Source organism: Lysinibacillus sp. A4 (genome assembly GCF_024919535.1).
Taxonomy (GTDB): domain Bacteria; phylum Bacillota; class Bacilli; order Bacillales_A; family Planococcaceae; genus Lysinibacillus; species Lysinibacillus capsici.
The window spans coordinates 346,030-401,217 of the sequence record NZ_JANWTB010000003.1 but is presented as its reverse complement, the minus strand read 5'-3'; the positions used below and the strand labels follow the sequence as shown (position 1 = coordinate 401,217).

Genomic DNA, 55,188 nt, shown 5'->3' with positions numbered 1-55,188 from the left:
ATAGTTATGGCTGTATCTGGTAGTTTTGCCGCAAAAATGACTCCCGGAGCCTTTCGTTCTATAAAGTGCGATGCATAGTAAGCCATCACCTCTTTTTGAATATTTGTTGAAATGGAAAGCACAATATTTGCCATTTAATCGTTCCTTTCTGTCCTCGTTGTTCACAATTTTATACCTTTCATGGTATGATAATAAATAGCTTTTTTGTGTGATGGTGCTCACAAGCCTCTAAAATCGTGTGTGCATCGAATTTATAGGAGGGTGCGACTATGGAAAAACAAGAAAAGAATAAAATTTCTGTTGAAATATATGGTCATACATATAAAATGGTCGGCTCTGAATCCATTGGCCATATGCGACTTGTTGCTTCGATTGTTGATGACCGTATGCGCGAGATGAACGTACATAATCCCTCACTTGATAGCACAAAACTTGCTGTTCTGACAGCAGTAAATACAGTTCATGATTATTTACTATTAAAAGAACGAATGGAGCAATTAGAAGAAGAATTGAAAAAGTTAAAGGGTTGAAGAGAATGTTAGATTTAATCATATTAGTGGTACTGTTAGCTGGTATAGGCGTCGGTGCAAAACGAGGTTTTATTGTACAGATGATGCATATTGTCAGCTTTGTAGTAGCCCTAATTGTTGCGTATATTTATTATAAGCCATTAGCACAAAAATTTGTATTTTGGGTTCCATATCCAGGCGTCACTGACACAGGCAGCCTTGGCGTTGTCATTGATAGTCTAGATTTAGACCGTACCTTTTATCGGGTAATTGCCTTTGCTGTTATTTTCTTTGCAGTAAAAATAACGTTGCAAATCGTGGCATCGATATTTGACTTTATCGCGTATTTGCCAGTGCTAAATACTGTGAATCGTTGGCTTGGGGCGTTACTTGGCATGATTGAAAACTATTTAATTATGTTTATTTTGCTATATGTGTGCGCCTTATTACCAGTAGATGCCATACAAAATTTAATGTCGAAGTCATTGTTAAGTGGTCTCATGTTGGAGCACACACCAATTATTACAAAGATGTTCCAAAACTGGTGGTATATTTATATGCAATAGTAACTATGCACTTCTCTCTGTCTTGAGGGAAGTGTTTTTACGATAGGAGGAATTACCAATGAATAAAAAAACAATTATTCGCACACTCGAAAAAATTGCTTTATATATGGAACTACAGGGAGAAAATCCATTCAAGGTATCAGCCTTTCGAAAGGCCGCGGCAGCACTAGAGGGGGACGAGCGATCATTAAGCGAAATGGATGATGTAACAAAACTCAAAGGGATTGGCAAGGGTACTGCGGCTGTAATAGAGGACTTAATGGCAACAGGTGAATCGAGTTTGTTAAAGGAGTTAGAAGAGGTTGTGCCTAAAGGGTTACTGCCATTGCTAAAATTACCTGGCTTGGGAGGAAAAAAAATTGCGAAACTACACCAAGAGCTTGGTATTGACTCTGCAGAAAGCTTGAAGGCAGCTTGTGAAGCAGGAAAAGTACGTGAATTAGCTGGATTTGCTGTAAAAACTGAAGAGAAAATTTTAAAGGAGCTAGCCAATTTAGCAAATCGTTCAGAACGACTACCAATTTGGCAGCTTGAGCCTGTGGTTTTACAAATTGAGGCGCTTCTAGGTAGTATGAAGGAAGTAGACCGATTTTCAGTTGCTGGGAGTTTCCGTCGAGCGTTAGAAACTAGCAAAGATATTGATTTTATTGTTGTGACAGAAGCAGTGGAGGAAGTACGCGAAACGTTGTTAAATAGCTTGGCCATTCAAGAAGTCGTGGCGGCGGGGGATACAAAAATTTCGGTGATTTTAGACTTAGATGAACCAGTTAGCGTTGATTTCCGTTTAGTGAAAGACAATGAATATGCGACTGCGTTACATCATTTCACAGGTTCAAAAGATCATAATGTTCGTATGCGGCAAATTGCCAAAGCCCGTGGTGAAAAAATAAGTGAATATGGTGTGGAACAGGAAGATGGTTCCGTTTTAACGTTCCAAGACGAGGCAGCATTTTTCGCTCATTTTGATCTACCTTGGATTCCACCGAGCTTACGGACAGGAACAGCAGAATTTGACAAAACAAACATAATTCAAAACTTAGTTCGACTAGAGGATATTAAAGCTGATTTGCATATGCATACAACATGGTCAGATGGTGCATACTCTGTTGCAGAAATGGGCGAGGCGTTACTAGCACGAGGCTATCAATATAGCGTTATTACAGACCATTCGCAATTCCTAAAAGTAGCAAATGGATTAACACCGGAGCGTTTAGAAAAGCAGCGTGTAGAAATTGAGGCATTTAATGCAGCACATCCAGATTTTCATTTGTTTAAAGGAACGGAGATGGATATTTTACCAGACGGCTCCCTTGATTTCGAAGATCAAGTGTTAAAAGAGCTCGATTTTGTTATTGCTTCCATTCATTCTAGTTTTACACAATCGCAAGATAAAATTATGGCACGTTTACTAACAGCTATGCAAAATCCCTATGTTCATATGATTGCCCATCCGACTGGTCGAATTATTGAAGATCGCGATGGTTATAATCCTGATATGAAACAGTTAATTGCGTGGGCAAAGGAATATGGTAAAATTTTAGAGTTAAATGCAAATCCGTATCGTCTCGATTTATGTGTAGAACATTTAGAAATGGCATGCGCAGCAGGTGTGCCAGTAGCCATCAACACAGATGCACATGATATTGCACATTTACGTTTTATGGATATTGGGGTTCGCTATGCAAATAGAGCATGGTTACCGAAAGATATGATTGTGAATACATGGACGCGTGAACAGTTTGAAGCGTTCATCCAACGAAATAAATAGCTGAGGAGGTGTTCTCAGTGATTGCAGAACGCGCATTGAAAACACTAGAATACGATAAAGTTAGGCAACAAGTGGCTTCCTATTGTACTTCCTCTATTGGTAAATCTGCCATTGAGGAGCTTGTGCCACAAACAGATTTTGATAAAGTAGTACAATTATTAGAGGAAATGGATGAGGGACTATCCATTTTGCGTGTGAAGGGCAATGTACCAATGGGCGGAATTTTTGATGTCCGTCCCTCTGCCAGACGTGCTCAAATAGGAGGCATGTTAGCAGCAGTAGAACTAATGGAAATTTCGAGCACGATTCGAGCAAGCCGAATTCTACGCAATTTTATTGAAGATTTAGAAGCCGATGAAGTGATTGATATTCCCCATTTCATCTCCAAAAAGGAAGCAATGCCTGTCCTAACAGGATTGCAACATGAAATTAATAACTGTATTGACGACAATGGAGCTGTCTTAGATTCTGCTAGTCAAACATTGCGCTCTATTCGCCAATCTTTGCGTGCTGAAGAAGGGAAAGTCCGCTCTAAGCTGGAAAGTTTAATTCGGGGAAGTAATGCAGCGAAAATGCTTTCTGATACACTTGTGACAATTCGTAATGATCGCTTTGTTATTCCCGTAAAGCAGGAATATCGTCACCACTATGGTGGGATTGTCCATGACCAATCTTCTTCTGGTCAAACCTTATTTATTGAGCCAGATTCTGTTGTCCAAGCAAACAATGAAATTCATCGCTTGAAAATGAAAGAGCAGGCTGAAATTGAACGTATTTTACTAGCATTAAGTGCAATGGTGCAAGAAGTAGCATCAGATTTATTTAACTTAGTGAAGGTATTAGGCGATATCGATGTCATTTTAGCAAAGGGCAAATATGGCCAAGCCAATAAATGTACAATGCCTAAAATGAATCAGGATGGCTATATCCGACTAATACGTGCACGTCATCCACTACTACCAATAGAATCAGCTATTCCAAATGACATTGAATTTGGTAAAGACATTACAGCTATTGTCATTACAGGTCCTAATACAGGTGGTAAAACGGTGACATTAAAAACGGTTGGTCTGTGTACATTAATGGCACAAGCTGGATTACCAGTGCCAGCATTAGATGGCTCAGAACTTGCTGTATTTGAGCAATTATTTGCCGATATTGGTGATGAGCAATCAATTGAGCAGTCACTTTCTACGTTCTCGTCCCATATGGTTAATATTGTTGACATCCTACAAAAATTTGATCACGAATCACTTGTTCTTTTTGATGAGTTAGGGGCAGGTACTGACCCACAGGAAGGGGCAGCCTTAGCCATTTCAATCTTAGACGAAGTACATGGGCGCGGTGCTCGTGTAATGGCTACAACTCACTATCCTGAGCTAAAAGCTTATGGCTATAATCGACCAGGTGTAGCCAATGCCAGTGTAGAATTTGATATTGAAACTTTGAGCCCGACCTACCGTCTACTTATCGGTGTACCTGGGCGCTCAAATGCATTTGAAATTTCCAGTCGTCTTGGTTTACCTGAATCCATTATTGATCGTGCTAAAGGCTTTACTGGAACCGATCGACATGAGGTTGAATCGATGATTGCCTCATTGGAAGAAACACGTCGCCAATCTGAAGATGATGCAGATCGTTCGCATGCATTGCTATTAGAATCAGAAACATTACGTAAAGAGCTTCAAGATAAATTGCAAGCCTATGAGGAGCGTAAAGAGGCGCTTGATAAGAAGGCGAAGGAAAAGGCGCGTAAAATTGTTGATGAAGCAAAACGTGAAGCAGAAGCGATTATTGCAGAGCTTCGAGAAATGCGTAAAAATGCTGATCAAGTTGTCAAGGAGCATGAATTGATTGAAGCACGTAAACGCTTGGAAGAAGCAACACCACTTGAAGACAATAAAGTGCTAAAAAAGGCGGCACAAGTCAAAGCTCGTGCACAAAACTTAGTTGTCGGAGACGAGGTAAAGGTGTTAAGCTATGGTCAACGAGGTACTTTGTTAGAAAAGGTGTCGAATACTGAATGGGTTGTCCAAATGGGGATTTTAAAAATGAAAATCTCAGATAGTGATTTGGAATATATTAAACCTGAAAAAGAGCCTGTATTACGAACAGCTGGTGTGAAAAATCGAAATAGTCATGTGAAACTAGAATTAGATTTACGTGGTGAACGTTATGAGGATGCAATCGTAAGAACAGAGAAATATATTGATGATGCATTACTCTCTAATTATGGTCGTGTGTCCATTATTCATGGAGTTGGTACAGGGGCTTTACGTCAAGGAATTCAAAGCTATTTGAAAAAGCATAAGCGCGTAAAATCCTTCCGTTTTGGTGAAGCCGGTGAAGGGGGCTTAGGCGTCACAATTGTTGAATTGAAATAAGCTATAAAGGGGACGGAGAAAAATGCTGAATTCTGGCTTTTGGCGATATCCAATTATCGAAACGGCAGGATATTTTAGTGTTGTAGTATTATGTTTAGTCGTCTCGATGGCATTGTTCGAAGTCGTTACGAAATATAAAAATTGGGAAGAAATTAAAAAAGGTAATGTGGCTGTGGCTCTTGCAACAGGTGGGAAAATACTAGGGATTTGTAATATCTTCCGCTTTTCCATTGCACGTCATAGCACATTAAGTGAAATGATCGGTTGGGGCCTTTTTGGCTTTACATTATTGATTGTAGCGTATTTCTTATTTGAATTTATGACACCTCGTTTTAACGTTGATCAAGAGATTGCCAATGATAATCGCTCAGTTGGTTTCATTTCCTTTACCATTTCAGTCGGTCTTTCGTTTGTAATTGGGGCAAGTATTGCATAGGAGTGTCATGACATGGAAAAATTAGCAAAAGTACTAATCGTTGTCTGTATTGCATTTTTGGCAGTAGGTGTCTACTATATGTTAACGATTTAAATAAAAAACGCATTCTCTTTATGAGGATGCGTTTTTTGTTAATTGTACATAGCATAAATTTCTACTACAACCTATTAACTTTCTTTCATAAAACTCTATTAAAGGGTAGAAAAATTATTTTTATAATATAGGAATATGCTGATTGTTTTTTTATGGAGTGACTCGAGAATGAACGAGCATTCATAAGGTGTATTCAAATAAATCCTGATAAATACCAATCATATTAATGTTGTTAATTGCATAATAATTAATCGAAAATGCATTTATTTTCTATTTTCTGTTTGAAACTGTATTTCTTTTTCATTATAATAAATATAAGAATTGACAAAGTTTGGGACAAAGGGGAGAGGACGTATGACAGCAAAACCATGGCTAGCAAATTATCCTGAAGAAGTACCATCGTCTTTAACGTTTGAGGAAATTCCAGTGCAAGAGTTTTTGACACGTGCCTATAAAAAGAATCCATCCAAAGTAGCGATTCATTTTATGGGAAAGGATTTGACGTACACCGAGCTATATGAGTCAGCTTTAAGGTTCGCAAACTATTTACAAACACTAGGTGTGGAAAAGGGAGATCGAGTAGCAATTATGTTGCCTAACACGCCACAAAGTGTAATCGCTTACTATGGTGCCATGTATGCAGGTGCTGTTGTAGTACAAACAAATCCACTTTATACTGAACGTGAGCTTCAATATCAAATGGCTGATTCAGGAGCAAAGGTTATTCTTGTCATGGATATTTTATATCCGAGAGTCATGAAAATTATGAAAGAGACTGCTCTTGAAAATGTCATTGTGACAGCTATTAAGGATTATTTACCATTCCCAAAAAATTTAGTCTATCCATTTATTCAAAAAAAGCAGTATGGCTTTAGTGTCAAGGTTGAACATAGCGGTCAAAATCATCTGTTTTCAGAAATAATGCGTTCAGCACCAATTAAGATAATTGACAATATGCCATTTGATTTTGAAGAAGACCTAGCACTCCTTCAATATACGGGTGGGACAACAGGTTTCCCAAAAGGCGTTATGCTGACCCATAAAAATTTAATTGCCAATACGACAATGTGTGATGCTTGGATGTATAAATGTGTTCATGGTGAAGAAACCATTATGGGCATTCTACCATTCTTCCACGTCTATGGCATGACAACTGTTATGCTTTTATCTGTATTCACTCAAAATAGAATGGTGCTTTTACCGAAGTTTGATGCAGAAACGGCATTAAAAACAATTGATAAACAAAAACCAACTCTGTTCCCCGGCGCACCAACCTTATACATCGGCCTTTTAAATCACCCAGACATTGCGAATTATGATTTATCATCCATTAAGGCATGCCTAAGTGGCTCTGCTTCATTGCCGATTGAAGTGCAAGAGAAGTTTGAGGCGGTGACTGGTGGAAAGCTAGTAGAAGGATATGGGTTAACTGAAACCTCACCTGTAACACATGCTACGCCAATTTGGGGGAAGCGGGTGATTGGCTCGATTGGTTTACCTTGGCCAAATACAGAAGCGGTTATTTTACGTACAGGTGATACAGAAGAGCTACCTATTGGTGAAGTTGGTGAAATTGCTGTTAAAGGACCACAAGTAATGAAGGGCTACTGGAACCGTCCGGAGGATACAGCAGCGACATTTGCTGATGGTTGGTTTTTAACAGGTGATCTTGGTTATATGGATGAGCAAGGCTTCTTCTATGTAGTAGATCGTAAAAAAGATTTAATAATAGCAGGCGGCTTTAATATTTATCCACGTGAAGTAGAAGAAGTGTTATATGAACGTGAAGAGATCCAAGAGTGCGTAGTAGCAGGCATACCTGATCCGTATCGTGGTGAAACAGTTAAAGCTTATATTGTATTAAAAGAAGGATATTCGATTACTGAGGACGAATTAAATAAATATTGCCGTCAGCATCTAGCAGCTTTTAAAGTTCCGCGTTATTATGAATTTAGAGAAGAGCTGCCAAAAACAGCTGTAGGAAAAATTTTGCGTCGTACGTTAGTTGAAGAAGAAAAAACAAAATTAGCGAATAAAGAAGCGAAATAAATACGTGTGAAAGTATTGACAAGCAATGCTGTAAAATATAATATGAAAATATGAATGAATGACCATTCATATTTTCATATTTTTTTAGGTTTACACGTCATATCGACGTGCGCATGTTTTTTAGGTGGTGATATAAAAGTGAAACGAGATAAGCCAAAATATAAACAAATTATTGATGCAGCTGTCATCGTTATTGCGGAAAATGGGTATCACCAAGCGCAAGTATCGAAAATCGCCAAACAGGCAGGGGTGGCCGATGGAACAATCTATTTATATTTTAAAAATAAAGAAGATATATTAATTTCTGTCTTTAATGAAAAAATGGCTGTTTTTGTAGAGTCATTACAAGATATAATAGAAAAGGGGAGTACGTCTAAAGACAAACTTTCACGAATGATTGAAAATCATTTTAATGTTCTAGCGACAGATCGATACCTAGCAACTGTCACACAATTAGAGCTTCGCCAGTCAAACAAAGACTTACGATTAAAAATTAATTCTGTATTGCGCGAGTATTTACAACTACTTGATCAAATTTTAATCGAGGGTATGCTTACAGGTGAGTTCAATCAGACGATGGATGTACGCTTGGCTCGACAAATGGTTTTTGGAACAATTGATGAAACTATTACGTCGTGGGTTATGAATGACTATCGATATGATTTGATGGAACAGGTTCCAAAGGTTCAGGCATTAATCCTGAACGGCATTAAAGCTTAAAAGGATGTGGAGAAATGGAATTTCTAAGTTGGAAAGTAGAAGATGGAGTAGCGATTATTACAATTGCACGTCCACCAGCAAATGCATTATCTCGCGGTATTATTGCAGAAGTTAACGCTGTGCTAGATGCTGTAGAACACGATGATGCTGTAAGAGTCCTTGTACTTCATGGTGAAGGCCGTTTCTTCTCTGCAGGGGCAGATATTAAAGAATTTATTGGGGTAGAATCTGGAGAGGAATTTACAAAGCTAGCTAGCAACGGGCAGCAGGTTTTTGAGCGTGTTGAATCGTTTTCTAAGCCTGTAATTGCAGCCATCCATGGTGCGGCATTAGGCGGAGGGCTTGAGTTAGCAATGAGCTGTCATATGCGATTTGTCACTGAATCAGCAAAATTAGGTTTACCTGAATTACAATTAGGGCTTATTCCTGGTTTTGGTGGTACACAGCGCTTACCACGCTATGTTGGAGTAGCTAAGGCTGCTGAAATGATGTTTACAAGTGAACCAATCTCTGGTAACGAAGCTGTTCAGTGGGGCTTAGCAAACCGTTCATTCCCAGACGAAGCATTGCTAGAAGAAACGTTAAAGATTGCTAAGAGCATTGCTAAGAAAAGCCCAATTACTTTAAAAGCAGCTATTCAAACATTGCAATATGCAAAGCATGCATCATTCTATGAAGGCATTGAAGCAGAGGCGAAATCCTTTGGGACAGTATTTGTCACAGAAGATGCCAAAGAAGGAATTCAAGCATTCATTGAAAAGCGTGAGCCTGTGTTTACTGGCAAATAATTTTCCAAATGTCGATAGCAACGTTCAGTATGTTATCGGCGTTAACGAAACTGAAAATATATAATATTTATAAGTTTACTTAGAATTATAAAACGTTCCAGGAGGTATGGATATATGAACATTTTTGCATTAATTAAACGTACGTTTGATACAGAAGAAAAAATCGTTGTGTCGGGTGGTAAAATCCAAGAGGACGGCGCAGAATTCATTATCAATCCTTATGATGAATATGCCATTGAAGAAGCAATCCAAGTTCGCGATGCTGCTGGTGGTAAAGTAACAGTGGTGACAATTGGTGGCGAGGATGCAGAGAAGCAATTACGTACAGCGCTTGCTATGGGAGCAGACGAAGCAGTGCTTATTAATACAGAAGATGATTTAGATGAGCTAGACCAAAATGCAGCAGCTTATCTACTAGCAGAATACTTAAAAGATAAAGATGCAGATTTAATTTTAACAGGAAATGTTGCGATTGATGGTGGTTCAGGGCAAGTGGGTCCACGTGTAGCTGATCTATTGGATATGAATTATGTTACTACGATTACAAAACTTGAAATTGACGGAACATCTGCGAAAATTGTTCGAGATATCGAAGGGGATTCAGAGGTAATTGAAACTTCTTTACCGTTATTAGTAACTGCTCAGCAAGGTTTAAATGAGCCTCGTTACCCATCTCTACCAGGTATTATGAAAGCGAAAAAGAAACCGCTTGCAGAGCTTGAGTTAGATGATTTAGATATCGATGAAGATGATGTAGAAGTGAAGATTGAAACAGTAGACATCTTCTTACCAGCTCAAAAAGCAGCAGGCCGTATTTTAGAAGGCGACCTTTCTGCACAAGCAAAAGAACTGGTAAATCTACTTCACACGGAAGCAAAGGTTGTTTAATTATTGGATGTCAATCGAATCTTAAAGGGTAACGGAGGGAATATGCTATGTCAAAAAAAGTATTAGTATTAAGTGAAGTTCGTGAAGGAAGCTTACGTAATGTTTCTTTCGAAGCAATTGCAGCTGCAAAACAAATCGCTGATGGTGGCGAAGTTGTTGGGGTACTTTTAGGGGATGCTGTAGCAGGTTTAACAGGTCCACTATTTGAATATGGTGCTGATCGAGTAGTAACAGTGGAACATCCACATTTAAAACAATATACATCTGATGGCTATAGTCAAGCATTATTAGCTGTTATCGAGCAAGAACAACCAGCAGGTATTGTCTTTGGTCATACAGCAAATGGGAAAGATTTATCGCCAAAAATTGCAAGCAAATTGCAAGCAGGTCTGGTATCTGATGTCACTGCTATTGAAGGTGCCGGCGATGATGTGGTATTCATCCGACCAATTTACTCTGGTAAAGCCTTTGAAAAGGTAAAAGTTAAAGAAGGCGTTGTTTTAGCTTCTATTCGTCCAAATAACATTACACCTTTAGAAAAAGCAGATGGAAAAACAGGTGATGTGTCTGCAATCACTGTAGAGATTACAAACCTGCGAACAATTATTAAAGAAGTTGTTCGTAAATCTTCAGAAGGTGTAGATCTTTCAGAAGCGAAAGTAGTTGTTGCTGGTGGTCGTGGTGTGAAATCAGAAGAAGGTTTCGAGCCATTAAAAGAGCTAGCTGATTTACTAGGCGGTGCAGTAGGTGCATCACGTGGTGCATGTGACGCTGAATACTGTGATTACTCGCTGCAAATCGGACAAACAGGTAAGGTTGTAACACCAGATCTTTATATTGCAGCAGGTATTTCGGGCGCAATTCAGCATTTAGCTGGAATGTCCAATTCAAAAGTCATTGTTGCTATCAATAAAGATCCTGAAGCAAATATTTTCAAAGTAGCGGATTATGGTATCGTAGGAGATTTATTTGAAGTTATTCCGCTTCTAATTGAAGAATTTAAAGCATTAAAAGTGAATGCGTAATACAAATGCAGGAAGGGATAACCCTTCCTGTTTTTTTATATTGCTTTCCATTTTAAAAAGTACTATTTGAAAATTATTGCAAAATAAAATATTGACATAATTAACGATAGACATTATAGTGATGGATACATTAATGATTTGAAACGCAAAGATTAGGAGTAGTAAAAGCTCGTTATTCGGTGAAGAGAGCTGCGGGTTGGTGCAACGCAGACCAATAAGACTTTGAACTTGCCTAGGAGTGGTAACACAAATAGAATTATCAGATTATTCTATTTGTTTGACGATTAACCTTCGTTACAAGGTTTTTTAAGCTGGGTTCTCAAGAGCCAATTAGAGTGGTACCGCGGTTTGCTGATAGCATATCGTCTCTTCTTTCATTTGATGATGAAGGAATAGATGGTATGCTTTTTTGATATTTAGGAGGTAAGAAAGTGGAAAAAAACAAGCAACAATTAACAAGAACAATGACCTCGCGTCATATCACGATGATGGCGTTAGGTGGTGCCATTGGCGCGGGATTATTTAAAGGAAGTAGTGCAGCCATTGATATGGCAGGACCATCTGTGCTGATTGCGTATTTAATCGGCGGCATTATTTTATTATTTGTTATGCAAGGCTTAGCAGAAATGGCCGTGCGTAATAAAGAAGCGAGAACCTTTAGAGATTTAGTGCAATCCGTGTTAGGTAAATACCCTGCGTATTTCCTAGATTGGATCTACTGGAAAATGTGGGTTTTAAATATTGCAGCAGAGTCTGTCGTGGCTGCTATCTTTATTCAATATTGGTTACCAGAATATCCAATTTGGATACTGGCACTATCTGTTTCTGTGTTAGTAACAGCGATTAATTTATTATCCGTAAAAATCTTTGCAGAAACAGAATATTGGCTAGCATTAATCAAAATTACTGTTATTATTGTCTTTATCATTGCAGGACTTATTTTATTGCTTGTGACGTTTGGAAATCATAGTGCTGTTGGTTTTGCTAACTTAACGGAGCATGGTGGGTTCTTCCCTAATGGCTCGACTGGCTTAATTGCTGCCATGCTTGTAGTTATCTACTCCTATGGTGGGACAGAAATCATCGGGATTACATTAGCTGAAACGAAAAATCCGGAAAAAGTAGTACCAAAAGCTGTTCGCAGTACATTAGTACGTATTGTTACTTTTTATTTACTGCCATTCTTTATTATCGTAAGCTTGATTCCTTGGAATGAAGTAAATGGGGTTCCTGAAAGCCCGTTTGTCATGGTTTTTAAAATGGTTGGTATTCCAGGGGCAGACCATATTATGAACGCTGTTGTTTTACTTGCCATTATTTCATCAATGAATTCAGGACTGTATGGTTCATCACGCGTACTCTATACACAGGCTGTAGATGGACGTGTGCCTAAAATCTTTGCTTATTTATCGAAACGAAAAGTACCAGTATATGCTATTTTAATGTGTACTTTAGCGATGTATTTAGGGGTTATTTTATCTTTATATGCGGGAAGCAAAACATTTGATTTTCTAATGGGATCACTTGGTTATACTGTGTTATTTATTTGGTTAATTATTGCGATTGCCCATTTAAAATCACGTAAAAAACAAGCAGAGCACACAAGTGCCTATGAAGTAAAATGGTTCCCTTATACGACTTGGATAGCTATATTGGCGTTAAGTGCGATTCTCATCGGAATTATTTTCACCACATCTATTATTGTGACAGGCATTACGTTAGCTATTTACCTTTTTATTAAGTTAACCTATGTATTGAAGGGTCGTTATCAAGTCAATTAATGACTGTGTATTGATTTTTCGACACAGATTTGCATAAAAAATACATTGTAGGCAGATTGTTCGCTCAAGTGAATTTATCCATGCTATACTACAAGCATAGTAAGTTTAAGGAGGATTTCAAATGGCAATTGTACATGCAACAGATGCTACGTTCCAGGACGATATTAAAGAAGGGTTAGTACTAGTAGACTTTTGGGCTGCTTGGTGCGGACCATGTAAAATGATTGGGCCAGTTCTTGAAGAAATGGACGCAGCAGGTAGTGCGGCTAAAATTGTAAAAGTTGACGTTGACAATAACCAAGGTACTGCAGCTCAGTATCAAATTATGTCAATCCCATCTTTACTATTATTTAAAGATGGAGAATTAGTTGACAAAACAGTAGGCTTCCAACCAAAAGAAGCTTTAGAAGCATTTATCGCAAAACATGCGTAATGAATGAAGTTCACAAAGCCGAGCCATCAATGGATGTGTTCGGCTTTTTTTCGTTATATAATAAAGAAAATAACTAACATGATTCTAATGAGGGGAATTTTTACTTAGGGGGGCAGGTAGGTAATGAACGATTTAATAAAGCGAAAACTGGATATTTTACCAGATCAACCTGGCTGCTATTTGATGAAGGATCGACAAGGGACTATCATTTATGTCGGTAAAGCAAAAGTTCTAAAAAACCGTGTACGCTCTTATTTTACGGGAACACATGAAGGGAAAACGCAAAGGCTTGTAGGTGAAATAGAAGATTTTGAGTATATTGTAACGTCATCAAATATTGAAGCACTTATTTTAGAGCTGAATCTCATCAAATTACATGATCCAAAATATAATGTCATGTTAACGGATGATAAGACCTATCCATATTTAAAAATTACGAATGAAAAACATCCTCGTCTGATTACGACACGGAAGGTAAAAAAGGATAAGGCAAAATATTTTGGTCCTTATCCGAATGCCTATGCAGCAAGTGAAACGAAAAAGCTATTGGATCGATTGTATCCGCTGCGCAAATGTGTACAATTACCTTCCAAGGTTTGCTTGTACTATCACATGGGTCAATGCTTAGCACCTTGTGTGAAGGAAATTGATGGTCAGGTTTATCAAGAAATGATTGAGGATATGACGAAGTTTCTAAATGGTGGTGTGGAGGCAGTCAAAAAAGAGCTTGAAGTTAAAATGCTAGCAGCTGCAGAAAACCTAGAATTTGAGCGAGCGAAGGAATTCCGAGACCAAATTGCCCATATTGATACGGTTATGCAGAAACAAAAAATAGTTTCAAGTGATACAACAAATCGAGATGTATTTGGCTATGCTGTTGAAAAAGGATGGATGTGTGTTCAGGTTTTCTTTGTGCGCCAAGGAAAGCTGATTGAGCGAGATGTCTCAATTTTCCCGATCTATCAAGATGCAGAGGAAGAATTTTTAACATTTGTTGGGCGCTTTTATGAAAAGCCAGAGCATATTAAGCCAAAAGAAATTTTTATTCCACAAGCCATTGATGCAGCTATCTTAACAGAATTATTAGAAATTAAAGTGCTCACACCGAAAAGAGGTCAAAAGAAGGAATTGGTTGAATTAGCTACCAAAAATGCTGAGATTGCTGTGGCAGCTAAATTCCAGCTAATAGAGCGCCAGGAAGAACGTACGATTGGTGCTTGTGAGGCACTTGGCGAAGCAATGGGTATTAGTACTCCTTTACGAATTGAAGCTTTTGATAATAGTCATATGCATGGAACGGATGCAGTGTCTGCTATGGTTGTTTTCATTGATGGGAAGCCTGCGAAAAAGGAGTACCGAAAATATAAAACGCGTACAGCAGCCAAGCATGATGATTACGGTGCAATGCAGGAGGTTATACGTCGTCGCTATATCCGTGTTTTAAAGGAAGGACTACCATTACCAGATTTAGTCTTAATTGATGGTGGTAAGGGACAAATGGAAGTAGCCCGTGAAGTACTAGAAGATGAGCTTGGTCTTGTTATACCGATTGCTGGTTTAGCCAAGGATGATAAGCATAATACATCTCAGCTCTTGTTCGGTGATCCACCAGAAGTGATTAGCTTAAAACGTACAAGTGATGGCTTTTATTTATTACAACGAATTCAAGACGAAGTCCATCGCTTTGCTATTACCTTCTTGCGTCAACAGCATGAGAAGCATACCATTCAATCTGTATTAGATCATATTGAAGGGGTAGGACCAAAACGAAAGCAACAGCTTCTTAAACATTTCGGTTCAGTCAAAAAAATTCGAGAGGCGAGCGAGCTAGCATTACAGGAGGCTGGGATGTCCGCTAATTTAGCAAGCCAAATTTTTAGCTATTTTCAGCAACAATCATTGTCAAAGGAATAGGCATGTGCTATGGTTATAAATAACATTGTTTTCAATGTTATGGAGAGCCAACTGCGTGACTAGTTTGTTTACGCTAAGGCTTAATGAATTGAATACATTCACTTTAAAGTGATGATAGAGGTGCAAGATTCAAGAGTAACACAATGGAGGATGGACAAGTCCAGAGATATTGTGTGAAAGGGGAGCTTGCCGAAGTACAGTATTGTTGTTCCATTGCTGTACTGGTTTTGCATTTAAGAAATGTAAGACTGTCGATTCTAAACGTTTCGGAGAGCTATCACACATGCGCAAGTTACGATTATTGTACATGTTATAGGCAGCTTTCACGTTATGTGGAGGCTGCCTTTTAGTTTTCTAGAAACGGTTTTACCCCCCATAATTTGGTGAAATACATGAACTGGAAGGGAGAACGAAAGAAATGGCTAAAGTCGTGATGAAGTTTGGAGGAGCTGCATTAGCTTCTACTGAACAAATCCAAGAGGCTGCTAGGAAAGCGATTGCTGAAAAGGACAAAGGATTGGATGTAGTAGTGGTCGTTGCAGCAATGGGACACACTGCGAAAGAGATGAAAATGATGGTACACCAACTAACTGACGATGTGTCGAAAAGAGAATTAGATGCAGTTTTGTCAACTGGCTCTCAATTATCTAGTGCTTTATTTGCCATTGCCTTGCAGGAAGCAGGCTATGAGGCTGTGTCTCTAACTGGATGGCAAGCTGGTATACATACGGATGGTATGTATCGACATGCTCGTATCGACTATATAGATATTAGTCGTATGGAAGAACATTTTGCACAGGGACAAATTGTGGTTATTGCTGGAGAACAAGGGATTGACGAAGTGCACAATATCACCACGCTTGGAAAAGGTGGAGCTGAAACAGCTGCTGTTGCACTTGCCATAGCGTTGGAAGCGGAGAGAGTAGATATGTATACAAATGTGGATGGTGTTTATACAGCAGATCCACGATATGTTCCCAATGCCCAAAAGCTTCAAGAAATTTCATATGATGAAATGTTGGAATTATCGAATTTAGGGTCTCATATCATACATCCTCGTGCGGTGGAGTTAGCGAAGAAATTTCAAATGCCTGTTATTATACGTTCAAGTTTAATAGAATCAGTAGGCACTTTATTGAAGGAGGAAGTGGAAATGGAAAAAAATTTAGTCGTTCGTGGTGTTGCATTTGAATCAGATATTATTCGTTTAACAGTAGGGTATGATGCTTTTTCCAATGCTTCATTAGCAGATATATTTACGGTTCTTGCAGAGAACCGTATTAATGTAGATATTATTGTCCAAGCCATTATTGATGGGTTGAAGCCAACTGTATCGTTTTCCATTTTAAAAGAGGAATTTGCGGAAGCATTACGTGTTTTAGAGGATAGTAAATTATCACTTGGATTTAGTTTTGCTGACTTCGAAATTGGACTAGCAAAAGTTTCTATTATTGGTTCAGGCATGGCTTCCAATCCAGGCGTTGCTGCTCGTATGTTTGATCGGTTACGTCGTGAAAATATCCCTGTAAAAATGGTTAGTACTTCTGAAATAAAAGTGTCCGTTGTTGTACCACAGGATGATATGATCCAAGCAGCTAATGCTCTCCATGATGAGTTTAATTTAGAGCAAGCACTTTACATATAATAATAGAAGAAACAGCATTTTATGTAATTGACCGAAATAAAAGGAAGAAAAAAGAAGGATTGTCATCCCATTCTTTAATGGGAAACAATCCTTTTTAATTATTCTGAGGGAATGGTATTCATAATACGTTCTTTAACGTCCCATTTGACTGTAAACATGACGTATTGTTGCTTTTCCCGTTTTTCATTATAGCATTCTGTTAGGTAGCCTTTAGCTAGTTGAATTTGCTCTGCTATAAATCCAGCTTCAAGTTTAAAGCTGCGCTGCTTTATTTGCAGAATTTCAGGGTCATTTGTCAACTGGAAAATACGTCCATCTTTTGATTCCTTTATGAGTTCTAATGTACCCCAGCAGGCATCTGCGAAAAATGCGATAAGTTCATCTTGACTTTTACATGGGAACTTGCGAGCAAGCTCTTTACCTGCCCAATAAAGGACGTCATCTTCATGTTTACCAAGTATAGAAGATAGAATATGATCACGAATGATCTCATAGCCAAATGATGAGATTGTAGGAGATGGAGTGTTTAACATTGTTATCCTTCTTTCTTAGAATTTTCTTAAAATTTAACGGTAATAAAGTAATGATAGATTTTTCGAGAAAAAACGACGCATCATGTACTAGATTAGTTCTTTAATAAGCTCTATGAAAAACTCCGAGTTGCCTTGACGCTCGTAGCTCTTGAGAGTACAATAAACATGTCATAATATTGTACCATGATGAAATACACAGTCAATGAAGTATCATTTACAAAATGATGACTTCTTTTGTTGTGCTATTTTAAGTACTAAGGGGGGTAACAGTCTTGTCGAAAGATCGAGAGTTTTTATGGCGTCGCTTACATTCTCTACTTGGGATCATTCCAGTAGGTCTGTTTTTAACGATGCACCTGTTCATTAACTTTACAGCAACAGGCGGGGCAGAAAGTTACAACGATGCTACCGCAGTAATGGAAAAGATTCCATTCCTTATCCTAGTTGAATGGATTGTCATCTATATTCCATTAATGTTCCACGCATTCTATGGTGTCTACATTGCATTCACTGCTACACCAAACACTGGACGTTTCAGCACGTACCGTAACTGGATGTTCTCTTTACAACGTTTTACTGGTGTATTCTTAGTGATATTCATTGCATGGCATATTTTCCAAACTCGTATTCAAAAAGCACTTGGCACACACGTTGATTACGACATGATGGCGAATATTGTTGCTAATCCATTCATGCTTGGATTCTACATTGTTGGTATTTTATCAGCAACTTTCCACTTATCTAACGGTTTATGGGCATTCCTAGTAAGCTGGGGTATTACACAATCTCCTCAGTCTCAAAAGATCGCTACTTACGTAACAAACATTCTTTTCGTAATTCTAAGTGTAGTTGGTGTGGCTGCTATTTTAGCTTTCGTATAATTCAATAGAAGCTACGATAGAGCACATGCAATCATTGCAATTTTTTAAGAGGAGTGAGAAATAATCATGGCGAAAAGCAAAATAATTGTTGTCGGCGGTGGTCTTGCCGGTCTGATGGCAACGATTAAAGCAGCTGAAGTTGGTACTGAAGTTGATTTATTCTCATTAGTTCCTGTAAAACGCTCACACTCTGTTTGTGCGCAAGGCGGAATTAATGGTGCGGTAAATACTAAAGGTGAAGGGGATTCTCCATGGATCCACTTTGATGATACAGTATATGGTGGGGACTTCCTAGCGAACCAACCACCAGTAAAAGGTATGTGTGATGCAGCACCTGGCATTATCCACTTAATGGACCGTATGGGTGTTATGTTCAACCGTACACCAGAAGGGCTTTTAGATTTCCGTCGTTTTGGTGGTACTTTAATGCACCGTACAGCTTTCTCTGGTGCAACAACTGGTCAACAATTACTATATGCGCTAGATGAGCAAGTTCGTTCTCATGAAGTAGCTGGTTTAGTAAATAAATATGAACACTGGGAATTCCTTGGTGTTATTATCGATGAAGACGGCGTTTGTCGTGGTATCGTAGCGCAAGATATGCGTACAGAAGAAATTAAATCATTCCGTGCAGACGCTGTTATTATGGCGACTGGTGGCCCTGGTATTATCTTCGGTAAAACAACAAACTCTGTTATTAACACAGGTTCTGCTGCTTCTATCGTTTATCAACAAGGTGCTTCATATGCGAATGGTGAATTCATTCAAATTCACCCAACAGCGATTCCTGGAGATGACAAAAACCGTCTAATGTCAGAATCAGCTCGTGGTGAAGGTGGTCGTATTTGGACTTATAAAGACGGTAAACCTTGGTACTTCCTAGAAGAAAAATACCCAGCTTATGGTAACTTAGTACCACGTGATATTGCAACACGTGAAATTTTCGACGTTTGTGTAAACCAAAAACTTGGTATCAATGGCGAAAACATGGTATACCTAGATCTTTCACATAAAGATCCACATGAATTGGATGTTAAACTTGGTGGTATCATCGAAATCTACGAAAAATTCGTAGGGGATGACCCACGTAAATTACCAATGAAAATTTTCCCAGCTGTCCACTATTCAATGGGTGGATTATGGGTTGACTACAATCAAATGACTGAAATTCCTGGTCTATTTGCAGCAGGTGAATGTGATTACTCTCAACATGGTGCAAACCGTCTTGGTGCAAACTCATTATTATCTGCTATCTACGGTGGTATGGTTGCAGGACCAAACGCAGTAGACTATGTAAAACACCTTAAAAAGCATGCAGAAGATCTTCCACAAGAGATTTACGATGCTCGTGTAAAAGAGGAACAAGCGAAATGGGATGCTATCATGAAAATGGAAGGCACAGAAAACGCTTACTTACTGCATAAAGAGCTTGGTGAAATGATGACTGCTACAATGACTGTAGTACGTTACAATGATCAGCTTGAAGATACATTGAAAAAACTTGATGAGCTTACTGAGCGCTGGAGCAACATCAACATCAATGATACGCAAAAATGGAGCAATCAAGGCGCGCACTTTACACGTCAGCTTAAAAATATGTTAGTGCTTGCAAAAGTAATGACAAAAGGTGCACTATTACGTAATGAATCTCGTGGTGCACACTATAAACCTGATTTCCCTAACCGTGATGACGAGAACTTCTTAAAAACAACAATGGCGAAGTTTGACCCAGCTACTGGTAATCCAATCATCACGTACCAAGAAGTCGACGTTTCATTAATCCCACCACGTAAACGCGACTACTCTGCGAAAGGAGACTAAAAGTTATGCAAATCGCAGCAAATACTGGAAGAATGGTCAAAGTGGAAATCTTACGTCAAGATACACAAGGCGGCAATAGCTACTGGCAAAAATTCCAAGTGCCTTACCGTCATGGTATGAACGTAATTTCAATTTTAATGGAAATTCAAAAAAATCCTGTTACTGAAGATGGTGTAAACACATCACCAGTATCATGGGATATGAACTGTTTAGAAGAAGTTTGTGGTGCATGTTCAATGGTGATCAATGGCCGTCCGCGTCAATCATGTTCTACACTAGTAGACCAATTGACAGAGCCGATTAAATTGGAGCCAATGAAAACATTCCCTGTTATTCGTGACCTACAAGTTGACCGTGAACGTATGTTCAACGCGCTTAAAAAAGTTAAAGCATGGGTACCAATCGATGGTACGTATGATTTAGGTGAAGGTCCACGTATGCCAGAAGGTAAACGTCAATGGGCTTATGAACTATCTAAATGTATGACTTGTGGTGTATGTATGGAAGCATGTCCAAACGTGTCTGAAAAGGCTTCATTCATCGGACCAGCTCCATTATCACAAGTACGTCTTTTCAACACTCACCCAACTGGTGCTATGATTAAAGATGAACGTTTAAATGCGATTATGGGTGACGGTGGCCTTGCAAACTGTGGTAACTCTCAAAACTGTGTTGCTGCATGTCCAAAAGGTATTCCTTTAACAACATCCATCGCTTCATTAAACCGTGCAACTACAGTGCAAATGTTCCGTAACTTCTTCGGTTCTGACCACTACGTAGACTAATATACGGACAAGCTGAACTCCCTTACACGAAGTGTAAGGGAGTTTTTTAAAGTTATAGAAATGAAATTTATCAAGTGTTATTTACGTTTTTTCTATGATAATATAGTATTTTCTTTTATAATGAATATGTATTCATTTTGTTTGCCGTTGATTGATAAAAGACGGGCAATTACATGACAGGGGATGGTATATCATGAAGGCAAATTATATCGATAATTTTCAAGAGTGGGAAAAGGGTTTTTCATTTTTTAGTGAGGTACGAGTGCGATTTTCAGAAACAGACATGTATGGTCATATGAACAATACGATTAGCTTTACATATTTTGAGCAGGCAAGAATTGATTACTTCCGACATTTAGGAATTTTAATGCCCTCAGTTGGAGAAGAGAATGTGAAATCTATACCCATTGTAGCCGATTTACAATGTGATTATGTAAGGCAGGTTTTCTTTGATGATGTACTACGAATCTATACAAAAATCGCGCAAGTTGGGAATTCGTCGCTGGACATTCACTATCTAGCAAAAAATCAAAAGGACGAAATCTGTTTCACTGGTCGTGGCACAATTGTGCAAATGGATCCTCGTACAGGTAAAAGTGTGCCGATTTCAGAGGAAGAAAAAACAAAATTCATTCAGTTGGCCATTCTGCCTCACTAGTTCAATATATAAGTATATGTAAATTAAGTGAAATAGTAGGTTTTACTTTTTACGTAAAATTTATGAATGTAACAATGTAATTTTCGAAATTTTTAAGGAAACATGGAATAATCATGCAAATAGCCGTCACCGCTTCCTGCCCCTTAACATAAGTTACAATACGTGCGGGGGAGGAGGGTGTAACTGAATGAATGGCTCTCATCATCGTTCTCTTTTAACAAACCGAGAACGTGAAATATTTGCGCTTTTATTAGCTGAAAAAACAACGAGAGATATTGCAGAGCAGCTTGGTATTAGTGAAAAAACAGTGCGAAATCACATTTCCAATACAATTCAAAAGCTAGGTGTAACGAATCGATCTCAGGCGTTAATTGAGCTGTTACGCTTGGAAGAATTTAAATTAGACTAATGGACACTTGCTATTTCGTGAAAAAAACGACAAAATAGAACTATTCAACGTATTATTAGGAGTGAAATAGTTATATGTCGGATGAAGTAACAAAGCACTCACCTGAAACCGTTGCAACGGTTGAAAAGGAATTACGCTATATAGCGGCCATCGTGAAGCAAAAGGGAAGAGAAATTGTTTCCGATTATGCGATTACGCCGCCACAATTTGTTGCATTACAGTGGTTAGAAGAGCTTGGTGATATTACAATTGGCGAATTATCAAACCGTTTATATTTAGCTTTTAGCACGACAACAGATTTAGTGGACCGAATGGAGAAAAATGAATTAGTCAAGCGTGTGCGTGATGAAAATGATCGCCGTGTCGTTGTCGTTCATCTTCTCGAAAAGGGCGAACGTATCATTCAAGAAGTAATTGAAAAAAGACAGCAATATTTGCAAGAGATGCTTGTTGGTTTTAATGAACAAGAAGTCGCGCAATTATCAAGCTATTTAGAAAAACTACATGTACACATGAAACAGGATTGAGGCGGAAAGTATGAATGCCCCGATAGGCGTTATTGACTCAGGAGTAGGCGGTTTAACCGTAGCAAAAGAAATCATGAAGCGATTGCCAAACGAAACGATTTATTATATTGGCGATACAGCAAGGTGTCCGTATGGTCCAAGAAGTCGTCAGGAAGTACGGAATTTTACTTGGCAAATGGCAAAAGCACTCGAAAAAATGAATGTTAAGATGCTCGTTATAGCTTGTAATACAGCGACTGCAGTAGCACTCGAAAGTTTACAAAGAAATATGCCTTTTCCAGTACTAGGTGTTATCAATGCTGGCGCACGTGCAGCTGTAAAAAAAACGAAGCGACATGAAGTCGTTGTGCTTGCAACAGAAGGAACAATTAAAAGTGGGGCGTATGAAGAAGCCTTATTGTCACTCAATACGTCAACACATATTATTCCACTAGCTTGTCCCACATTCGTACCACTTGTAGAAAGTGGCGAATATAAAGGTGACTTTGCAAATAATTTAATAGCAGAAGGCTTAAAGCCGTTGAAAAATCGACAATTTGATACGGTTATTTTAGGGTGTACACATTATCCTATTTTACAAAAACAAATTGAAGCTGTTGTCGGAGAAGATGTGAATGTTTTATCTTCTGCGGAGGAAACAGCAAAGGATGTACAGGAAATGTTAGCGTATAATGGCACTTTAGCAAATGCAAATGCGGTGCCTGCTCATAGATTTTTTGCAACTGGTTCTGTCCCAATTTTCCGTTCGATTGCTGAGAATTGGTTAGAGCAAGGTACTCTCGACATAAAACGTATCACATTAAAATAAAAAATCAGCTTAGCAACAGGCTAGGCTGATTTTTTACGTTTTTAGCATTGTACATAAGCCACCGAGTACTTTTTTGATGGCACAAATTATGATAAGATGAGGGCGCGAAAGTTTTTAGGAGGAACGAAATATATGACAAGATATGATGGTAGAAATGCAGATGGGCTACGACCTGTGAAAATAGATAGTGAGTATCTATTACACCCTGAAGGCTCCGTATTAATTCAAGTAGGCAATACAAAAGTAATTTGCACCGCAACGATTGAAGACAAGGTACCTGGTTTTCTACGTGGGCAAGGGAAAGGGTGGATTACAGCCGAGTATTCCATGCTGCCTCGTGCAACCGCTCAACGTACACCACGTGAATCCTCTCGTGGGAAAGTCAATGGTCGTACAATGGAGATACAGCGCTTGATTGGGCGTGCATTGCGTGCTGTAGTCGATTTAGAGGCGCTAGGCGAACGTACTGTATGGATTGACTGTGATGTCATTCAAGCGGATGGCGGTACTCGTACAGCATCCATTACGGGAGCATTTGTTGCCATGACACAGGCCATTGCTAAATTTGCTGAAGAAAAGCCATTTGAAAAATTCCCAGTAACAGACTTTTTAGCAGCTACAAGTGTTGGGATCGTTGAAGAACAAGGCGCTATTCTTGATTTAAATTATGTAGAAGATGTGGCTGCAGCTGTTGATATGAACATTGTGATGACAGGCGCAGGACGATTTGTTGAATTACAAGGTACTGGTGAGGAAGCTACTTTTTCTCGTGAAGAACTAAATGAATTGTTAGTATTAGGTGAAAAAGGCATACAACAATTAGTGGAGCTTCAAAAAATAACGCTTGGTGAACTGGCACACAAAGTTGGAGGGAATCAATAATATGAAACAAGTAGTCATCGCCACAAAAAATAAAGGAAAAGCAAAAGATTTTGAAGCATTATTTGGACCACTTGGTTATGAAGTCGTAACAATGTTTGAAGTGGCACCAGATATGGAAATAGAAGAAACAGGAACAACATTCGAAGAAAATGCCATCTTAAAAGCAGAAGCATTGGCGAAGGAGCTTAATACCATTGTTATTGCAGATGACAGTGGTTTAGCAGTAGATGCATTAAATGGTGAGCCAGGTGTGTACTCCGCTCGCTATGCTGGTGACCATGACGATGAAGCAAACATGATTAAACTGTTAGAAAATTTACAAGGCGTCGAAGATGACAAACGTACAGCACGTTTTTGCTGCTGTATTGCAATTGCAGGACCTGATTTCGCAACAACAACGGTATTTGGTACATGTGAAGGCGTCATTGCCCATGAAAAGCGCGGAACGAATGGCTTTGGCTATGATCCAATCTTTTTTGTGCCAAGCTTAAATCGAATGATGGCTGAGCTTTCACCAGAGGAAAAGGGTTCTATTTCTCACCGAGGCAATGCAATTCGCAAGTTAAAGGAGCAATTACCGAATCTTATCAAATAAGAGGTGATATCCATGAAAATGCTTGTTATGAGCGATACACATGGTGACAGCCATGTCATCGAAAAGGTTAGAGGTTTTTATCCTGAAATAGATATAGTGGTTCATTGTGGAGATAGTGAACTTCCCTATTCACATGAGGCATTAGAAGGATTGAAAAAAGTACGTGGAAACTGTGATCGTGAGAAAGCTTTCCCTGAAGAAGAAATTTTCATGGTCCATGATGTAAAGATTTTTGTGACACACGGTCATTTATTCAATGTGAAAAATTCCATCTTATCATTATCCTATCGTGCTAAAGAAGTAGGTGCACAGATCGTTTGCTTTGGTCATTCACATATTCTTGGTGCCGAAATGATGGATGATATCCTATTTTTAAATCCAGGCAGCTTATTAAAACCACGTGGTCGTAAAGAGAAAAGCTTTGCTGTTGTGGAAATCAATGCGACATCTTTTAAAGTTGATTGCATGACAGATGATAATCAATGTATGGCTACATATACATTTGATCGACAATAATAGAGAAAATCCGCATAACTAGTAAAGTATGCGGATTTTTATTTGGGCTACTGATAATGGTAAAATTGCCTATGAATGATTCATGCTGAATTAGCAAAAATAAATCGTAAAGTCAATAAAGGAGAAAATATGAAAAAAACAATTGGCTGGCATTTTGATAATAGTTACGTTCAACTACCAAGTATTTTTTATTCCGACATATCGTTAAATCCTGTTCGTTCACCAAAATTGATCTTATTAAATGAATCAGTTGCAGCCTCACTTGGGTTAGACATTCAGGCTTTAAAGAGTGAGGAAGCATTAGCCGTTTTAGCTGGTAATACAACTCCAGAAGGTGGCGAACCGATTGCACAGGCTTACGCAGGGCATCAATTTGGTCATTTTAATATGCTAGGTGACGGTAGGGCTCTATTATATGGGGAGCAAATCACACCTCAAAAGGAACGGTATGATATTGCTTTAAAAGGATCAGGTAGAACACCTTATTCTCGCGGTGGAGACGGGCGAGCCGCATTAGGTCCAATGCTAAGAGAATATATTATTAGTGAAGCGATGTTTGCACTAGGGATCCCAACTTCACGTAGTCTAGCAGTAGTCACTACAGGTGAAATGATTATTCGAGAAACGGAACTACCAGGCGCTATTGTCACAAGAGTTGCAAGTAGTCATTTGCGGGTAGGGACATTTCAATATGCTGCGCAATGGGGGACAGATGAGGAGCTACAGCTTTTAGCTGATTATGCAATAGAACGACATTACGCAGCTAATATTGGCAATCAAAATCGTTATCTTTATTTGTTAAATCAAGTCATAAAGAAACAAGCCTCCCTTATAGCAAAGTGGCAGTTAGTGGGCTTTATCCACGGCGTCATGAACACCGATAATATGACCATTAGCGGTGAAACCATTGATTATGGTCCTTGTGCATTCATGGACATCTATGATCCTGCGACTGTGTTTAGCTCGATTGATCACCAAGGACGCTATGCTTATGGAAATCAGCCCAATATCGGTGGCTGGAATTTAACGCGCTTAGCAGAGTCCTTACTACCTTTAATTGATGATGATCAAGAAAAAGCCATTCAACTGGCACAAGAAACGCTACAACAGTATCCAAAATTATATGTAGAAAATTGGTTGGAAGGTATGCGTGCAAAGCTAGGCATTTTTAATGAGGAGCAAGAAGACATCAAGCTTGTTGAAGAGCTTCTTCAGCTTCTTCAGCAATATCAAGCTGATTATACGAATACATTTATCGCCTTAACATTTGAGCAATTGGAGGATTCCCCATTATTTAATGCATCAGCTTTTAAAGACTGGCATCACAAATGGCAAGCTCGATTAGCGAGACAGCAGCAAACAAAAGACATGTCACAACAATTAATGCGTCAACATAATCCAGCTGTTATTCCACGAAACCACAGGGTAGAAGAAGCTTTGGAAGCGGCTGTAGAACAAGGCGATTATAGTGTGATGAACAACTTACTAAAAGTCCTAGCCCAGCCATATGCTCATACGAAAGACCAACAAGAATACGCTTCATTACCTGAACCGACTAATCAACCATATCGTACGTTTTGTGGCACATAACTAAAAACGAGAGCTATTTATTCTCTCGTTTTTTATTTGTAAAGGCACTCTACCGTATTCAAACGCATATTCTATGTATGAATAAAAATAAAGGAGAATAGGGTTGGTGCATAAGTATTCAAAGGGTTGGTTTGTCAAAGTTTTACGTGCTCATGGAATTATGGTTCATCCTCAATTTAAAAGTCATTTAGGCTTATATAAAGAATCTGAATTACGAAACTTATATTATCGTTATGTCGAAATAGAGTCTGCTGACCAAAATCAATAGATCGTTTGTTTGAAGAACTCCTTTCTAGGAAAAACTAGTGATTAGAAAGGAGTTTTACGATGTGGATGATGACTCAAACATGGCAAGATGTTCTATTTTTACATTGGCCGATAGCCCCTCAAGAACTCGAAAAACATGTACCTAAAGAACTGAAGCTCGATCTCTTTGAACAAAATGCCTGGCTTAGTGCTGTCCTTTTTAAAGTTTATCGACATCGGCTACGCTTTTTACCACCTCTTCCTGGGATGAATACCTATTTACAATTGAATGTCCGAACATATGTGGAGTATAACGGCATGAAAGGCATTTATTTTTTTCATTTAGATGTGACGAATAATTTCTTATCAAAAATTACGGCAATAGGTAGCTTGCCATATCGCCATTCCAACATCCTAGTAAAACAAAGAGGGAATCACTATTCATATACAAGCCATTACAAAGCATGTGACGAAAGATTGAGGGTTATTTATACTATAGGAGACAAGACCAATACTAATTTTGACCGATGGATTGTAGAGCGCTACCATTCATGGGCGAAATGGAAGGATACACTTTTTCGCATTGATATTCACCACTCCCCGTGGGAATTAAAAAGAGCCAACGTAACGATTGAAAGCAATACATTAGCCTCTTTTATGAAGGGGAAACTTCAGGGCATGCAGCCTCGTGCTCATTATGCTAAAAACAAAACGGCGAGAGTTTTTCCTCCAGTAGTTGAGCATAAAATGATCATAAATCCATCAAGATTTTTGCATTAAAAGAGGTAGCAAAATTGCATAACGATGGCGCTGGCAATCATATCCGACATCGCAAGTGCCTCTGCTTCAATTTCATCAAATACCTCTACATCTGCCTGATAATCTTTTTGTATCATCGTGACAGCTTCATTTTTCGTTAAAGCTAAATGCGTATAAAACATTTTTTGTACGGCCTCTCTAGTTAGGTATGGATTGATTGTATGCAAAAAGAAAGCAATATCATCTGCATTACGATACCATTCCCTCTCTTTAGCTTCCGCTGTGGTAGCGTCACCTTTCGCAGCAGCTGTCACTAATTGAGCCGCAATTACCAGATGCTCTTTAATTAAAGCTGCATAACGATCCGCCACGGAGTCACCATAAAAGGGGCGTAAACAATTCCCTAAATCGGTTGCATTGCGTAGCAAACGCTGCTGCACAAAGGGTAAATCAGGCAAATTAAACACAATGCTAATAATAGTCATCCGTGTCCAATTCACATGCTCCATCCAAAGTAAGCGGTTCATAGCCATAAAGTCTGCTTCGCCTTTACTAATACAGCGTCGGTAATCATTTGACTGTAAAATGTGACGAATCGGAGCCGTATACTGCGTATAGGGAGCATGATACAGCTGACTTAATGAAAAACCATTTGAATAGGGGTACAAGGCTTCACTCCTTCTTGTTCTTTCTCCTACAGTAGCATACTCTAAGGAATCTCGGAGTATGAAGAACAAGAAAGAAAAGAAGAGACGACAAAATTACGCTTCATACATCATTTTCTTCGTCATGCCACCATCAACTGTAAGATTAATACCTGTCACAAAGTTATTGATCGGGTTTGTTAAATAGAGACAAGCCTGTGCAATATCCTCAGGCAGACCAACCCTTCCTGACAAATGCTGCGCATGGTCGATTGGCCGTAGTGCCTCGTAATCACCTGTTTCAATCCACCCAGGGGAAATACAATTCACTGTAATTTGATCTGACCCTAAAGATCGCGCTAAAGCATGTGTTAACGCGATGATACCACCCTTTGTAGCCGCATAAGCTTCTGAATGAGGCTCTGACATTTCAGCTCGCGTTGAGGCCAGCGAAACAATGGAACCACCCTTTGCATTATGCCGCATCACTTTTGCAGCCTCTCTGGCACAGAAAAAGGTACCCGTTAAATTCGTCTGCAACAAATCCTGCCACTCATCAAACGTTACCTCATAGGGAGATTGATGCTGGAACTTCCCAGCATTATTAATTAAAATATGAATGGTTCCATATTGCTCAACAGCTCGCTGCATCAAATGAATGATATCCTGTTCCTTTGTCACATCCGTTGGCACAAATAATGCAGAGTAGCCTTGAGCAAGCATATCCTGTTCTAACTGTTGACCTAAGCCTGCCTTCAAATCAGCAATCACCACTTTTGCACCTTGTTGTGCATATGCAAGCGTAATACCCTTACCAATCCCTTGTGCACCACCTGTGACCATAACGACTAAATCTTTAAACATCCACAAACCTCCTACTTTTTTATCGCCAATAGTGTAGCAAATATTTTGCTATCCGTCCTGTTAAGAGGGTGAAGAAATGGTATAATGGACGCTGTAGCAACATATGATAAAAAATATGAGGCAAACCTTGCCTGCATAGTAAAATTAATGTTGACATTATGCTATAAAGTACATATAATAAATATTGTCCTTCCTATGGAATACATAAGAAACGACATCATGTCTCAGTAGCTCAGCTGGATAGAGCAACGGCCTTCTAAGCCGTCGGTCGGGGGTTCGAATCCCTCCTGGGACGTCAAGCAAAGCCTTACAGCCATAACGGCTGTAAGGCTTTTTGTTTTTATGCAAGAATGTATAATTATTTGTTTGGTGCCCAAGAGGTGCCCAAATCATTCTTTTTCATCGAAAAGTTTATCAAAATGAGAACTAGCTCGTTGATCTGTTTCTTGTAAAAGATGTCCGTAAGTATTCATTGTAGTTGTGATATTAGAATGACCTAATCTCGACTGAATAACTTTAGGATGTTCACCAGCATGAATTAATAGGGTAGCCGAAGTATGTCTTAAATCGTGAAAACGAATTCTAGGCAAATCTGGATTCCTTTTCATAAAACGATCCCACCACTGACTTATTGAATCTGGACGATAAGGTTTACCAAACTCATTTGAGAAAAGAAAAATATGTCCTTCCCATTCTCGCTCGTCATCAGCTTCTTCTAATTGATATTTTTTTACTGCAGCAAGTGTAACTAAATCATTCATGATATTTGAAGGAATCGTCACTACACGTTTTCTTTTACCCTTTGTTTCTTTTACGATGATTCCTTCTCCAGTTAAATTAACTAAAGCTTGTTCTATTAATAAGGTATTATTTTCTATGTTTAGGTGTTTTTCTTCGATGGCTACTAGTTCACCTTGTCGAGCAGCACTAACTACGGCAAGTTCAACTAACAATCGTTTTTCAGCAGTCTCTCTATTATTTAATCGCTCAAATAATATTTTAACTTGTTCCTCGTTATAGGCTTTTCCTTCCTCGTATTTAAGTTTTGGTAGCTTTATGTTTTTACAAGGACTTTCTTCTATTAGATTCCACTCAACTGCTACATTCATAATGCTAGCGAATGCTTTATAAATGTTATGGATAGTTGAGGGAGCTAATTCACTTTCTTCACCATCTAATCTACGTTTTTTCTTTTGTAAGTCACCGATAAAGAATACTACATCCACTTTTTTTATATCCTTTAATTTCATATGCCCGAAAATAGGGAGGATGCGCTTTTCTAAATGTGTACAGTTATCGTGAAACGACCGTGCACTATAATGTTGTTTTGCATAATTTTCTTTCCATCTAGGAAAAAGATTGTTTAGAGTAATAGAATCAATATCACTAAAATAGACATCTTTATTTTGCTTCATTTCTTCTTCAAACAGTATGAGTAGACGCATTGCTTCTTTCTCGTTTTTAGCTTCTACATTTTTTGTCTTACGAATCCGACGATTACCACGATACCCTAAATCAGCGATAAGTTTAAATTTGTTCTTACTAATTTTCTGTACGTATCCCATGTTAATAACTCCTTTCAACTAGATTACAATTCTTAAAAAAATGATTGTTTAAGTAATGATTCAGTCTCTTTTCAGCGAAGTCATATTCAACTTTGAAAAGTAGACAAATTTTAATAGTCGCCAATTCTTCATCTATAGGAAGTCTAATTTTATTTAACATAAAAGTAGGAACACAAGCTTGCAAAGCAAAATTATTCGCTTTCCATTCCTGGTACTCTCTAAATAAAGGGTGAGTTTTTGTTTGATTGCCAGAATGTGAGATTACATGGCCTAATTCATGACAAAATTCTTGCCATTGTTCTTGCTTAGATAATCTTGAATCTATAATTATTATATTGTCGTAACTTACTGAATCTGTTGGTAAGTAAATTACTGTGAAGCCAAGCTTCGGGCCAATTATCCGCGGATCTAAGTGAGAAGGTTTAGTTACCCCAATACTAGTGTATAAATCGCGAACGTAATCTTCTAAATGAGTATAAACAAACGTCATAACATCCCTCTTTTACAAACATATGTTCTTTTGATGTTAACAAAAAAATTCACCAGTGGAAAGGCGAATTTTTAAATGTCTGGAAAGTCTACATAAGAATGTAAAATCACTTCTTATTTTCTTGTTGCTTTTTCCATACCTCGTAATAAACTTCGAATTGCTCTAAAGCATCAAGCAAATTTTCGGGTTGGTTTTTAAAAAACAAATTTTCTCTAGTTAAGAAGAAATCAATAACTTCTTTTTGATATGCACTTAAATTGTTATAGTCATCGTCCGAGATACCAGCTTGTTTATGTAAAGCATTCTTGTTATCAGTTCTACCTAGTAGATAATCTACAGATACATCATAAAAGTCAGCTAATTTACTTAAGGTTTCAAAGTCAGGTTGTGTTGAAGAAGTTTCATAACGAGCATATGTTGATCTATTGATTGTAAGGCGGTCAGTTAGTTCTTTTTGAGACAAACCTTTTTCAGTTCGTAATTTTTTTAATATCTCGCCATATTTCATACAGTACGCTCCTTTCTATTCTCTCTATTATAGGTGAATTTTTTGCACAATAAATAATTTGTGAAAAAACTACACAAAATGTATTGACTGTGCAAAAAATGCACGATATACTATGTGTAAGAAATGCACAAAGGAGGTGGTGACATGTTTCCAGAAATTTTAAAGGAACAGCGAAAAGCTCTCAAATTATCCCATGAACAAGTATCAAATATGGTGGGAATTGAACGCTCTTATTACACCAAAATAGAGAATGGATTAAAACCAAGTGTAAAAGTTGCACAAGCTATTGCTAAAGTATTAGGTATTGACTGGACGATTTTTTTTATTGAATTTTGTGCAAAAAATGCACAAGAGAAAACAGCGTGATACAAGGAGGAATAACAATGAATTTAATCTTAGTTCAAAGCCGAGCATTCAATTCTGTTGTATGTGATTTATGGCAAAACGAAAATGGCGATGTGTTTATGACGCGCAAACAAATAGGTGAAGCGCTTGAATATTCAGAACCAGAAACAGCTATTCGTAAAATTCATAAGCGACACGAGGAACGTCTTGACCAATTTTCAGTACAGACCAAACTGGTCGGAACTGATGGTAAGCAATACGAAACGTTCATCTACAACGAAAAAGGTATTTACGAAGTCATCCGAAAAAGCCAACAACCAAAAGCAGATGAATTTTACGACTTCGTATACGACTTATTAGAAAGTTTGCGTAAAGGTGAATTGAAAATCGTTCAAACGCAACCACAATTACCAACTAATTACAAAGAAGCCTTACTGGCGTTAGTCAAAGAAGTTGAAATGAACGAACAACTTGAAATCGAAAAGCAAATGTATCAGCAACAAGTAGCTGATATGCAACCAATCGTAACTTACGTTGACGAAGTACTGAAATGTACTGATTTACTCCTAACTTCGCAGATTGCAGAGGATTACGGAATGAGTGCATACGCACTAAATAAATTATTAAACGAGCATGGCATTCAATACAGCTTGAATAAACAATGGTTACTGTATAGCAAGTTCAAAGGTCAAGGCTACACAAAATCTGAAACGAAAGAATACAAAAAGCCAGATGGTTCCACTGGTGTAAGACTTCATACAAAGTGGACGCAAAAAGGGCGTTTATTCCTTTACGAAACTTTAAAAGCAAAAGGCATTTTACCAACGATGGAGCGAATGAAGTTAAAGCTCATTGAAGGTAATAAACAACTAGCATAGGAGGATTAAAAATGTCTAATGTAATCAACATTAAGTATTTAGCTGTAATAAATATGATGCACCCACATTATAAGAGTGAATATTTCAGAGTTTTTGGTAAAAAACAAAATTTTTCAACGTTCGTTTCATATTGCCATGCTTATGCAAAATATTTGCTCGTACAATCCAGTTTCGATGCTTATGAAATTTTCATTGATGCGTATAACGGAGTCGTTGTTCAAGATGAAGAATATAAGTTGCATCAAGAGAATCAAAAAGAAATCTTGTTTGGTCGCAATTATAAAAATTTATTAATCTGTGATGAAAGAATTCAAATTGAAAAAGAAAATTTCCGTTTCGAAAAGGATTTAGAAAACATGATTTTTAAAGATTTCATTGATTATTACGGTGATGAAAAAAGCATTAAAAGACAAGAATACTTAGGGTTCGGAAGATCTGATATTTCGATAAACGGCCAGTTCGCTTTAGAATTGAAAATCGGCAAAGCAAAGAGGAAGGACGTTTATCAAACATTTGAATATTCTTTTGACAAAAATATCAAAAGGGTTTGTTTAATTGCCAAAGAAATCAGTGACGACGTATTGAAAATAGCAGAAAAATTAAATGTTGATTGTTACAACTATTCATTCGTTAGAGAAGAAGAAACAGATTCTTATCCGATGGGCGTTTATTTCGAAAAAGTGACCAGATCAAACTCGAATCTTTTCGATGAGTATTTAGAAGATGTAGGAGGTGTAACTCTGTTCAGCTTCTATGATCCGCTGTTTGATTTCAACAAAGAGATGAAAAAATCGCTTGAAATAATAGAATCTGTTACAAGTCTAACTTCGGATTTGAATGAAAAAAGAATTGAAAAATTGTTAGTTATTTTAGAAGAAAACGGCATCGATACTTCGAAAGGTTTCCTACATGCTGCAAATGAGTATTTAAAAAAAGTTTCTAACGAATAAGATAGGCGCTATACCAGCGCTTGAGATTGGAGGCGAAACTATGAATCTAACAATAGATGAACTAAAAGAAGCGTTATTAAACGCTGAATTAGCTGATTTGTTTCAAAAAGCATATAAGCAGGGTGTAGAAGATGGCCGAGAGATAGAAAAAGCGAAATTCGAAAATTCTCTACCACCAAACTTAAAAAAAGAAGATGTAGCTAAAATATTCAATTGCGAATTACCAACAGTAGAAAAAATAATTCGCATGGATGGCTTTCCAAAGTGTTTAGCATTAAGTGCTCGTTATCCAAGAGACAAAGTATTGGCATGGAAAAACAATAATGTGTCATACATGAACTCACGTCTTGGTATCTATGTGAGTGAAAATGAAAGACTTAGATTATTAAGAGCATAGGAGAGGCCAGGGCAAATGGCCTCAATGTAAATCAAACTACCAATCTAGTAGAAATCTATGAGGTAGGGGCAAATCTACCTCTTAACCATTATTATACACAAATTACTGAAACTTGATGGTTGCAACCAAGTTAACTTTAGACTGAAATGTGACCTTAATTAAATAGAAAGGGTGGTAAATGTGAATGTCACTGAAAATACAGTTGGGGGAGTAATAAAAGAATTAAGGGGTGGTGAGACACAGCTAAGTCTTGGCTTAGACATTGGTGTTGGAAGGGAACGGCTTTCTCGATATGAAAATGGCCGTGCTAAAGTGCCATCGGATATTAGTAGAACACTGGTTAATCGGTTTGATAATCCGAAGCTTGCTTTAGCAGTGCAGCATGAGTATACAGGAACAGGACCTATTTACTTGAACGGCCCAAACGTAGACCTCCATCGCTGTAGTGTTCGTGAGAAAACAATAGAAGAACTCCAAGAAGCCTTGGATGCCATAACTAGTACAAGCCTAGCCAAACCAAGCGATGCCATTGAACATTATGAGCGAAAAAACATTATGGACATGATCGAAGAGGCGGTGGAGGCAGCTACAGCACTAGCGAACTTTATCGCAGTAACCACGGAGCACCTTGGTATTAGTTACACAGGGGTTTGGATGGATCATTACAAATATCTTCAAAAGGTAGGCTTTATCAAATGAATATAGAGGAACAAATAGAGCGTGAAATCAGATGTATCGAAGATTTAACAGTAGAAATCAGAATGCTTGCTCGCAAGGGTCAACTCAACATAGCAAAACAACTAGAACGAGACCTACATAATTCATTGGATCAACTAGAGAAACTTCATAAGCGAAAAGAGTTATGGGCAACGGTTGCTGATTTAAACCAACGAGGAATACTTGTTCAGGTGGTGAAGAAACTTGCGCATCAAGCCTAGAGCGTGGCGACACATGACATTAAAGCAGAGGTTAATATATGTACATTTCTTCTGTGATAAGAGGGTGTTATTGAGGCTAAATGAATACAAAAAAGCTGCTTAACAGCACCACCTGTTAAACAGCAGACAACATATACAAATCTATTATATCACAAGTTTCGACGTTTGCGAGAGTTATCTCGCTTCCGTCAAGCAGCCAGCAATTTGCCGTCTCCCTACGATTTGCTTTGCCAAAATTGTTGGTTGCTTGATGGGATGCCATCAGAAAGAAGGTGAAAGATCATGAGTATTGCACAATTCAAGCCGAAAATGCGTGAGGTTAGGTTAGAAACCGAAGTATTTGAGGAACGATTTTCTGACTATGACATTATCAGTGAGTTCTCAGGAATCATCCTTACTTTAGTAGCTGTAGAGGACAATGTGCGTTACACAAGCTTTGTCACAGCATCTTATGCAGAAGTGTTACGAAAACAAAAGGAGGCAATAGCGTGAGACAACTTATGGAAGTTGAAAATCCAATGGTGTTAGGAACAATTGAGCCAGTAAATAATGTACCAACATTCCGTTATGTAGAAATGAAAAGAGATTTTCGTGACGTTTATGGCAGTTTAATAGTTTTCAATGATGATTTCATGGAGTTTCAAAACGGTGATATCGTTCACATGGATAACATTCACACGTATCTTGAGGAACATTACAATGCAGTATTTTGCACAAAAAAATAAACCACTTGGCAGAGTGGCTTACAAATCAATTATTTAGCGCAATTATAGCGCACTACAGGAGGAATTTCAATGAGTAACTTAGCAGAACAGTTCAATAATCCATCTTCCTACCAACAACCGCAAGCAGGAGGAACACTAGCTCATGCTAGTGCTTCTCGCGAAATGGAAGAAGTGAAAGGAGCTATTTTCCTAGCAAAACAGTTTCCGAGAAATTATATAGAAGCAGAGCGTCGTATTTTAGATGCTTGTAAACGAAAATCATTAGCTGAGACTGCAATGTATAACTATCCAAAAGGTAAAACAATGGTGTCAGGACCATCTATAAGATTAGCAGAAGTTTTGGCTCAAAATTGGGGTAATCTTTCATTCGGAATCAAAGAATTGGAGCAAAAAAACGGTGAATCTGTAGCAATGGCGTATTGTTGGGATTTAGAAACGAATGTACGTCAGGAAAAAGTATTTACAGTGAAACATGCCATTGGAACCCGCAATGGTTTAAAGACACTAACTGATCCAAGGGACATATATGAACGTGTAGCTAGTGATGGGGCTCGTAGATTACGTGCATGTATTATGGGAGTCATTCCTGGTGACGTTGTAGAAATGGCTATTAAAGAATGTAATCAAACACTAGAAGGAAACAACTCGGAACCATTAAAAGATCGTCTAGCAAAAGCGTTAAATTTGTTAAAAGAATATTTCAAAGTTACACAAGAAATGATTGAAGAACGATTTGGATATAGCATTAATGCTTTTACTGAGAGAGATTATATTGATTTAGGTAAAATCTACAATTCATTATGCGACAAAATGTCAAAGGTTGAAGATTGGTTTGATAAAGATGTCGGAAAACAAAAATCTAGCGGACTAGCAACCGAGTTTGAAAAATCACATGAACAGCCAAAAATAGAGGTGAAATCAGATGCACCAAACGACATTCCAATTGAACAGCCAGAATTACCACTCGAATGAGGCAAACCAACACTATATGTCAGTATCTCAGTTTAAAAGCGCTATGGAGTGTGAAGCTAGAACATTTGCAGAGGTAAGGGGCGAGTTTTCTCGTCCTCCCTCTACAGCACTAATGGTTGGTTCTTATCTTCATTCAGCCTTTGAAAGTGATGTGGCATTTACTGAATTTCTAGAACTGAACCACGACAGCATTTACGGCAGCCGTGGTGGGAAATACAAGGATTATGAAAAAGCAGATGACATGATTGAGACCATCAAAAATGACGAGTTTTGCATGTTCGCTTTACAAGGCGAAAAAGAAGTCATCTATACAGGTGAACTATTCGGAGTAGAGTGGAAAATTAAAGTCGATAACATCAATCATGATCGTGGATTTTTCAGCGATTTAAAAAGCACACAGGAACTTCGAAAGCGTTACTGGAGCGAGAAGTATAATACTTGGGTTTCGTTTGTACAAGCCTTTGATTATGTGCTGCAGATGTGGGTGTATCGAGAAATCATCTTTCAAAATACAGGGCGTTACTATGATCCATACATTGTGGCAGTTACAAAAGAATCGCCACCCGATAAAGCAGTTTTACACTTCGATTCAGGGCGTTTTGACTTCGAGAAAGAATATGTTCAATCGATGTTGCCAAGCATCATAGATGCAAAGTTAGGGCGTAAAAATGCACATCGATGTGATAAGTGCGAATATTGCCGAGGGACTAAGAAACTTAGTGGCACATTTGAAATTGAGTATCTACTAGATTAGGTGGTGCTGCTGAATGAACAATGTACCAACGAAGGTGTTACTGCCTGCTTGGATATTTGAGCAGGCGAAGGATAACGATGAAATCAGGCGCTTGGTGCTGGATTATATGAGACGGTACCCAAATTATAGGGTACTCAAGGTTAGTGGTAATTTGGCAATCTGTGAGAGACAGGACGGACTGTTATAGGAGGTCAAAAAATGAATCTATATAGACAAGATCAGAAATTGAATTTAAAAGTTCAATATTACAAAGGCATCCCATTACAAGTTATTCAAAGGGCTTATAAACACGCTAAAGCAAAAAGATTCACTTTGAATGGTACAAACCAAAATGTTTGGATACCTAATAAACATCTTGAAACTGATGGGACATTGAAGGTTGGAGAGAACATTGACTATATTTTCAAACGTTCCTATAACCAATTGAAGTTATCTGGCATAGTGTGGGACCCAAGAGATGGCTTGTATTACCTAATGGAAAAACAAAAAAACAACAAATATTTGGAGGTAAAGTGAATGACAACAGAAACAGTGAAATTATCAGAATTAGCAGATGATGTAGAGGTGTCAATTGAAGAATCAAGCACAGTATACACGGTAGCTCAATTGAAACGTGAGATTTTAGAGCTAGGTGAGTCACATCATGAAAGTAGTAATTGGTGTACAATTGTTCGCCAAAAGTGGATACCAAGTGCTGAAAGAATGATAGAAAGTTACATTGAAAATGAAGCTTGTGATATGTACGAAGATTGGGATGAAAGAGCTTGGGACTCTATTAATAAAAGTGAATTAGTGGAAGAGTTCCAAAGCAAGTTAGATGCAGCGTTTTCAACTGGATATGCAACAGATTACTGGTTATGCGATAAACCTGTTTTAATTGATATTTTACCTCCAGAAGTAGAACGAGAGTTTAATGAACTTACAAGTAAATACGGCAGAACAAAAGGGGTTCTAATTTTCCATGGATTGTCAGTAGAAGAAGTAAATTCGATGAGTGACGAAGATGCAGAGGGAGCAGTTGAGGCTTTGCCAGACTTTTTATAGTCACTAACTCTGTTTGTGAATAAATCTGTTATTAAAAATTTGAATATTGAAAATATGGAGGGTTGAGCTTGAACAAAGTCTTTAAATTAAAACTTGAACATATTCGGAAAGTAATAATGGATGAAATTATAGCTCGAAGAACCAATCAACAACTAGATACAAATACAGCTTTTAAATTTATCCAAGAAATTAATAATGCAACTTACAAAGAGCTTCAAACACTGGCAGTAGAATCTGTGATTCACAATAAAAAGGTTAGTGATTTATTTATAGATGGCACACCACTGCCATTTTAGGAGAGGTGAGGGCAAATGGGCATCATCCGAGTAGCTAAGAACAGCAACTATGTAGTGATGAATCGAACGGCATTGAACGATAACCGGCTATCTTGGAAAGCTAAAGGCATAATGGCATACATGCTTTCAATGCCTGACGATTGGGTGTTTCACATGAAGGAACTAGTGACACACTCTACTGATGGCGAGCGAGCTTTTAGGGCTGGATTTAAGGAGCTGCAAGATCATGGATACGTTACACGTCAACCTGTACGCGAAGGGCAACGCATTGCAAGTTGGGAAACGATAGTTCATGAAGTTCCACAAGAGGATTCTCTACTTTGCGGTTTTGTACATGTAGAGAATGAAGAAGTACAAAACGTACATGTACAAAATGAAGATGTACAAAACAGCAGACTACTAAGTACTGATAATAACCAAGTATTGAATAAACCAAATACTGATAATAACCAAGTACTGACAGAGAGAGAAGAGAGTCAGTCGGTCAATCCGTTCTTGGAGATTAAAAATTCATTTGATTCAATAATACGAGTCAGTAACTTTACGGATCATAAAAAAATGGACATGCTCCTAGAACTGTATCCTGACTACCTACTCATTATCGAAGCAATCAAGCTTACTGCAGACTTAGGTAAATCAAGTGTTGAGTATGTAAGAGGTATTCTTCATAATTGGTCCACTGAAAAAGGAGTTAAATCATACGCAGATTGGCAGGTGAAGATTAATGCAGAAACTAAGCGATCCAATGGCAGCAATTATGGACAAGCTCAAAGCCAAAAGCCAAGCGTTTTCGGAGACTACTGTAGCGACTGAAGAACCTGCTTACAACTGTCCTAAATGTAAGGACGAAGGTGGTTATCTGGTTCGTAAGAAAGCTGGAGAAACAACGCTAGTACGTGATGAAGATCAGTTAATAGAAATCACCTTGAAGTATGATTCGGACGAATGGCAACAATGTGAGTGCGCTAAAATGCGTCAGCTTAATCGCTTAATCAAATCTAGTGAAATTACAGAAGAATTTCAGAAAATGAGTTTTAAAAACTTCTCGACCGAGGGTGTGCATCCAAAGGTTGCTGAAATGAAAAGTAAGGCCAATCAGTACTATGCAGCATTTGATCAGATTAAAGGCTATCGCCAAAACAGCATCATGTTAATTGGACAACCTGGTTGTGGCAAAACACATTTGTTAACAGCTATCTCAAACTATCTGATTCATACAAGGCAAGTGCCAGTTCTCTACTTTCCTTATAAGGATGGCATGAACAATCTAGCTGCTAACAACTTTGAACGTAAAAACGAAATCATGGACCGTATGAAGGAAATTGATGTCCTGTTTATCGATGATCTATTCAAGCCGATTGGTGGGAAGGTTGACGTGAAACCATGGCAAGCTGAATCCATTTTTGAAGTGGTCAATTATCGTTACCTAAACAATAAACCGTTGCTTATATCAAGCGAGTTGTCATTAGATGACATGCTCTACATCGACGAGGCATTAACAAGCAGGCTGTTTGAAATGGCACAGGATTTCACGGTAACGATTCCAAAGGATATGAAAGTAAATTACCGATTACGCAAGGTTTTTGAAAATCGATAGAGGGGCAACAGCCCCTTGATGGAGGGTGACAGGATGATAAATCAAGCACAGTTGAATTCCATTAAAGAACGTGTGGCTAAGGCTACACCAGGACCGTGGGAAAGTGAAGAAACAGCAGAAGGACATATCGGTATATTCAATCCTAATGAGGATTACGCAGTTTGCCAAACAGGTAACGAAACTTACGATTGTTTGAATGATGGTGATACAGAGTTTATTAAACATGCAATTACAGATGTGCCAGCGCTTGTTGCAGAGGTTGAAAGGTTGCAAAAAAGACTAGAACAAACTGAAAAATGCTATGAAATTATGGAAAAAGCTACGTTTAAAGCTAGTGAAATGTTAAAGGAAACTAAAAATGAAAATGAACGGCTTCGCGAAACGCTTTGTTTTTATGGTGATTTAAGTAAATACGTAATTATAGCTCACATGAATAAAGAAACTGATTTAGCAGTTGATTTAGGCGAAAAGGCACGTCAAGCACTTGGTGGTGTAGCTCATGAATGAACAATTTCTAATCGATCAAATCATTTTGTATTTAGGGCAACATCAACGCTTTGGAGGCAAGCATAACGAAACCATGGCTTATAAACGTTTGGAGCAATTGAGAGCTTTGGTAGGGCTGAAAGATGCTGACGAGGCTACGGATTATCTGATTTCTAAAATGGAAGGGGCGATGGCTGCATGAGACGACGTAACGGTATCCCTATTGATATTCCTGGAGCTCGTAAGTCAGTAGCGAAAGTTAAGGTGCAAAAGCCATCTGAATATAACCAGTACAACGTGTATGTGACTATGTTCAAGTTCGAAGATGGAATAAAAATATGGACGATGGTTCCGTTGATGCATCCAGATTTCAAAGCTTTGAAGAAAGAAGGTTATCGAATCACGGAGAAGTGGGATAAGAGGGTGGTTTCAGCATGACATTCGAGGACTTAATAACATTGAAAGAAGCACAAAAGGTAATCGAGCGTCTTGCTTCATCTGTAGGAGTCAAAATTGAAGAATTAAACGATGAATCTTATAGCAAGGCCCATAAATGTTTAGGACAAGTTATTGATCGATGGGAGTGTAAGCCATGATCAACCGTACTGTCATCGTTGGAAGATTGGTTGCTGATCCAGAGTTACGGTTTACACCGTCAGGCATCGCCTCTTGTAAGTTTCGATTAGCAGTGAATCGACCGTTCAAAAATGAAGGTGAGCAGCAGGCAGACTTTATCGCGTGTGTTGCGTGGCGTAAACAGGCCGAGAATCTAGCAAACTTCATGAAGAAAGGTAACTTGATAGGTTTGGAAGGGCGAATCCAAACAGGCAGCTATGAGGGGCAAGATGGAAAGCGTGTCTACACTACTGATGTTGTAGCAGACAGTATCCAATTCTTAGAGCCAAGAAACAGCACAGGAAGCTCACAGGGCGCATCAAACTACGAATCTAGTACAAATACATGTGGACAGTATCAAGGGGCTCCACAGGGCAATTATGGCGGTAATAACAACCAGCCGAGTTATACAAGGGCAGATGAAGATCCGTTTGCTAATAGTAAGGGGCCGATGGAAGTTGATGAATCAGATCTTCCGTTCTAAGGAGTGATTTATATGTCAAATACACAAAAGCGCAAAATTTTGTATGGCAGAACACTTAGAGAATTACAGAAGCAAATTAAGTTTCAAGAACAGGCAGCTTATGTGCCAATCAGCGCGGTTAAGTTTTATGAAAATGAAAAGTATCCATATCAAATTTTAGTAGAGAAAAAATGGCTAGCGAAGGAGCGTAAACATGAAATTAAATGAATATCAATTGTTAGCAACAAGAACAGCAGCTCAACACGATAATGAACTAGTTAATTATGGTCTAGGTATCGCAGGTGAGGCTGGAGAGGTTGCAGATTTAATTAAAAAAGCTATGTTCCATGGTCATGTTATTGATCATGTGGAGGTTAAGAAAGAATTAGGTGATGTTATGTGGTATCTAGCAAATATCGCTAGATTGGCAGGTTTGTCATTAGATGAAATTGCAGAAGCCAATATCGAGAAATTAAAAAAGCGCTATCCAGATGGATTTAGTACTGAGGCAAGCATTAATCGAGCAGAAAATGAGTGAAGGTTGGTGAAGTAATGGGTGGAATAGAAGTAGAAATTTATGGCTGCAATAAATGTGAAAGCTTAACAATGGTAGAGTGCAACAAAGAATTAAGATGCTGCGCAGTATGTGGTGAAGTGTGGGATTCCAAAAATCTTTATGTAGGTGGTTCAGGAACAGTAACAAATATAGTAGAGAACGGTTAATTCATACACGCTGCTGGTTGAACGGCATTAGGTTGTTTTATCAGCAGACTTCTAAGAGTGCTGACAGGAGGGCAAACATGAACGTACTCACATTTGAAATACCAGGAGATGTGCAGGCACAACAAAGACCACGAGTAACAAGAAATGGTACATTCGATCCAAAAGAATCCAAAGACTATAAATCATTCGTGAGACTAGTAGCTGCAGAGCATGCACCAGAATCACTAATTACAGAGGATATAAAGCTAACTATCGATGTTTATCGTAAGATGCCAAAAGCTATCAGCAATAGCAAGAAAAAGCTACAGCAGGCGTTAAATGGTGAGTTGCGACCAACAACTAAACCAGACATCGACAATCTGGCAAAAGGCATTAAAGACGGTCTAAGCAAGGTTATATGGCGTGATGACAGCCAAGTGACAGAGTTAGTTGCTCGTAAGTGGTATTCGGATAATCCGAGGGCAGAGGTGACGATTGAATGGCACCAAAAGTAGAGAATCGATACATCTTATTTTCACAGGAAGAACATGAAATGGTGCAACTGGATTTCACACATGCACAGATCGAAAAATTCATTGGTATGTGGGAAGCTGATTTCTCTCTTAATCTGATTTATCGCAAGTTGAACATTCATAAGGTCAGTGCTGCTCTTATAGTTATGGATTTGGAGCTACTAGGTGTAATCAAACCAAGAAAGCATGGATTAATAGGAAAACAGCTGGATGGAGATTATGATGATTGGTTTGAGGAGTTTAAAAAGAATAAAGAGCCAGTGTTGAGTAATAGTTGAAAAAGAGAATGCGAAATAGGGTGAATCTAATATGGTACGATACCTTGTTTATCAAAGTTATATGACACCCCCAAAAATAAGAGGCGAATTACCAGATATCATATCCGAATATATCGCTAATGATTCTGACATTAGATGGCATTATACATTCACAAGGAATATTGAAAACGCCTATATCTTTGATGATTTTGAGATTGATGTTGCAAAAGAAATTGCAGAACTTTGGAACATGAAATTAAAGCAATTAGAGGTGTAATTGAAAGATATTGTGCAGTAAAAGAAACTAATTTTTGAGTAAATGAGGTGAGTTTATCAATGAAAGAATCAGACTTATTTGAACCATTAAAACAGTTTTTATCTAATGAAATGAATTGTGAAAAAGTGTTTGCTGAGGTAGTAGATTTAGATGTAGTCGGCAAGCATGGAAATGTGTACATTGGCATTGAAATGAAAACGACACTTAATTTTAAAGTAATTGAACAAGCAGAAAGACGTAAACATTTAGTCGATTATATGTTCATTTTAGTTCCAAAGCCGAAACACTATCACGCTCAATTAATCCTAGATTGGTTGAAGCACTTAGAAATAGGTTTAATTTATTTCGATGAAAAAGCGTACCGCAACAAAGTGTCTATTTATTTTTGGGGCAAGCGTCAGCGAAGTGCTAAACGGTTTAAAATTGCTGATTATATCGATGAAGAACTAGACGTTTTAAATGTTGGTGGCGTTAAAGGTGGCGAATCAATTACACCATATAAAAACACTATAGACAAAATAAAACATGCATTATACATGAATAAAGACGGTTTAACGATTGAAGAAGTACTTTTAAAGGTGCAAACGCATTATGCAGCACCAAAGCCGTCAGTGGTAGCAACCTTACAAGCAAAGTGGAATCAAAAGTGGTGTGAGGTTTTCGTAAAGGATAACGAACGTTATTTCAAAATGAAAGAAGATTATCGTGAGGAATATTGGAATGAATATATTGGATTATCGCGAGAGATACGAGCCTTGCGTAAGGCATAAATACTTCAAATTATTAAACAATCACAACAGAAACATATTGTTCAGAAGGGAAGAAAATAAATGGATATGAGAGATGCAATGGAATTAACAAAAAAATACTCAACTTGTCCAGAGTGTGGTAACGACAAGGTAGGAGGAGAACCATCACAAGGGGCTTTAATAATTGAAGATGACATCTTTACACGAAGTTGTAAATGTGGTTGGTCTGTAACTGTAGATCAAAGAATCAAACATGTAGCAACGTTAACACAGCGTAGAAGTGGAAAATTAGTAGGAGGTGTTTATGAAGTGCGTATACATGGTCGAAATGCTCATAAATACTTACCTTTGCTTGAACTTAAAGAAAAATCAGGTGTAAAGAGAATAGATCATAATTCAAAAATTGAGGCTTGGCTTAATAGCCCTGAAGGTCGCAAATGGGCTTTGGAAGTGCCAGCAGCAAGTGTTTACTAGAAAGAAAATGTGCAGTTTCAGGAAGGGGAAAAGGGATGCCGAAATTTAATTTAAAAGTCGTAAATGAACGTCTTGTTATAGATTTAAACAAAATGACAGAGGACTATTCAGAGTCCTATGGGTACGATGGTAAACCAAGTTATTACGATGTTGGCGAGCTTGCTACTGCGGTGGCATTCACAGAAGTTGAACTGACACAACAGCAATTAGATAAAATCATGGCTGAATATGAAAATGGCGGTGAGTGTGGCTGGTGCGGTGAAATAGCAACGGAATTAAGTGGGCCGCATTTAATGGATTTTGTACCAGGTGAAAAAATGTGTAAAAAATGTTGGGAACATGATCGTGAGATGTATTTAGGTTCAGTTGGTACAGATATTGGTGAATTTAAGCCAAGAGGGAGCGAGAGAAATGAATAAGCCAAAACACGCATTACACAATTTGAAAATAGGAGATATTATTCGATTTCCTAATGATGAATTTGACTATGTAGTACGCCATGTGGGATTACGTTTTGTTTTTGCTGGTTCTGATTGCGGTTGCGTATATACAGTGATTGATAAAAAGGATGAAATTTTAGCTTCAACAACAATGCTGTTTGAAGAATTAGCCAACTTTACTGTAGAAGGCAATGCACAAAAACTTGAAATACTCTTAACTAATGGTGATCGTGAGTTATCCAAACGTTATCGTGACACATTCAAGGAATTTAATTATTACAAAGGTAAAGTGATTCCAGCGTAGACTACTGCACAATATGAGGAAATAACGAAAAAAGTTTGGCGGGGATTTACCTACCAAACTTTAAGGATTAGTTAATTCGGGATTTTTTAAAATAAAATTTAGCTAGAATACCGATAACTAAAATTATCCAAATTAGCTTGTATGGTAAAACAAGTACATCCCATATAACTGAAATAATCTTAGCCATAATTTCTAATATTCCAATAATAAAATCGAACATAATTTATCTACTTCCTTTTTAACCAAATTATAGCATATTAGTAGTTTTAGAAAAGAAAAAGCCGCAGCGTCATCACACGCTACAGCTCGAATTGGTTTATGCCCTTTGACGGTGCTTACAACATTATTATAACACGGGAGGGCAACCCAATGTTAAAAGAGAAAACACAACTAAATCGCTACCAGCTAGACAAGGCAATTAAGAAGTACCATGACAACATGTGTAAGTACATGAGAATGAAGGACGAGCTTGATTCATTAACTGCTGCTGCATCTACAGCACAATATGGTATTGAGGCAACAATGCCGAAAGCCGCTGGAAGCACAAGTGATCCAGTACATGCACATGTACAAATTAGAGCAGCGCGCGAAGTACGAATTAACAAGATTAAAGACGAACTACTTATGGTTCAAAATTTAACAAGCAAGGTAGCTGGCGACATAGAGCAAGAAGTGCTTTATTGGTTACTAGAAGGCATGCCTTTCCGTTGGATAGGTGCAAAACTTAATATGAGCCATACAAGCGTACAGCGAGTGCGAGAACGTGTTATTGATATGATGATGAAGTGACCTTCGGGTTGCTTCACTTTTTTATAAATTAAGTCTGGTCACCACTTAACGATTTCTGATTTAAATAAAATATTATAATCTTGATCAATTAATAAGACACTATCAACTTTATATGATTTATCAAGTGTTTTCATATTAAAATAACTTAATAACCCTTGTGCATATTGTTTTGCTTGAGCGTTATGTTCACTACTTTTAGATTGGACTACAAAGTACTTGCCATGTTTATTAATCATTGTTGATGAGGCAGAAATCGAATCGTACCACGTTGTTTTGAAAACACTACCATAGTTTTCATACATGAATTGGTCTGTTTCTTTTTTTATTATTGTTTCTAAGTCTGTTTGTGTACCATCGCTTCTAAATTCAGAGAACGGGTCATCTTGTTGAATCACTTGCCCTGAAGATTGTAAGTTTAAATTTTTATCGTTAACAAAAAATAACGCTAATAATACTACCCCGATCAATATAAAAATGTGATTAGATTTTTTCATACTTAGATCTCTCCTGTTTTATCCTTTATAATATTAAATTTAGCAGATATTTCTAATTTTTAATAGGGGTTATAGTGATTTGTGCATAAAGTGTAATGTTCCAGATGTTACAAATGTGCCAAGTGTTACAAATGTTCCAAACGTATCATTTTAAGCAATATAGAGTGTAAAATGGAGGGGAGGTCGGACAGGTAAATCTTTCTTCACCTGGTATTTATAAAATCCTAAATATTAGGGATAGACAGACCGACGACCGACCTGCGCTCCATAAATTTGTTCGGAGCAAGACATACACGGCCGGCCCGTATTTTTTAAGAGATTAGGTATCTTAATTAATATAAAAGGCTAATAAAACTGAAGGAGTGGTTTATATGTGAACTTCGTCCACTTTCCATAGAATTCAGTCAAACTTACTAAAACAAACTTACTATAGCTTCAAAGTACACGGAAATGCACTATAAATCTAAAACACAATTACGAAATAACGTGGTACGCTCTGCCACGATGTCAAAAGTGAGCTCTCGACAATAGGATTATCACAATAGGAAAAAGCCTTCATCAATGCGATGGGGCTTTTTATTATGTATTTGAAAGGAGAAAATAAATGAAATTCGGTCAAGCAATTGAAGCGTTAAAAGAGGGCAAGAAAGCAGCTCGTAAAGGATGGAACGGTAAAGGTATTTTCCTTGAATTACAAGTACCTGATACACATTCTAAAATGACTCACCCATACATCTACATCGATACGACAGGGCTGCAAACAGACAACGAGAATGCACCAAAAAGTCGAGTTCCTTGGTTAGCTTCGCAAACAGACATGTTATCAGAGGATTGGGAGGTAGTTGAATAATGTTGAAACCAGGTGACTATATTAATCCACAAATTGAAAATAACTTTATGTACCACGCTCCTAAAGAGGGACAACCAGAAAAGTATGAGGCTATTCGTGAAAAAGCGAAAGAGCTAGCACACATGATTGACGAACTATGTCCTAATAGCCGTGAAAAATCAGTTGCTATGACTAACCTAGAAACTGCTGTAATGTGGGCTAACGCTTCAATTGCACGTAATTAAGAGCCCTTTACAGGGCTTTTTCTTTTGCTTTGAAAACTGCATCAAACAGCCATACAAATAAAAAGGACTGGTTTACGGGTGAGTAAGTATCTTAGGAATATTAGATATCGAAAAAGACTGTCATGCACTAGTAACCGATAGGGCGGAGTTTGGTGTGGTTTTGAGAGCAAAAAGTTATTACATATATTTCATCTTCTGGGTTATGATTGGATTATATAGGAGGTGAAGAAGATGAAAAAATATATTATTGAGTTTTACTCTAATAATGGTTATAAGTTAGGGGAATGCGTAAAGGAATATAAAGATTTTTCAGAAGTTGAAGATTACATAGGAAAACTAATGAAAGAAGGCTCTAGTGTTAAAATCACTTTTGAAAATTCTGCAGAATTTATTAGGGTAACAGAAATTGCAAAAGTAGTTATAACTGAACAGAAGTAATATGTTTTAAAAGTCACGTTCATTCGAACGCGGCTTTTTTATTTTGAATTCTGGAGGTGGTGTTTATGAGATATGGCTAGAGCGAGAGATCCTAATCGAGATAAAGCATTTGAAATTTATAAAGAACATAACGGTGATATCCCACTTAAAGATATTGCTGTACAACTTGGTAAAGGTGAAGGTACCGTCCGAGGGTGGAAAAATAAAGATAAGTGGGATGAAACATTGAATGGAACGCTCCAATCAAATGAACGGAACGTTCCAAATAAAGTTGGAGCCCCAAAAGGCAATGATAATGCTAAGGGAAACAGAGGCAATCCCAATCCAACACCTAAGTTTCCGAAACGCAACTCAATCGCAGAGAAACATGGCTTCTTCTCGAAGTTTCTACCAGAGGAAACACTCGAAATCATGGAGGCGATGAACGAGCGTTCTCCAGCCGATTTAATCTGGGATCAAATACAGATACAGTATGCTGCAATCATAAGGGCTCAACGAATTATGCATGTTGAATCAAAAGATGAAATGATTAAAGAACTCAAAAAGGCTAAATACGAATACTATCCACGTTCTAAAGAAGATGGCGGAGGCGTAGAAAAGGCTGTAACAGAAGAAGAATATGAGTTTCAATTCGCATGGGAACGACAGGCGCAACTACTCACTGCTCAATCTAGAGCAATTGGGGAGTTGCGTTCTTCTATTCGTCAATTTGTTGAAATGGCTGATGCTGATGATGAGCGTCGCTTGAAGCTTAAGCAAATGCGTTTGAACATCAAAAAAACAAAAGCCGAGTTAGAGAAAATTACAGAGCCAACAGGTGATGATGATACCTTAGAAATCGTTATTACACACAAGACTGAGAGGGATTCAGATGCAAGTGAATAAGGAGATAAACCCTCATTTCGGCAACTTCCTAATGGATTGGACAAAAAAGTTTCAATTCCTTATTGGTGGATACGGTTCCTCGAAATCTTATCATGTAGCCTTAAAACTCGTTTTAAAGTGTTTACAGGAAAAGCGAAAGGTCTTAGTAATACGTGAAGTTTATGACACGCATAAAGACAGTACCTTCGCATTGTTTAAGGACATTTTAGAGTCTTTGGATAGATTGGATGATACAGGTCGAAAACGCATTGCAAAAGGCAAGGCAAGGGCTAAAGAGAGTCCATACGAGATAGTGTTCAGTAATGGTTCAAGGATAATTTTTAAAGGGATGGATAAACCAGCGAAATTAAAGTCTATCCATGATATCAGCATCATTTGGGTAGAAGAAGCCTCCGAAGTTAAGTATGAGGGTTTTAAAGAGCTAGTTGGTCGTTTACGTCATCGTAATTTATCGTTACACATGATTTTATCTTCAAACCCAGTAGATGAAACCAACTGGATATACACTCATTTCTTTGTGGATGAAGAAAATGAAAAAACAACATTAAATGATGAAGAGTTATACAAGTTAAGGGAAATCAAAACTGAAACAACGTATTACCATCACTCAAAAGCAGACGATAACATGTTCCTTCCGCAATCGTATATCGATGAATTAGACGACATGAAGAACTATGATCCTGATCTACATCGAGTAGCCAGAGAGGGTAAGTTTGGAGCGAATGGCGAGAAGATATTACCTCAATTAGAAGTATGGGATAGTGCTGATGTACAAGCTCAACTGACTTCTGACAAGGTATATAAAAACGGCATGGACTTTGGTTTTTCAGATTCATATAACGCAATTGTGCGTATGGCAGTAGACATTGAAGAGAAATGGCTATATATCTTTTGGGAGTATTACACCAAGGGTAAAACAGACCCCGAGATTGCTGAGGACATGATGAAAGCAGGATTACAGAAAGTAATGATTAAAGGTGATAACGCTGAAGCTAAAACAATTGTCTATCTACAACAGCGAGGATTTCGTATTTTACCATGTTACAAGCTAACGAGGGTTGAAAATACTAAGAAGATGAAGCGATTTAAAAAGATAATTGTTTCAAAGGATTGCCCAAATACAATCAGAGAGTTGAAAAACCTAACACAGAAAAAAGATAAGAACGGCAAAGCAATACCTGGAGAGTTTAATATTGACCCTCATACATTTAGTGCTATGTGGTATGGCCTTGATGATTATGAGGTAACAAACGTTAAAGGTATGAATGCTGGTTACAGAGGTAGGTGATAAGAATGAATGTTAATCAACTAAATCGAAAAGAAACCATAGCAAAGCGCATGCAAGTGTTTCAACCATACATCGAATACATTGATCAGTTTGGTTTTAATGAAACGCTTATTCCTAAATTAATTGCCGACCATAAGTCAATTAAACAGGATGTGCAGTTGCTGCAGAAACGTTATGAAGTCAGTACCGATGGAGTTCCGATTCTAACGAGAGACCCTGTTCCTCTTGATTTGGAGAATGAAAAGGTGCGAAGGTTAGATGCACTCGTTAATAACAAGGTAAATACAGCCTTTGATGCTGACATAGTAGATACCAAAGTGGGCTATATGTACGGCATACCTGTTAACTACACTGTTGAAGGTGTACGTGATGAACCGAGATTACAGCCCTTAGCAACAGAAATAGACAACTTTAGGATTAGAAATGCTGTTGCTGATAAGGATGCTTCGTTAGGAAAACAAACAGATATAGCTGGCTATGGAGCTCGATTAGCTTATGTAGCCTTAGAAAATAATAAACCTGTCCTACGTATTATGAATGTTGATACGGACGAGGTTATTTTTTTATTCGAAGAAACAATTGCTGAACCAAAATACAGCATGCGTTACTATGACACATTCGTTTTAGATCAGCAAGCTAACAAGCAAAACGTCACTAAGGTAGAATTCTACGATACTGATACTATTTGGTACTTCGATAACCTTAATGGAGCATTTGAATTAACAGGCTATCAAGAGCACGGATTTATGTACAATCCATTGTTTGGCATGGAAAACAATGATGAAATGCAAGGGGCAGCTATGCGTATCATGAATCTAATTGATGCGTATGACCGAGCGTTATCAGATGCTAGTAGTGAGGTCGAATCGATGCGACTAGCGCTTCTGATCCTTCACAACATTGGATTACAACCAGAGGAAATTCAACAGATGCAAAAGTCAGGTGCTTTAGAAATATGGGGACCTGATGCTAAGGTATCGTTCCTAACCAAGAACGTTAATGACAGCATGATTGAACATTTATTAGAACGACTTGAAAAGAACATCATGCGTATTGGTAAGAGCGTAGATTTCACTAGTGAGGAATTCGCTTCGAATCTTTCAGGTATCGCTATTTTGATGAAAACAATGGCCTTAGAACATAAGTCAGGTACAGCAGAGCAAAAGAATCGCACCACCCTACAGTATCAATTCAAAGTTTTGTGTAGTGGATGGGCTAGACTTGGTTACTGTCAGCCAGAGGATTACCTAAAGGTATGGTTTGAGTTTAAGAGAAATCTTCCTAAGAACCTTCTTGAAGCTGCTCAAACATCACAGGCATTGAAGGGATATGTAAGTGAGGATACTCGTTTATCGTTATTACCATTCGTGGATGATGTAGCTGCTGAGCGAGAAGCAATGCAGGAAGATTTAAAAATATACGGTACCGACCTCGGCCCTCTTAACGAGGATGACGATGATGATCCAAAAGAAGTTGATGACTCATGAATCAACAGGAAATCAATCGTATCTTAGATGATTTAGAAGCTAAAGCCGAGAGAGACATTGAGGTTGTTTTTGCACGACGTTTAAAGACGATACTTGCTCAAATGTTGGAGATGCATAAGAAATTCGGGAAGAACGGCCAAGCTACCTGGACAGACGTTAACAAGTACAATCGCTTTAATCAAGAGATGAAATTAATTGCTCAACAACTCAACGCTGACTACAAAGAGATTATTAAGCTCATACAAGCGTCAGAGGAACGTCTTTTCATTGAAAGATACTTATTGATGGCTTACCTCTTACAACAGTCTACGGGTGAGGAAATGGGCTTTAAAATACCATCTGCTGAGGTGATTCAAGCAGCGTTAACTAATCCTGTTGAGTTTTTGACGTTACCGAAGATATTTGAGGCTCATAGAGATGAAATTATCAGGCGTTTGAACATCGAGATAGCACAGAGTTTACAGGCTGGTGAAAGCTATACAGACATGGCTATCAGGATTGAAAATGCTATGGGATGGACAAGGAAGAAAGCTATCCTAGTTGCTCGTACTGAGGGTGGCCGAGTTAGATCACAAGTAGACCTAGCCATTGAGGAACAGGCGAGCAAAACAGCGAGACTAACTAAAGTGTGGATGTCGTCCCTTGATACGAGGGTTCGTAAGTCTCATAGAAAGCTAGACGGCCAGAAAGCTGATAAAGATGGCTACTATCATTATGGTAAGTGGAAATCGAAAGCACCAAGGTTATGGGGCATTGCTTCAATGGATATACAGTGTCGATGTCATACGATTTATATGGTTAATGGCAAGTTACCAGAGTACAGGAGAGGTCGGGACTACATGGACGATACCTACCAAAAGCAATTGGCTGCTCGTATTGATGCTTATATGTCTGATCTAGGGCTAACCTATAGACAAGCTTTTAACAAAGCGTATAAACAAATAAAGCCACCAAGCGTTACAGTTCCATTCATGAGTTATGAAGAATGGAGAAAACAATTCAGTGGAGAGGAGTAAAAGCAAAAGGTGATTTAATCCTTTTGCCTAATCTCTAAATAAACTGAGAAACTGATAGCAATAAACATCAATATTGAAAAAATAATTGTAGCAGTGGATTTGAGAGAGACTGATGTAATTATTAACACAAGAGAACAAATGATAATGGCTACACGTACTAAAATATTTGTTTTTTTACTTGGCTTTAAAAAATCTTCCAGTATGCCAAGAAAAAAACAAAACGCTATCAATACTAGATACTCATAAAGAAGTATTGGTTCTAAATATTCTGGACTAAACCTTGTTAACTGAATTGCAGAAATAAACATAAGAATATATTTTGTGTATTTAAAAATGCCTGACAAAGTATCACCTCATTTTTATGATAGTTAACTAAATAATGTAAGTCTAGATGAAATTTGGAGTAATTTTAGTCGTAGTCATACGGCTTTTTATTTTGTCTAAAAGGAGGTGAAGTACACAGTGTATTACCTTGTATGTCTTAAAACTAATGTAAGCATTTCTGTAGAAGATGTAACTGATGTTTGTAAGCACGATAATTTTGTGGATTTCTACAACAAAGACGTATTGGTTGCATCATTTAATGATGCAAATCTAAGTCATTTCTTACAAGTGGATAAAGAAACAGCGGAAACCTTCAAGAATCCATTTTTCAAAACATCTTAAAACACGATGTTGAAAATATGTCTTTTTAAAGCATTTGTAGACGCTATAAAGAACAAATGACAAAGTGTTTCGTGGGCGTAAGCGTGCGAAGGACAGGAGGAAAACACATGCAAGTCAATTTTGAAGAATTAAAAACACTCGTTGAGGCTGGTGACAAGTCGGCTTTCGTTCAGCATATTTTCAAATCGTTGGAGAAAGGTGACGTATTAACGGCAGCAACAGCGAACGCAGCAATTAAAAGTGAGTTAGATTCCGAGAAGGATAAACACTACAATACAGCTTTAGAAACATGGAAATCCAACCACCTACAAGGATTAATCGATGAGGAAGTATCAAAGCGAAATCCTCAAGAAACGCCGGAACAAAAACGTATTCGTGAACTTGAAGAGAAACTACAGCAAAACGAACAGAAGGAACAGCGAGCTGCTTTACGTGAAAGTGCAATCAAGTACATGACTGAAAAAGGTTATGATGCGAAATTTGCAACTAAGTACGCTGACAAGTTTTTAGCATCTGATGAAACGGCTACAAATACGTTTTTAGACGAGTTTAAAACAGACTTCGATGCATTTGTCCAAGCAAGTGTAGAAGAGCGTATGAAAGGTTCTGCTCGCAATCCTGGAGGTGGCAGTCATACAGAAGGAAATGAACCTTCTTATGGCTCGAAGTTAGCTCAAGGTACTGAAGTAACGCAGCAAGCAGAGGAAGCACAAGGACATTATTTCAAATAACAGGAGTGAGTGATAATGGGGAAATTTGTAGTTACAGATTATGC

The 55,188-nt window shown here is 38.0% G+C and carries 75 protein-coding genes, 1 tRNA gene, 1 riboswitch and 1 other annotated feature (2 of these 78 cut by a window edge); of the genes, 68 read left to right on the top strand and 8 right to left on the bottom strand.

Annotated elements, in window-relative coordinates; all coding sequences use genetic code 11:
* Positions 1–134, bottom strand: partial view of a ribonuclease HIII gene (gene rnhC, locus NY607_RS07425; RefSeq protein WP_131521379.1) — the start only. It extends 790 nt beyond the left edge of the window; the window shows 134 of its 924 coding nt (coding positions 1–134); the start codon lies at positions 132–134; the stop codon falls past the left edge of the window.
* Positions 135–269: 135 nt separating this feature from the next.
* Here rnhC and zapA point away from each other — a divergent pair, with 135 nt between their 5' ends.
* From zapA to NY607_RS07355, 14 genes are all read left to right on the top strand, one after another.
* A complete protein-coding gene (gene zapA, locus NY607_RS07420) occupies positions 270–530 on the top strand; it encodes a cell division protein ZapA (RefSeq protein ID WP_016991554.1) in 261 nt (86 codons plus the stop codon).
* Between the two features lie 5 nt (positions 531–535).
* Positions 536–1,075 (top strand): CvpA family protein, encoded by a 540-nt coding sequence (locus NY607_RS07415; protein WP_004226395.1) that lies wholly within the window; start codon positions 536–538, stop codon positions 1,073–1,075.
* A 58-nt stretch (positions 1,076–1,133) separates the two neighbouring features.
* Complete coding sequence (gene polX / locus NY607_RS07410) at positions 1,134–2,843, top strand: DNA polymerase/3'-5' exonuclease PolX (RefSeq protein WP_131521380.1); 1,710 nt, start codon at positions 1,134–1,136, stop codon at positions 2,841–2,843.
* Between the two features lie 17 nt (positions 2,844–2,860).
* On the top strand, positions 2,861–5,227 hold the full coding sequence (locus tag NY607_RS07405) for an endonuclease MutS2 (protein WP_259419399.1): 2,367 nt from the start codon (positions 2,861–2,863) through the stop codon (positions 5,225–5,227).
* Between the two features lie 22 nt (positions 5,228–5,249).
* Positions 5,250–5,663, top strand: a complete 414-nt coding sequence (locus NY607_RS07400) for a DUF350 domain-containing protein (RefSeq protein WP_008179180.1) — start codon at positions 5,250–5,252, stop codon at positions 5,661–5,663.
* A 447-nt stretch (positions 5,664–6,110) separates the two neighbouring features.
* Positions 6,111–7,805: an AMP-binding protein gene (locus NY607_RS07395; protein ID WP_131521382.1), complete on the top strand. Its 1,695-nt coding sequence runs from the start codon at positions 6,111–6,113 to the stop codon at positions 7,803–7,805.
* Between the two features lie 138 nt (positions 7,806–7,943).
* A complete protein-coding gene (locus NY607_RS07390; RefSeq protein WP_054549980.1) occupies positions 7,944–8,525 on the top strand; it encodes a fatty acid metabolism transcriptional regulator FadR in 582 nt (193 codons plus the stop codon).
* A 14-nt stretch (positions 8,526–8,539) separates the two neighbouring features.
* Complete coding sequence (locus NY607_RS07385; RefSeq protein ID WP_259419397.1) at positions 8,540–9,313, top strand: enoyl-CoA hydratase; 774 nt, start codon at positions 8,540–8,542, stop codon at positions 9,311–9,313.
* A gap of 114 nt (positions 9,314–9,427) precedes the next feature.
* Complete coding sequence (locus NY607_RS07380) at positions 9,428–10,201, top strand: electron transfer flavoprotein subunit beta/FixA family protein (protein ID WP_131521384.1); 774 nt, start codon at positions 9,428–9,430, stop codon at positions 10,199–10,201.
* 47 nt (positions 10,202–10,248) lie between these two features.
* On the top strand, positions 10,249–11,226 hold the full coding sequence (locus NY607_RS07375; protein WP_237898410.1) for an electron transfer flavoprotein subunit alpha/FixB family protein: 978 nt from the start codon (positions 10,249–10,251) through the stop codon (positions 11,224–11,226).
* A 139-nt stretch (positions 11,227–11,365) separates the two neighbouring features.
* Positions 11,366–11,599 (top strand) — a binding site (T-box leader).
* A gap of 58 nt (positions 11,600–11,657) precedes the next feature.
* Complete coding sequence (locus tag NY607_RS07370; RefSeq protein WP_259419396.1) at positions 11,658–13,007, top strand: amino acid permease; 1,350 nt, start codon at positions 11,658–11,660, stop codon at positions 13,005–13,007.
* Positions 13,008–13,128: 121 nt separating this feature from the next.
* Positions 13,129–13,440, top strand: coding sequence for a thioredoxin (gene trxA, locus NY607_RS07365; RefSeq protein WP_004226420.1), 312 nt, complete (start codon positions 13,129–13,131; stop codon positions 13,438–13,440).
* Positions 13,441–13,563: 123 nt separating this feature from the next.
* Positions 13,564–15,354 (top strand): excinuclease ABC subunit UvrC, encoded by a 1,791-nt coding sequence (uvrC, locus tag NY607_RS07360; protein WP_259419395.1) that lies wholly within the window; start codon positions 13,564–13,566, stop codon positions 15,352–15,354.
* Positions 15,355–15,461: 107 nt separating this feature from the next.
* Positions 15,462–15,639: riboswitch (Lysine riboswitch) on the top strand.
* Between the two features lie 133 nt (positions 15,640–15,772).
* Positions 15,773–16,999 carry an aspartate kinase gene (locus NY607_RS07355; RefSeq protein WP_237898405.1) on the top strand — a complete coding sequence of 409 codons (1,227 nt, stop codon included), beginning with the start codon at positions 15,773–15,775 and terminating at the stop codon, positions 16,997–16,999.
* Positions 17,000–17,097: 98 nt separating this feature from the next.
* Here the strand turns inward: NY607_RS07355 and NY607_RS07350 are convergent, their stop codons facing one another.
* The gene (locus NY607_RS07350; RefSeq protein ID WP_048393678.1) at positions 17,098–17,532 is read right to left on the bottom strand and encodes a YslB family protein; all 435 of its coding nucleotides are present in this window, start codon (positions 17,530–17,532) and stop codon (positions 17,098–17,100) included.
* A gap of 272 nt (positions 17,533–17,804) precedes the next feature.
* On the opposite strand from NY607_RS07350, the gene NY607_RS07345 reads away from it, so the two are divergent.
* The 13 genes from NY607_RS07345 to NY607_RS07285 all read left to right on the top strand — a co-directional run bounded on the left by NY607_RS07345 (position 17,805) and on the right by NY607_RS07285 (position 28,030).
* Entirely contained in the window at positions 17,805–18,413 is a 609-nt protein-coding gene (locus NY607_RS07345) for a succinate dehydrogenase cytochrome b558 subunit (protein WP_004226428.1), read from the top strand.
* Between the two features lie 66 nt (positions 18,414–18,479).
* Positions 18,480–20,234 carry a succinate dehydrogenase flavoprotein subunit gene (gene sdhA / locus NY607_RS07340; protein ID WP_237898404.1) on the top strand — a complete coding sequence of 585 codons (1,755 nt, stop codon included), beginning with the start codon at positions 18,480–18,482 and terminating at the stop codon, positions 20,232–20,234.
* A 5-nt stretch (positions 20,235–20,239) separates the two neighbouring features.
* On the top strand, positions 20,240–21,019 hold the full coding sequence (sdhB, locus tag NY607_RS07335; protein WP_004226431.1) for a succinate dehydrogenase iron-sulfur subunit: 780 nt from the start codon (positions 20,240–20,242) through the stop codon (positions 21,017–21,019).
* A 193-nt stretch (positions 21,020–21,212) separates the two neighbouring features.
* Positions 21,213–21,677, top strand: coding sequence for an acyl-CoA thioesterase (locus NY607_RS07330; RefSeq protein ID WP_131521388.1), 465 nt, complete (start codon positions 21,213–21,215; stop codon positions 21,675–21,677).
* Between the two features lie 187 nt (positions 21,678–21,864).
* The gene (locus NY607_RS07325) at positions 21,865–22,086 is read left to right on the top strand and encodes a helix-turn-helix domain-containing protein (protein ID WP_004226437.1); all 222 of its coding nucleotides are present in this window, start codon (positions 21,865–21,867) and stop codon (positions 22,084–22,086) included.
* 74 nt (positions 22,087–22,160) lie between these two features.
* Entirely contained in the window at positions 22,161–22,613 is a 453-nt protein-coding gene (locus tag NY607_RS07320; RefSeq protein ID WP_016991542.1) for a MarR family winged helix-turn-helix transcriptional regulator, read from the top strand.
* 10 nt (positions 22,614–22,623) lie between these two features.
* Positions 22,624–23,421, top strand: a complete 798-nt coding sequence (gene racE, locus NY607_RS07315) for a glutamate racemase (RefSeq protein WP_004226440.1) — start codon at positions 22,624–22,626, stop codon at positions 23,419–23,421.
* A 132-nt stretch (positions 23,422–23,553) separates the two neighbouring features.
* Positions 23,554–24,303: a ribonuclease PH gene (gene rph, locus NY607_RS07310; protein ID WP_259419393.1), complete on the top strand. Its 750-nt coding sequence runs from the start codon at positions 23,554–23,556 to the stop codon at positions 24,301–24,303.
* A gap of 1 nt (position 24,304) precedes the next feature.
* Complete coding sequence (locus tag NY607_RS07305; RefSeq protein ID WP_004226443.1) at positions 24,305–24,898, top strand: XTP/dITP diphosphatase; 594 nt, start codon at positions 24,305–24,307, stop codon at positions 24,896–24,898.
* Between the two features lie 12 nt (positions 24,899–24,910).
* Complete coding sequence (locus tag NY607_RS07300) at positions 24,911–25,414, top strand: metallophosphoesterase (RefSeq protein WP_131521390.1); 504 nt, start codon at positions 24,911–24,913, stop codon at positions 25,412–25,414.
* Positions 25,415–25,543: 129 nt separating this feature from the next.
* Positions 25,544–27,004 (top strand): protein adenylyltransferase SelO, encoded by a 1,461-nt coding sequence (locus NY607_RS07295; RefSeq protein ID WP_259419392.1) that lies wholly within the window; start codon positions 25,544–25,546, stop codon positions 27,002–27,004.
* A gap of 106 nt (positions 27,005–27,110) precedes the next feature.
* Positions 27,111–27,272: a DUF2639 domain-containing protein gene (locus NY607_RS07290; RefSeq protein WP_083225372.1), complete on the top strand. Its 162-nt coding sequence runs from the start codon at positions 27,111–27,113 to the stop codon at positions 27,270–27,272.
* Positions 27,273–27,331: 59 nt separating this feature from the next.
* Positions 27,332–28,030, top strand: a complete 699-nt coding sequence (locus NY607_RS07285) for a YqjF family protein (RefSeq protein ID WP_131521392.1) — start codon at positions 27,332–27,334, stop codon at positions 28,028–28,030.
* Here the strand turns inward: NY607_RS07285 and NY607_RS07280 are convergent.
* Positions 28,027–28,677 (bottom strand): hypothetical protein, encoded by a 651-nt coding sequence (locus NY607_RS07280; RefSeq protein ID WP_131521393.1) that lies wholly within the window; start codon positions 28,675–28,677, stop codon positions 28,027–28,029. The two genes, NY607_RS07285 and NY607_RS07280, sit on opposite strands and share 4 nt — an antisense overlap.
* Before the next feature lie 93 nt (positions 28,678–28,770).
* Positions 28,771–29,517, bottom strand: coding sequence for an SDR family NAD(P)-dependent oxidoreductase (locus NY607_RS07275; RefSeq protein WP_259419391.1), 747 nt, complete (start codon positions 29,515–29,517; stop codon positions 28,771–28,773).
* A gap of 221 nt (positions 29,518–29,738) precedes the next feature.
* Between NY607_RS07275 and NY607_RS07270 the strand changes: the two genes are divergently transcribed.
* A tRNA-Arg gene (locus tag NY607_RS07270) sits at positions 29,739–29,812 on the top strand.
* 94 nt (positions 29,813–29,906) lie between these two features.
* On the opposite strand, the gene NY607_RS07265 is transcribed toward NY607_RS07270, so the two are convergent.
* The 3 genes from NY607_RS07265 to NY607_RS07255 all read right to left on the bottom strand — a co-directional run bounded on the left by NY607_RS07265 (position 29,907) and on the right by NY607_RS07255 (position 32,080).
* Positions 29,907–31,082 carry a tyrosine-type recombinase/integrase gene (locus NY607_RS07265; RefSeq protein WP_259419390.1) on the bottom strand — a complete coding sequence of 392 codons (1,176 nt, stop codon included), beginning with the start codon at positions 31,080–31,082 and terminating at the stop codon, positions 29,907–29,909.
* A gap of 1 nt (position 31,083) precedes the next feature.
* Complete coding sequence (locus NY607_RS07260) at positions 31,084–31,572, bottom strand: ImmA/IrrE family metallo-endopeptidase (protein ID WP_259419389.1); 489 nt, start codon at positions 31,570–31,572, stop codon at positions 31,084–31,086.
* Between the two features lie 106 nt (positions 31,573–31,678).
* On the bottom strand, positions 31,679–32,080 hold the full coding sequence (locus tag NY607_RS07255; RefSeq protein ID WP_237898400.1) for a helix-turn-helix domain-containing protein: 402 nt from the start codon (positions 32,078–32,080) through the stop codon (positions 31,679–31,681).
* Between the two features lie 144 nt (positions 32,081–32,224).
* Here NY607_RS07255 and NY607_RS07250 point away from each other — a divergent pair, with 144 nt between their 5' ends.
* From NY607_RS07250 to NY607_RS07100, 31 genes are all read left to right on the top strand, one after another.
* The gene (locus NY607_RS07250) at positions 32,225–32,446 is read left to right on the top strand and encodes a helix-turn-helix domain-containing protein (protein WP_237898398.1); all 222 of its coding nucleotides are present in this window, start codon (positions 32,225–32,227) and stop codon (positions 32,444–32,446) included.
* A 17-nt stretch (positions 32,447–32,463) separates the two neighbouring features.
* Entirely contained in the window at positions 32,464–33,303 is an 840-nt protein-coding gene (locus NY607_RS07245; RefSeq protein ID WP_259419388.1) for a phage antirepressor KilAC domain-containing protein, read from the top strand.
* A gap of 11 nt (positions 33,304–33,314) precedes the next feature.
* On the top strand, positions 33,315–34,253 hold the full coding sequence (locus NY607_RS07240) for a PDDEXK family nuclease (protein WP_237898393.1): 939 nt from the start codon (positions 33,315–33,317) through the stop codon (positions 34,251–34,253).
* 40 nt (positions 34,254–34,293) lie between these two features.
* The gene (locus tag NY607_RS07235) at positions 34,294–34,650 is read left to right on the top strand and encodes a hypothetical protein (RefSeq protein ID WP_237898392.1); all 357 of its coding nucleotides are present in this window, start codon (positions 34,294–34,296) and stop codon (positions 34,648–34,650) included.
* Positions 34,651–34,830: 180 nt separating this feature from the next.
* Positions 34,831–35,349, top strand: a complete 519-nt coding sequence (locus NY607_RS07230) for a helix-turn-helix domain-containing protein (protein WP_103118608.1) — start codon at positions 34,831–34,833, stop codon at positions 35,347–35,349.
* A complete protein-coding gene (locus NY607_RS07225; RefSeq protein ID WP_259419387.1) occupies positions 35,346–35,588 on the top strand; it encodes a hypothetical protein in 243 nt (80 codons plus the stop codon). The genes NY607_RS07230 and NY607_RS07225 overlap by 4 nt, the downstream gene beginning before the upstream one ends.
* 282 nt (positions 35,589–35,870) lie before the next feature.
* A complete protein-coding gene (locus tag NY607_RS07220; protein WP_259419386.1) occupies positions 35,871–36,080 on the top strand; it encodes a hypothetical protein in 210 nt (69 codons plus the stop codon).
* The gene (locus NY607_RS07215; protein WP_259419385.1) at positions 36,077–36,313 is read left to right on the top strand and encodes a YqaI family protein; all 237 of its coding nucleotides are present in this window, start codon (positions 36,077–36,079) and stop codon (positions 36,311–36,313) included. Before NY607_RS07220 ends, NY607_RS07215 begins: the two co-directional genes overlap by 4 nt.
* 69 nt (positions 36,314–36,382) lie before the next feature.
* A complete protein-coding gene (locus NY607_RS07210) occupies positions 36,383–37,285 on the top strand; it encodes a hypothetical protein (RefSeq protein ID WP_131522031.1) in 903 nt (300 codons plus the stop codon).
* Positions 37,236–38,039 (top strand): PD-(D/E)XK nuclease-like domain-containing protein, encoded by an 804-nt coding sequence (locus NY607_RS07205; protein ID WP_259419384.1) that lies wholly within the window; start codon positions 37,236–37,238, stop codon positions 38,037–38,039. The genes NY607_RS07210 and NY607_RS07205 overlap by 50 nt, the downstream gene beginning before the upstream one ends.
* A 198-nt stretch (positions 38,040–38,237) precedes the next feature.
* Entirely contained in the window at positions 38,238–38,555 is a 318-nt protein-coding gene (locus tag NY607_RS07200; RefSeq protein ID WP_259419383.1) for a hypothetical protein, read from the top strand.
* On the top strand, positions 38,556–39,083 hold the full coding sequence (locus NY607_RS07195; RefSeq protein ID WP_259419382.1) for a hypothetical protein: 528 nt from the start codon (positions 38,556–38,558) through the stop codon (positions 39,081–39,083).
* A 68-nt stretch (positions 39,084–39,151) separates the two neighbouring features.
* The gene (locus NY607_RS07190; RefSeq protein ID WP_054550340.1) at positions 39,152–39,379 is read left to right on the top strand and encodes a hypothetical protein; all 228 of its coding nucleotides are present in this window, start codon (positions 39,152–39,154) and stop codon (positions 39,377–39,379) included.
* A 15-nt stretch (positions 39,380–39,394) separates the two neighbouring features.
* Entirely contained in the window at positions 39,395–40,192 is a 798-nt protein-coding gene (locus tag NY607_RS07185) for a DnaD domain protein (protein WP_259419381.1), read from the top strand.
* On the top strand, positions 40,104–40,976 hold the full coding sequence (locus tag NY607_RS07180; RefSeq protein WP_259419380.1) for a DnaA ATPase domain-containing protein: 873 nt from the start codon (positions 40,104–40,106) through the stop codon (positions 40,974–40,976). Before NY607_RS07185 ends, NY607_RS07180 begins: the two co-directional genes overlap by 89 nt.
* 33 nt (positions 40,977–41,009) lie before the next feature.
* Complete coding sequence (locus NY607_RS07175; protein ID WP_259419379.1) at positions 41,010–41,483, top strand: hypothetical protein; 474 nt, start codon at positions 41,010–41,012, stop codon at positions 41,481–41,483.
* The gene (locus NY607_RS07170; RefSeq protein ID WP_259419378.1) at positions 41,476–41,664 is read left to right on the top strand and encodes a hypothetical protein; all 189 of its coding nucleotides are present in this window, start codon (positions 41,476–41,478) and stop codon (positions 41,662–41,664) included. Before NY607_RS07175 ends, NY607_RS07170 begins: the two co-directional genes overlap by 8 nt.
* Positions 41,661–41,900: a hypothetical protein gene (locus NY607_RS07165; RefSeq protein WP_259419377.1), complete on the top strand. Its 240-nt coding sequence runs from the start codon at positions 41,661–41,663 to the stop codon at positions 41,898–41,900. Before NY607_RS07170 ends, NY607_RS07165 begins: the two co-directional genes overlap by 4 nt.
* A complete protein-coding gene (locus NY607_RS07160; protein WP_259419376.1) occupies positions 41,897–42,058 on the top strand; it encodes a hypothetical protein in 162 nt (53 codons plus the stop codon). The genes NY607_RS07165 and NY607_RS07160 overlap by 4 nt, the downstream gene beginning before the upstream one ends.
* Entirely contained in the window at positions 42,055–42,561 is a 507-nt protein-coding gene (gene ssb, locus NY607_RS07155; protein ID WP_259419375.1) for a single-stranded DNA-binding protein, read from the top strand. The genes NY607_RS07160 and ssb overlap by 4 nt, the downstream gene beginning before the upstream one ends.
* 12 nt (positions 42,562–42,573) lie before the next feature.
* Complete coding sequence (locus NY607_RS07150) at positions 42,574–42,768, top strand: hypothetical protein (protein ID WP_258860763.1); 195 nt, start codon at positions 42,574–42,576, stop codon at positions 42,766–42,768.
* Positions 42,755–43,078 (top strand): nucleoside triphosphate pyrophosphohydrolase family protein, encoded by a 324-nt coding sequence (locus tag NY607_RS07145; RefSeq protein ID WP_259419374.1) that lies wholly within the window; start codon positions 42,755–42,757, stop codon positions 43,076–43,078. Before NY607_RS07150 ends, NY607_RS07145 begins: the two co-directional genes overlap by 14 nt.
* Positions 43,075–43,263 carry a hypothetical protein gene (locus NY607_RS07140; RefSeq protein ID WP_259419373.1) on the top strand — a complete coding sequence of 63 codons (189 nt, stop codon included), beginning with the start codon at positions 43,075–43,077 and terminating at the stop codon, positions 43,261–43,263. The genes NY607_RS07145 and NY607_RS07140 overlap by 4 nt, the downstream gene beginning before the upstream one ends.
* A 77-nt stretch (positions 43,264–43,340) precedes the next feature.
* On the top strand, positions 43,341–43,757 hold the full coding sequence (locus NY607_RS07135) for a RusA family crossover junction endodeoxyribonuclease (protein ID WP_131521413.1): 417 nt from the start codon (positions 43,341–43,343) through the stop codon (positions 43,755–43,757).
* Positions 43,742–44,053, top strand: coding sequence for a hypothetical protein (locus tag NY607_RS07130; protein ID WP_131521414.1), 312 nt, complete (start codon positions 43,742–43,744; stop codon positions 44,051–44,053). The genes NY607_RS07135 and NY607_RS07130 overlap by 16 nt, the downstream gene beginning before the upstream one ends.
* 31 nt (positions 44,054–44,084) lie before the next feature.
* Complete coding sequence (locus tag NY607_RS07125; RefSeq protein ID WP_131521415.1) at positions 44,085–44,309, top strand: hypothetical protein; 225 nt, start codon at positions 44,085–44,087, stop codon at positions 44,307–44,309.
* 59 nt (positions 44,310–44,368) lie between these two features.
* The gene (locus tag NY607_RS07120) at positions 44,369–45,079 is read left to right on the top strand and encodes a hypothetical protein (protein WP_131521416.1); all 711 of its coding nucleotides are present in this window, start codon (positions 44,369–44,371) and stop codon (positions 45,077–45,079) included.
* A 60-nt stretch (positions 45,080–45,139) separates the two neighbouring features.
* Positions 45,140–45,532, top strand: a complete 393-nt coding sequence (locus tag NY607_RS07115) for a DUF3797 domain-containing protein (protein WP_131521417.1) — start codon at positions 45,140–45,142, stop codon at positions 45,530–45,532.
* 35 nt (positions 45,533–45,567) lie between these two features.
* On the top strand, positions 45,568–45,951 hold the full coding sequence (locus tag NY607_RS07110; protein WP_227744959.1) for a hypothetical protein: 384 nt from the start codon (positions 45,568–45,570) through the stop codon (positions 45,949–45,951).
* Positions 45,944–46,276: a hypothetical protein gene (locus tag NY607_RS07105; protein ID WP_131521418.1), complete on the top strand. Its 333-nt coding sequence runs from the start codon at positions 45,944–45,946 to the stop codon at positions 46,274–46,276. Before NY607_RS07110 ends, NY607_RS07105 begins: the two co-directional genes overlap by 8 nt.
* Before the next feature lie 369 nt (positions 46,277–46,645).
* Positions 46,646–47,065 (top strand): hypothetical protein, encoded by a 420-nt coding sequence (locus NY607_RS07100; RefSeq protein ID WP_227744983.1) that lies wholly within the window; start codon positions 46,646–46,648, stop codon positions 47,063–47,065.
* Positions 47,066–47,103: 38 nt separating this feature from the next.
* On the opposite strand, the gene NY607_RS07095 is transcribed toward NY607_RS07100, so the two are convergent.
* Positions 47,104–47,559, bottom strand: coding sequence for a hypothetical protein (locus tag NY607_RS07095; RefSeq protein ID WP_131522014.1), 456 nt, complete (start codon positions 47,557–47,559; stop codon positions 47,104–47,106).
* 604 nt (positions 47,560–48,163) lie between these two features.
* Here NY607_RS07095 and NY607_RS07090 point away from each other — a divergent pair.
* From NY607_RS07090 to NY607_RS07050, 9 genes are all read left to right on the top strand, one after another.
* Positions 48,164–48,409 (top strand): DUF2829 domain-containing protein, encoded by a 246-nt coding sequence (locus NY607_RS07090; RefSeq protein WP_036075520.1) that lies wholly within the window; start codon positions 48,164–48,166, stop codon positions 48,407–48,409.
* 20 nt (positions 48,410–48,429) lie between these two features.
* Positions 48,430–48,633, top strand: a complete 204-nt coding sequence (locus tag NY607_RS07085; RefSeq protein WP_036075577.1) for an Acb2/Tad1 domain-containing protein — start codon at positions 48,430–48,432, stop codon at positions 48,631–48,633.
* A 231-nt stretch (positions 48,634–48,864) separates the two neighbouring features.
* A complete protein-coding gene (locus tag NY607_RS07080) occupies positions 48,865–49,071 on the top strand; it encodes a hypothetical protein (protein WP_259419372.1) in 207 nt (68 codons plus the stop codon).
* 72 nt (positions 49,072–49,143) lie between these two features.
* Positions 49,144–49,956, top strand: coding sequence for a phage terminase small subunit (gene terS / locus NY607_RS07075; RefSeq protein ID WP_259419371.1), 813 nt, complete (start codon positions 49,144–49,146; stop codon positions 49,954–49,956).
* On the top strand, positions 49,943–51,244 hold the full coding sequence (locus NY607_RS07070; protein ID WP_131522673.1) for a PBSX family phage terminase large subunit: 1,302 nt from the start codon (positions 49,943–49,945) through the stop codon (positions 51,242–51,244). The genes terS and NY607_RS07070 overlap by 14 nt, the downstream gene beginning before the upstream one ends.
* 5 nt (positions 51,245–51,249) lie before the next feature.
* Complete coding sequence (locus tag NY607_RS07065) at positions 51,250–52,731, top strand: phage portal protein (protein WP_131522672.1); 1,482 nt, start codon at positions 51,250–51,252, stop codon at positions 52,729–52,731.
* On the top strand, positions 52,728–53,747 hold the full coding sequence (locus tag NY607_RS07060) for a phage head morphogenesis protein (RefSeq protein ID WP_259419370.1): 1,020 nt from the start codon (positions 52,728–52,730) through the stop codon (positions 53,745–53,747). The genes NY607_RS07065 and NY607_RS07060 overlap by 4 nt, the downstream gene beginning before the upstream one ends.
* 773 nt (positions 53,748–54,520) lie before the next feature.
* A complete protein-coding gene (locus NY607_RS07055) occupies positions 54,521–55,144 on the top strand; it encodes a DUF4355 domain-containing protein (RefSeq protein ID WP_193767465.1) in 624 nt (207 codons plus the stop codon).
* 15 nt (positions 55,145–55,159) lie between these two features.
* Positions 55,160–55,188, top strand: partial view of a hypothetical protein gene (locus NY607_RS07050; RefSeq protein ID WP_131522669.1) — the 5' end (the start) only. It continues 331 nt past the right edge of the window; 29 of the gene's 360 nt are visible here — the first part of the coding sequence; the start codon lies at positions 55,160–55,162; the stop codon falls past the right edge of the window.

What these genes read in the sequence shown, in the direction of transcription:
- NY607_RS07100 (WP_227744983.1), top strand. Translation starts at nt 46,646, where the DNA reads ATGTTAAAAGAGAAAACACAACTAAATCGCTACCAGCTAGACAAGGCA.
- NY607_RS07120 (WP_131521416.1), top strand. Translation starts at nt 44,369, where the DNA reads ATGAAAGAATCAGACTTATTTGAACCATTAAAACAGTTTTTATCTAAT.
- NY607_RS07320 (WP_016991542.1), top strand. Translation starts at nt 22,161, where the DNA reads ATGTCGGATGAAGTAACAAAGCACTCACCTGAAACCGTTGCAACGGTT.
- NY607_RS07195 (WP_259419382.1), top strand. Translation starts at nt 38,556, where the DNA reads ATGACAACAGAAACAGTGAAATTATCAGAATTAGCAGATGATGTAGAG.
- ssb (WP_259419375.1), top strand. Translation starts at nt 42,055, where the DNA reads ATGATCAACCGTACTGTCATCGTTGGAAGATTGGTTGCTGATCCAGAG.
- NY607_RS07160 (WP_259419376.1), top strand. Translation starts at nt 41,897, where the DNA reads ATGACATTCGAGGACTTAATAACATTGAAAGAAGCACAAAAGGTAATC.
- uvrC (WP_259419395.1), top strand. Translation starts at nt 13,564, where the DNA reads ATGAACGATTTAATAAAGCGAAAACTGGATATTTTACCAGATCAACCT.
- NY607_RS07300 (WP_131521390.1), top strand. Translation starts at nt 24,911, where the DNA reads ATGAAAATGCTTGTTATGAGCGATACACATGGTGACAGCCATGTCATC.
- NY607_RS07090 (WP_036075520.1), top strand. Translation starts at nt 48,164, where the DNA reads ATGAAATTCGGTCAAGCAATTGAAGCGTTAAAAGAGGGCAAGAAAGCA.
- NY607_RS07080 (WP_259419372.1), top strand. Translation starts at nt 48,865, where the DNA reads ATGAAAAAATATATTATTGAGTTTTACTCTAATAATGGTTATAAGTTA.
- NY607_RS07205 (WP_259419384.1), top strand. Translation starts at nt 37,236, where the DNA reads ATGCACCAAACGACATTCCAATTGAACAGCCAGAATTACCACTCGAAT.
- NY607_RS07400 (WP_008179180.1), top strand. Translation starts at nt 5,250, where the DNA reads ATGCTGAATTCTGGCTTTTGGCGATATCCAATTATCGAAACGGCAGGA.
- NY607_RS07255 (WP_237898400.1), bottom strand. Translation starts at nt 32,080, where the DNA reads ATGAAATATGGCGAGATATTAAAAAAATTACGAACTGAAAAAGGTTTG.
- NY607_RS07355 (WP_237898405.1), top strand. Translation starts at nt 15,773, where the DNA reads ATGGCTAAAGTCGTGATGAAGTTTGGAGGAGCTGCATTAGCTTCTACT.
- zapA (WP_016991554.1), top strand. Translation starts at nt 270, where the DNA reads ATGGAAAAACAAGAAAAGAATAAAATTTCTGTTGAAATATATGGTCAT.
- NY607_RS07220 (WP_259419386.1), top strand. Translation starts at nt 35,871, where the DNA reads ATGAGTATTGCACAATTCAAGCCGAAAATGCGTGAGGTTAGGTTAGAA.
- NY607_RS07055 (WP_193767465.1), top strand. Translation starts at nt 54,521, where the DNA reads ATGCAAGTCAATTTTGAAGAATTAAAAACACTCGTTGAGGCTGGTGAC.
- NY607_RS07125 (WP_131521415.1), top strand. Translation starts at nt 44,085, where the DNA reads ATGGTACGATACCTTGTTTATCAAAGTTATATGACACCCCCAAAAATA.
- sdhA (WP_237898404.1), top strand. Translation starts at nt 18,480, where the DNA reads ATGGCGAAAAGCAAAATAATTGTTGTCGGCGGTGGTCTTGCCGGTCTG.
- NY607_RS07070 (WP_131522673.1), top strand. Translation starts at nt 49,943, where the DNA reads ATGCAAGTGAATAAGGAGATAAACCCTCATTTCGGCAACTTCCTAATG.
- NY607_RS07095 (WP_131522014.1), bottom strand. Translation starts at nt 47,559, where the DNA reads ATGAAAAAATCTAATCACATTTTTATATTGATCGGGGTAGTATTATTA.
- NY607_RS07110 (WP_227744959.1), top strand. Translation starts at nt 45,568, where the DNA reads ATGCCGAAATTTAATTTAAAAGTCGTAAATGAACGTCTTGTTATAGAT.
- NY607_RS07330 (WP_131521388.1), top strand. Translation starts at nt 21,213, where the DNA reads ATGAAGGCAAATTATATCGATAATTTTCAAGAGTGGGAAAAGGGTTTT.
- NY607_RS07275 (WP_259419391.1), bottom strand. Translation starts at nt 29,517, where the DNA reads ATGTTTAAAGATTTAGTCGTTATGGTCACAGGTGGTGCACAAGGGATT.
- NY607_RS07145 (WP_259419374.1), top strand. Translation starts at nt 42,755, where the DNA reads ATGAAATTAAATGAATATCAATTGTTAGCAACAAGAACAGCAGCTCAA.
- polX (WP_131521380.1), top strand. Translation starts at nt 1,134, where the DNA reads ATGAATAAAAAAACAATTATTCGCACACTCGAAAAAATTGCTTTATAT.
- NY607_RS07350 (WP_048393678.1), bottom strand. Translation starts at nt 17,532, where the DNA reads ATGTTAAACACTCCATCTCCTACAATCTCATCATTTGGCTATGAGATC.
- NY607_RS07245 (WP_259419388.1), top strand. Translation starts at nt 32,464, where the DNA reads ATGAATTTAATCTTAGTTCAAAGCCGAGCATTCAATTCTGTTGTATGT.
- NY607_RS07225 (WP_259419387.1), top strand. Translation starts at nt 35,346, where the DNA reads ATGAATATAGAGGAACAAATAGAGCGTGAAATCAGATGTATCGAAGAT.
- NY607_RS07180 (WP_259419380.1), top strand. Translation starts at nt 40,104, where the DNA reads ATGCAGAAACTAAGCGATCCAATGGCAGCAATTATGGACAAGCTCAAA.
- NY607_RS07135 (WP_131521413.1), top strand. Translation starts at nt 43,341, where the DNA reads ATGAACGTACTCACATTTGAAATACCAGGAGATGTGCAGGCACAACAA.
- NY607_RS07240 (WP_237898393.1), top strand. Translation starts at nt 33,315, where the DNA reads ATGTCTAATGTAATCAACATTAAGTATTTAGCTGTAATAAATATGATG.
- NY607_RS07375 (WP_237898410.1), top strand. Translation starts at nt 10,249, where the DNA reads ATGTCAAAAAAAGTATTAGTATTAAGTGAAGTTCGTGAAGGAAGCTTA.
- NY607_RS07210 (WP_131522031.1), top strand. Translation starts at nt 36,383, where the DNA reads ATGAGTAACTTAGCAGAACAGTTCAATAATCCATCTTCCTACCAACAA.
- NY607_RS07200 (WP_259419383.1), top strand. Translation starts at nt 38,238, where the DNA reads ATGAATCTATATAGACAAGATCAGAAATTGAATTTAAAAGTTCAATAT.
- NY607_RS07380 (WP_131521384.1), top strand. Translation starts at nt 9,428, where the DNA reads ATGAACATTTTTGCATTAATTAAACGTACGTTTGATACAGAAGAAAAA.
- NY607_RS07250 (WP_237898398.1), top strand. Translation starts at nt 32,225, where the DNA reads ATGTTTCCAGAAATTTTAAAGGAACAGCGAAAAGCTCTCAAATTATCC.
- NY607_RS07115 (WP_131521417.1), top strand. Translation starts at nt 45,140, where the DNA reads ATGGATATGAGAGATGCAATGGAATTAACAAAAAAATACTCAACTTGT.
- NY607_RS07385 (WP_259419397.1), top strand. Translation starts at nt 8,540, where the DNA reads ATGGAATTTCTAAGTTGGAAAGTAGAAGATGGAGTAGCGATTATTACA.
- terS (WP_259419371.1), top strand. Translation starts at nt 49,144, where the DNA reads ATGGCTAGAGCGAGAGATCCTAATCGAGATAAAGCATTTGAAATTTAT.
- NY607_RS07265 (WP_259419390.1), bottom strand. Translation starts at nt 31,082, where the DNA reads ATGGGATACGTACAGAAAATTAGTAAGAACAAATTTAAACTTATCGCT.
- NY607_RS07295 (WP_259419392.1), top strand. Translation starts at nt 25,544, where the DNA reads ATGAAAAAAACAATTGGCTGGCATTTTGATAATAGTTACGTTCAACTA.
- NY607_RS07065 (WP_131522672.1), top strand. Translation starts at nt 51,250, where the DNA reads ATGAATGTTAATCAACTAAATCGAAAAGAAACCATAGCAAAGCGCATG.
- NY607_RS07130 (WP_131521414.1), top strand. Translation starts at nt 43,742, where the DNA reads ATGGCACCAAAAGTAGAGAATCGATACATCTTATTTTCACAGGAAGAA.
- NY607_RS07395 (WP_131521382.1), top strand. Translation starts at nt 6,111, where the DNA reads ATGACAGCAAAACCATGGCTAGCAAATTATCCTGAAGAAGTACCATCG.
- NY607_RS07060 (WP_259419370.1), top strand. Translation starts at nt 52,728, where the DNA reads ATGAATCAACAGGAAATCAATCGTATCTTAGATGATTTAGAAGCTAAA.
- NY607_RS07165 (WP_259419377.1), top strand. Translation starts at nt 41,661, where the DNA reads ATGAGACGACGTAACGGTATCCCTATTGATATTCCTGGAGCTCGTAAG.
- NY607_RS07260 (WP_259419389.1), bottom strand. Translation starts at nt 31,572, where the DNA reads ATGACGTTTGTTTATACTCATTTAGAAGATTACGTTCGCGATTTATAC.
- NY607_RS07105 (WP_131521418.1), top strand. Translation starts at nt 45,944, where the DNA reads ATGAATAAGCCAAAACACGCATTACACAATTTGAAAATAGGAGATATT.
- NY607_RS07285 (WP_131521392.1), top strand. Translation starts at nt 27,332, where the DNA reads ATGTGGATGATGACTCAAACATGGCAAGATGTTCTATTTTTACATTGG.
- trxA (WP_004226420.1), top strand. Translation starts at nt 13,129, where the DNA reads ATGGCAATTGTACATGCAACAGATGCTACGTTCCAGGACGATATTAAA.
- NY607_RS07175 (WP_259419379.1), top strand. Translation starts at nt 41,010, where the DNA reads ATGATAAATCAAGCACAGTTGAATTCCATTAAAGAACGTGTGGCTAAG.
- NY607_RS07150 (WP_258860763.1), top strand. Translation starts at nt 42,574, where the DNA reads ATGTCAAATACACAAAAGCGCAAAATTTTGTATGGCAGAACACTTAGA.
- NY607_RS07325 (WP_004226437.1), top strand. Translation starts at nt 21,865, where the DNA reads ATGAATGGCTCTCATCATCGTTCTCTTTTAACAAACCGAGAACGTGAA.
- NY607_RS07305 (WP_004226443.1), top strand. Translation starts at nt 24,305, where the DNA reads ATGAAACAAGTAGTCATCGCCACAAAAAATAAAGGAAAAGCAAAAGAT.
- rph (WP_259419393.1), top strand. Translation starts at nt 23,554, where the DNA reads ATGACAAGATATGATGGTAGAAATGCAGATGGGCTACGACCTGTGAAA.
- racE (WP_004226440.1), top strand. Translation starts at nt 22,624, where the DNA reads ATGAATGCCCCGATAGGCGTTATTGACTCAGGAGTAGGCGGTTTAACC.
- NY607_RS07235 (WP_237898392.1), top strand. Translation starts at nt 34,294, where the DNA reads ATGAATCTAACAATAGATGAACTAAAAGAAGCGTTATTAAACGCTGAA.
- NY607_RS07415 (WP_004226395.1), top strand. Translation starts at nt 536, where the DNA reads ATGTTAGATTTAATCATATTAGTGGTACTGTTAGCTGGTATAGGCGTC.
- sdhB (WP_004226431.1), top strand. Translation starts at nt 20,240, where the DNA reads ATGCAAATCGCAGCAAATACTGGAAGAATGGTCAAAGTGGAAATCTTA.
- NY607_RS07185 (WP_259419381.1), top strand. Translation starts at nt 39,395, where the DNA reads ATGGGCATCATCCGAGTAGCTAAGAACAGCAACTATGTAGTGATGAAT.
- NY607_RS07170 (WP_259419378.1), top strand. Translation starts at nt 41,476, where the DNA reads ATGAATGAACAATTTCTAATCGATCAAATCATTTTGTATTTAGGGCAA.